At 64.0% G+C, this 56,587-nt stretch carries 56 protein-coding genes (2 of these 56 running past the window's edge); 25 read left to right on the top strand and 31 right to left on the bottom strand.

The features are described from left to right. The 11 genes from mraY to ACQY4G_RS08955 all read right to left on the bottom strand — a co-directional run. Positions 1-473, bottom strand: the beginning of a protein-coding gene (gene mraY, locus ACQY4G_RS09005; RefSeq protein ID WP_067691405.1) for a phospho-N-acetylmuramoyl-pentapeptide-transferase. Its footprint begins 598 nt before the window's first position; only the first 473 of its 1,071 coding nucleotides appear in the window; it begins with the start codon at positions 471-473; its stop codon lies off the left edge, out of view. Positions 474-491: 18 nt separating this feature from the next. Further along, complete coding sequence (locus ACQY4G_RS09000) at positions 492-1,958, bottom strand: UDP-N-acetylmuramoyl-tripeptide--D-alanyl-D-alanine ligase (protein WP_421990373.1); 1,467 nt, start codon at positions 1,956-1,958, stop codon at positions 492-494. Next, on the bottom strand, positions 1,955-3,427 hold the full coding sequence (locus ACQY4G_RS08995) for a UDP-N-acetylmuramoyl-L-alanyl-D-glutamate--2,6-diaminopimelate ligase (RefSeq protein WP_421990371.1): 1,473 nt from the start codon (positions 3,425-3,427) through the stop codon (positions 1,955-1,957). The genes ACQY4G_RS09000 and ACQY4G_RS08995 overlap by 4 nt, the downstream gene beginning before the upstream one ends. Then, entirely contained in the window at positions 3,424-5,127 is a 1,704-nt protein-coding gene (locus tag ACQY4G_RS08990) for a peptidoglycan D,D-transpeptidase FtsI family protein (RefSeq protein WP_421993596.1), read from the bottom strand. Before ACQY4G_RS08990 ends, ACQY4G_RS08995 begins: the two co-directional genes overlap by 4 nt. Before the next feature lie 62 nt (positions 5,128-5,189). Further along, positions 5,190-5,696 (bottom strand): hypothetical protein, encoded by a 507-nt coding sequence (locus ACQY4G_RS08985; RefSeq protein ID WP_421990369.1) that lies wholly within the window; start codon positions 5,694-5,696, stop codon positions 5,190-5,192. Further along, entirely contained in the window at positions 5,696-6,634 is a 939-nt protein-coding gene (gene rsmH, locus ACQY4G_RS08980; protein WP_421990367.1) for a 16S rRNA (cytosine(1402)-N(4))-methyltransferase RsmH, read from the bottom strand. Before rsmH ends, ACQY4G_RS08985 begins: the two co-directional genes overlap by 1 nt. After that, positions 6,631-7,131, bottom strand: a complete 501-nt coding sequence (locus ACQY4G_RS08975; RefSeq protein WP_369815357.1) for a division/cell wall cluster transcriptional repressor MraZ — start codon at positions 7,129-7,131, stop codon at positions 6,631-6,633. Before ACQY4G_RS08975 ends, rsmH begins: the two co-directional genes overlap by 4 nt. 345 nt (positions 7,132-7,476) lie before the next feature. Continuing rightward, entirely contained in the window at positions 7,477-8,217 is a 741-nt protein-coding gene (locus tag ACQY4G_RS08970) for an ABC transporter (protein WP_421990365.1), read from the bottom strand. A gap of 4 nt (positions 8,218-8,221) precedes the next feature. Beyond that, entirely contained in the window at positions 8,222-8,584 is a 363-nt protein-coding gene (locus tag ACQY4G_RS08965) for a hypothetical protein (RefSeq protein ID WP_157075100.1), read from the bottom strand. 31 nt (positions 8,585-8,615) lie between these two features. Then, on the bottom strand, positions 8,616-9,632 hold the full coding sequence (locus ACQY4G_RS08960; protein WP_421990363.1) for a cysteine synthase A: 1,017 nt from the start codon (positions 9,630-9,632) through the stop codon (positions 8,616-8,618). A gap of 232 nt (positions 9,633-9,864) precedes the next feature. Next, a complete protein-coding gene (locus ACQY4G_RS08955; RefSeq protein ID WP_067691431.1) occupies positions 9,865-10,182 on the bottom strand; it encodes a 2Fe-2S iron-sulfur cluster-binding protein in 318 nt (105 codons plus the stop codon). Positions 10,183-10,272: 90 nt separating this feature from the next. On the opposite strand from ACQY4G_RS08955, the gene ACQY4G_RS08950 reads away from it, so the two are divergent. Continuing rightward, positions 10,273-10,890 (top strand): DNA-3-methyladenine glycosylase family protein, encoded by a 618-nt coding sequence (locus ACQY4G_RS08950; protein WP_067691434.1) that lies wholly within the window; start codon positions 10,273-10,275, stop codon positions 10,888-10,890. A gap of 48 nt (positions 10,891-10,938) precedes the next feature. Continuing rightward, on the top strand, positions 10,939-11,745 hold the full coding sequence (locus ACQY4G_RS08945) for an SDR family oxidoreductase (RefSeq protein ID WP_421990361.1): 807 nt from the start codon (positions 10,939-10,941) through the stop codon (positions 11,743-11,745). 3 nt (positions 11,746-11,748) lie between these two features. Here the strand turns inward: ACQY4G_RS08945 and ACQY4G_RS08940 are convergent, their stop codons facing one another. After that, positions 11,749-12,042 carry a 4a-hydroxytetrahydrobiopterin dehydratase gene (locus ACQY4G_RS08940; RefSeq protein WP_067691439.1) on the bottom strand — a complete coding sequence of 98 codons (294 nt, stop codon included), beginning with the start codon at positions 12,040-12,042 and terminating at the stop codon, positions 11,749-11,751. A gap of 58 nt (positions 12,043-12,100) precedes the next feature. On the opposite strand from ACQY4G_RS08940, the gene ccmA reads away from it, so the two are divergent. From ccmA to ACQY4G_RS08925, 3 genes are read left to right on the top strand one after another with little or no spacing between them, the layout of a single operon-like run. Beyond that, a complete protein-coding gene (ccmA, locus tag ACQY4G_RS08935; RefSeq protein ID WP_421990359.1) occupies positions 12,101-12,682 on the top strand; it encodes a heme ABC exporter ATP-binding protein CcmA in 582 nt (193 codons plus the stop codon). After that, a complete protein-coding gene (locus ACQY4G_RS08930) occupies positions 12,679-13,332 on the top strand; it encodes a heme exporter protein CcmB (RefSeq protein WP_421990357.1) in 654 nt (217 codons plus the stop codon). Before ccmA ends, ACQY4G_RS08930 begins: the two co-directional genes overlap by 4 nt. Positions 13,333-13,339: 7 nt before the next feature. Then, positions 13,340-13,789, top strand: a complete 450-nt coding sequence (locus ACQY4G_RS08925) for a GNAT family N-acetyltransferase (protein WP_421990355.1) — start codon at positions 13,340-13,342, stop codon at positions 13,787-13,789. Here the strand turns inward: ACQY4G_RS08925 and map are convergent. Beyond that, a complete protein-coding gene (gene map / locus ACQY4G_RS08920) occupies positions 13,783-14,610 on the bottom strand; it encodes a type I methionyl aminopeptidase (RefSeq protein ID WP_291170044.1) in 828 nt (275 codons plus the stop codon). The genes ACQY4G_RS08925 and map overlap by 7 nt on opposite strands. A 40-nt stretch (positions 14,611-14,650) precedes the next feature. Next, positions 14,651-15,463, bottom strand: a complete 813-nt coding sequence (locus tag ACQY4G_RS08915) for a DUF3298 and DUF4163 domain-containing protein (protein WP_421990353.1) — start codon at positions 15,461-15,463, stop codon at positions 14,651-14,653. Between the two features lie 58 nt (positions 15,464-15,521). Here ACQY4G_RS08915 and ACQY4G_RS08910 point away from each other — a divergent pair, with 58 nt between their 5' ends. The 9 genes from ACQY4G_RS08910 to ACQY4G_RS08870 all read left to right on the top strand — a co-directional run bounded on the left by ACQY4G_RS08910 (position 15,522) and on the right by ACQY4G_RS08870 (position 26,461). Beyond that, complete coding sequence (locus tag ACQY4G_RS08910; protein WP_421990351.1) at positions 15,522-16,910, top strand: leucyl aminopeptidase family protein; 1,389 nt, start codon at positions 15,522-15,524, stop codon at positions 16,908-16,910. 74 nt (positions 16,911-16,984) lie between these two features. Then, positions 16,985-17,338, top strand: coding sequence for a hypothetical protein (locus ACQY4G_RS08905; protein ID WP_421990349.1), 354 nt, complete (start codon positions 16,985-16,987; stop codon positions 17,336-17,338). Further along, positions 17,328-18,266: an N-acetyl-gamma-glutamyl-phosphate reductase gene (gene argC / locus ACQY4G_RS08900; RefSeq protein WP_421990347.1), complete on the top strand. Its 939-nt coding sequence runs from the start codon at positions 17,328-17,330 to the stop codon at positions 18,264-18,266. The genes ACQY4G_RS08905 and argC overlap by 11 nt, the downstream gene beginning before the upstream one ends. A 168-nt stretch (positions 18,267-18,434) precedes the next feature. After that, entirely contained in the window at positions 18,435-18,773 is a 339-nt protein-coding gene (locus ACQY4G_RS08895; RefSeq protein ID WP_067691461.1) for a P-II family nitrogen regulator, read from the top strand. A 58-nt stretch (positions 18,774-18,831) separates the two neighbouring features. Further along, positions 18,832-20,241: a type I glutamate--ammonia ligase gene (glnA, locus tag ACQY4G_RS08890; protein ID WP_421990345.1), complete on the top strand. Its 1,410-nt coding sequence runs from the start codon at positions 18,832-18,834 to the stop codon at positions 20,239-20,241. A gap of 179 nt (positions 20,242-20,420) precedes the next feature. Next, the gene (locus tag ACQY4G_RS08885; protein ID WP_428483061.1) at positions 20,421-24,089 is read left to right on the top strand and encodes an autotransporter domain-containing protein; all 3,669 of its coding nucleotides are present in this window, start codon (positions 20,421-20,423) and stop codon (positions 24,087-24,089) included. Between the two features lie 139 nt (positions 24,090-24,228). Continuing rightward, a complete protein-coding gene (locus tag ACQY4G_RS08880; RefSeq protein WP_421990341.1) occupies positions 24,229-24,825 on the top strand; it encodes a lysozyme in 597 nt (198 codons plus the stop codon). A 90-nt stretch (positions 24,826-24,915) separates the two neighbouring features. Continuing rightward, entirely contained in the window at positions 24,916-25,884 is a 969-nt protein-coding gene (locus ACQY4G_RS08875; RefSeq protein ID WP_421990339.1) for a hypothetical protein, read from the top strand. A 10-nt stretch (positions 25,885-25,894) separates the two neighbouring features. Further along, positions 25,895-26,461 carry a fasciclin domain-containing protein gene (locus ACQY4G_RS08870; protein WP_421990337.1) on the top strand — a complete coding sequence of 189 codons (567 nt, stop codon included), beginning with the start codon at positions 25,895-25,897 and terminating at the stop codon, positions 26,459-26,461. 7 nt (positions 26,462-26,468) lie between these two features. Here the strand turns inward: ACQY4G_RS08870 and ACQY4G_RS08865 are convergent, their stop codons facing one another. From ACQY4G_RS08865 to ACQY4G_RS08850, 4 genes are all read right to left on the bottom strand, one after another. After that, entirely contained in the window at positions 26,469-30,680 is a 4,212-nt protein-coding gene (locus ACQY4G_RS08865) for a translocation/assembly module TamB domain-containing protein (protein WP_421990335.1), read from the bottom strand. After that, positions 30,680-32,776, bottom strand: coding sequence for an autotransporter assembly complex protein TamA (locus ACQY4G_RS08860; RefSeq protein WP_421990333.1), 2,097 nt, complete (start codon positions 32,774-32,776; stop codon positions 30,680-30,682). Before ACQY4G_RS08860 ends, ACQY4G_RS08865 begins: the two co-directional genes overlap by 1 nt. Before the next feature lie 43 nt (positions 32,777-32,819). Next, positions 32,820-33,662, bottom strand: a complete 843-nt coding sequence (locus tag ACQY4G_RS08855; RefSeq protein ID WP_291175590.1) for an arginyltransferase — start codon at positions 33,660-33,662, stop codon at positions 32,820-32,822. A gap of 170 nt (positions 33,663-33,832) precedes the next feature. Beyond that, a complete protein-coding gene (locus tag ACQY4G_RS08850; RefSeq protein ID WP_421990331.1) occupies positions 33,833-35,083 on the bottom strand; it encodes a threonine ammonia-lyase in 1,251 nt (416 codons plus the stop codon). Between the two features lie 109 nt (positions 35,084-35,192). On the opposite strand from ACQY4G_RS08850, the gene ACQY4G_RS08845 reads away from it, so the two are divergent. Next, entirely contained in the window at positions 35,193-36,842 is a 1,650-nt protein-coding gene (locus ACQY4G_RS08845) for an amidohydrolase (RefSeq protein WP_421990329.1), read from the top strand. On the opposite strand, the gene tatC is transcribed toward ACQY4G_RS08845, so the two are convergent. The 9 genes from tatC to ACQY4G_RS08800 form a co-directional block, all read right to left on the bottom strand. Continuing rightward, a complete protein-coding gene (gene tatC, locus ACQY4G_RS08840) occupies positions 36,827-37,621 on the bottom strand; it encodes a twin-arginine translocase subunit TatC (protein ID WP_421990327.1) in 795 nt (264 codons plus the stop codon). The two genes, ACQY4G_RS08845 and tatC, sit on opposite strands and share 16 nt — an antisense overlap. 1 nt (position 37,622) lies before the next feature. Continuing rightward, entirely contained in the window at positions 37,623-38,057 is a 435-nt protein-coding gene (gene tatB, locus ACQY4G_RS08835) for a Sec-independent protein translocase protein TatB (RefSeq protein WP_421990325.1), read from the bottom strand. Positions 38,058-38,081: 24 nt separating this feature from the next. After that, on the bottom strand, positions 38,082-38,312 hold the full coding sequence (tatA, locus tag ACQY4G_RS08830) for a twin-arginine translocase TatA/TatE family subunit (protein WP_067691494.1): 231 nt from the start codon (positions 38,310-38,312) through the stop codon (positions 38,082-38,084). A gap of 61 nt (positions 38,313-38,373) precedes the next feature. Next, entirely contained in the window at positions 38,374-38,988 is a 615-nt protein-coding gene (gene scpB / locus ACQY4G_RS08825; protein ID WP_421990323.1) for an SMC-Scp complex subunit ScpB, read from the bottom strand. Further along, positions 38,988-39,797, bottom strand: a complete 810-nt coding sequence (locus ACQY4G_RS08820) for a segregation and condensation protein A (protein ID WP_291175573.1) — start codon at positions 39,795-39,797, stop codon at positions 38,988-38,990. The genes scpB and ACQY4G_RS08820 overlap by 1 nt, the downstream gene beginning before the upstream one ends. After that, complete coding sequence (gene nagZ / locus ACQY4G_RS08815) at positions 39,794-40,816, bottom strand: beta-N-acetylhexosaminidase (RefSeq protein ID WP_421990321.1); 1,023 nt, start codon at positions 40,814-40,816, stop codon at positions 39,794-39,796. Before nagZ ends, ACQY4G_RS08820 begins: the two co-directional genes overlap by 4 nt. An 81-nt stretch (positions 40,817-40,897) precedes the next feature. Then, positions 40,898-41,590, bottom strand: coding sequence for an SPOR domain-containing protein (locus tag ACQY4G_RS08810; RefSeq protein WP_421990319.1), 693 nt, complete (start codon positions 41,588-41,590; stop codon positions 40,898-40,900). 2 nt (positions 41,591-41,592) lie between these two features. Continuing rightward, positions 41,593-43,332 carry an arginine--tRNA ligase gene (gene argS, locus ACQY4G_RS08805; RefSeq protein ID WP_421990317.1) on the bottom strand — a complete coding sequence of 580 codons (1,740 nt, stop codon included), beginning with the start codon at positions 43,330-43,332 and terminating at the stop codon, positions 41,593-41,595. A gap of 45 nt (positions 43,333-43,377) precedes the next feature. Continuing rightward, positions 43,378-44,031 carry a hypothetical protein gene (locus tag ACQY4G_RS08800; RefSeq protein ID WP_067691508.1) on the bottom strand — a complete coding sequence of 218 codons (654 nt, stop codon included), beginning with the start codon at positions 44,029-44,031 and terminating at the stop codon, positions 43,378-43,380. Between the two features lie 97 nt (positions 44,032-44,128). On the opposite strand from ACQY4G_RS08800, the gene ispH reads away from it, so the two are divergent. Genes ispH through rnhA form a run of 3 tightly spaced genes read left to right on the top strand, consistent with a single transcriptional unit; the run spans position 44,129 to position 46,510 of the window. After that, entirely contained in the window at positions 44,129-45,112 is a 984-nt protein-coding gene (ispH, locus tag ACQY4G_RS08795; RefSeq protein ID WP_421990315.1) for a 4-hydroxy-3-methylbut-2-enyl diphosphate reductase, read from the top strand. Between the two features lies 1 nt (position 45,113). Beyond that, the gene (gene thrB, locus ACQY4G_RS08790) at positions 45,114-46,070 is read left to right on the top strand and encodes a homoserine kinase (protein WP_421990313.1); all 957 of its coding nucleotides are present in this window, start codon (positions 45,114-45,116) and stop codon (positions 46,068-46,070) included. Next, positions 46,067-46,510, top strand: a complete 444-nt coding sequence (gene rnhA, locus ACQY4G_RS08785) for a ribonuclease HI (RefSeq protein ID WP_067691517.1) — start codon at positions 46,067-46,069, stop codon at positions 46,508-46,510. Before thrB ends, rnhA begins: the two co-directional genes overlap by 4 nt. Positions 46,511-46,516: 6 nt before the next feature. Here rnhA and ACQY4G_RS08780 read toward each other — a convergent pair whose 3' ends face one another. The 3 genes from ACQY4G_RS08780 to ACQY4G_RS08770 form a co-directional block, all read right to left on the bottom strand. Further along, positions 46,517-46,693, bottom strand: a complete 177-nt coding sequence (locus ACQY4G_RS08780) for a YegP family protein (RefSeq protein WP_083508212.1) — start codon at positions 46,691-46,693, stop codon at positions 46,517-46,519. Between the two features lie 62 nt (positions 46,694-46,755). After that, positions 46,756-47,853, bottom strand: coding sequence for an NAD(P)/FAD-dependent oxidoreductase (locus ACQY4G_RS08775; protein WP_421990311.1), 1,098 nt, complete (start codon positions 47,851-47,853; stop codon positions 46,756-46,758). Beyond that, entirely contained in the window at positions 47,850-48,815 is a 966-nt protein-coding gene (locus tag ACQY4G_RS08770) for an alpha/beta fold hydrolase (RefSeq protein WP_421993594.1), read from the bottom strand. Before ACQY4G_RS08770 ends, ACQY4G_RS08775 begins: the two co-directional genes overlap by 4 nt. 87 nt (positions 48,816-48,902) lie before the next feature. Here ACQY4G_RS08770 and ACQY4G_RS08765 point away from each other — a divergent pair, with 87 nt between their 5' ends. From ACQY4G_RS08765 to ACQY4G_RS08735, 7 genes are all read left to right on the top strand, one after another. Next, positions 48,903-49,619 carry an A24 family peptidase gene (locus ACQY4G_RS08765; protein WP_421990309.1) on the top strand — a complete coding sequence of 239 codons (717 nt, stop codon included), beginning with the start codon at positions 48,903-48,905 and terminating at the stop codon, positions 49,617-49,619. Positions 49,620-49,710: 91 nt separating this feature from the next. Further along, entirely contained in the window at positions 49,711-50,730 is a 1,020-nt protein-coding gene (gene cpaB, locus ACQY4G_RS08760) for a Flp pilus assembly protein CpaB (protein ID WP_421990307.1), read from the top strand. A 41-nt stretch (positions 50,731-50,771) separates the two neighbouring features. Further along, positions 50,772-52,325 (top strand): type II and III secretion system protein family protein, encoded by a 1,554-nt coding sequence (locus ACQY4G_RS08755; protein ID WP_421990305.1) that lies wholly within the window; start codon positions 50,772-50,774, stop codon positions 52,323-52,325. Positions 52,326-52,338: 13 nt separating this feature from the next. Continuing rightward, complete coding sequence (locus tag ACQY4G_RS08750) at positions 52,339-52,992, top strand: CpaD family pilus assembly protein (RefSeq protein WP_421990303.1); 654 nt, start codon at positions 52,339-52,341, stop codon at positions 52,990-52,992. 6 nt (positions 52,993-52,998) lie between these two features. Further along, complete coding sequence (locus ACQY4G_RS08745) at positions 52,999-54,288, top strand: pilus assembly protein CpaE (RefSeq protein ID WP_291169973.1); 1,290 nt, start codon at positions 52,999-53,001, stop codon at positions 54,286-54,288. Positions 54,289-54,338: 50 nt separating this feature from the next. After that, entirely contained in the window at positions 54,339-55,310 is a 972-nt protein-coding gene (locus ACQY4G_RS08740; RefSeq protein ID WP_291175537.1) for a type II secretion system F family protein, read from the top strand. Positions 55,311-55,330: 20 nt separating this feature from the next. Further along, positions 55,331-56,332, top strand: a complete 1,002-nt coding sequence (locus ACQY4G_RS08735) for a type II secretion system F family protein (RefSeq protein ID WP_421990301.1) — start codon at positions 55,331-55,333, stop codon at positions 56,330-56,332. A 47-nt stretch (positions 56,333-56,379) separates the two neighbouring features. Here ACQY4G_RS08735 and ACQY4G_RS08730 read toward each other — a convergent pair whose 3' ends face one another. Further along, positions 56,380-56,587 carry the 3' end of a MarR family winged helix-turn-helix transcriptional regulator gene (locus ACQY4G_RS08730; RefSeq protein ID WP_067691540.1) on the bottom strand. Its footprint extends 263 nt past the window's final position, so the window shows 208 of its 471 coding nt (coding positions 264-471); its start codon lies beyond the right edge, outside the window; its stop codon occupies positions 56,380-56,382.

Genomic DNA, 56,587 nt, shown 5'->3' with positions numbered 1-56,587 from the left:
ACGTAGACGAAGGTGCTGATCTGGCTAACGGTGATATAGGCCGCCACGCCCGCCACCGCGAATTCCATCAGCAACCGCACACGCGCCGAAACGCCCTTGTGGCTGGCCTTGGAAACCTTGTCGAAATCGTCGAGGAAGCCGATCAGGCCGAAGCCCAGCGTGACGGCGAGACACGACCAGATGAACGGGTTGCGCAAGTCCATCCAGACCAGCACCGACAGTGTCAGGCTGATGAGGATCATCAGCCCGCCCATGGTCGGCGTGCCGCGCTTGGCGAGGTGCGATTGCGGACCGTCCTCGCGGATCGGCTGCCCCTTGCCCTGGCGAACGCGCAGCATGTCGATGAAGCGCGGACCGATGACGAGGCCTATGACCAACGCGGTCATCAGCGTCGCGCCCGCACGGAAGGTTTGGTAGCGCACGAGGTTGAAGATGCCTTCGAAATTCAACCATTCGGCGAGGAGATACAGCAAGCTAGCCTCTCGTCGCGCCTAACCGGCGCGGGTGAAATGATCCACGAGCCGGCCGAGACCGACCGAGTTGGAACCCTTGATCAGCACCGCATCGCCCGCGACGACACCGAAGTCTTCGAGCAACTCGACCGCCTCGTCGGCCGTCTGGCAATGCGCCCAGGCGATCGGCTTGCCAAGGACGCAGCCCTTCGGTTTCCCCAGTTCCCGCGCGAGGTAGGTCATCTCGTCACCGACCAGAACGGCATAGTCGACATCGGCGGCCAGCAAGGGTTCGACGAGCGCGGCGTGGAACTGCGGACCGAAATCGCCCAGTTCCTTCATCGAGCCGAGCACGGCGATGCGACGACCCGAAGGGGTCTGGCCAAGCTGCGCCAGCGTGGCGCGCATGCTGGCGGGATTGGCATTGTAACTCTCGTCGATCAACAAAGCCTTGCCGCCGGGTACATCGATCCCGTGACGCGCGCCGCGGCCCTTGAGCCCGCCCATTTCGGCAAGCGCGAGGCCGGCCGCTGCCATGTCTCCGCCTGCCGCCCGCACGGTCGCCATGACCGCAAGCGAGTTCACCACCCAGTGATCGCCGGGTTCGGCGACGGTATAGCACAGCCGCCCTTCGGGAAATTCGCAGGTCACGAGGCTGCCGCCATTGGCGCTGGGGATCGCGTCGAGCAAGCGCACGTCGGCGAAGCGTGCCTTGCCGAAGCTGACGACCCGCGCCCCTGCGCGCAGCGCGGCAAGCTTGAGGCGCTGGTAATACTCGCTGTCGGCAGGGAGCACCGCGACGCCGCCCGGTTCGAGCCCGGCAAAGATTTCCGCCTTGGCGTCGGCGATCGCCTCCATGCTGCCGAGGTTTTCGATATGTGCCGGCGCGATGGTGGTGATCACCGCAACATGCGGACGGACCTGGGTGGTCAGCCCTTCGATCTCGCCTGCGTGGTTCATGCCCATCTCGAACACGCCGAAACGGCTGCGCGCGGGCATGCGCGCAAGGCTGAGAGGAACGCCGACATGGTTGTTGTAGCTGCGCGTCGAACGGTGCGCGGCCCCGCGGCTGGCGCGCTCGAGGCTGGCGAAGATTGCTTCTTTGACGCCGGTCTTGCCGACCGAGCCGGTCACGCCGATGATTTTCGCCTCAACCCGGCTGCGCGCCGCACGGGCAAGTGCCTTCAACGCTTCGGTGGTGTCTTCGACGAGGATGTGCGGCCAGTCTACCGGGCGATCGACGATTGCGCCGGATGCGCCATTGGCGAAAGCCTTGTCGAGGAAGCGATGGCCGTCCATCGTCTCGCCCTTGAGCGCAATGAACAGATCGCCATTGACCACGTCGCGGCTGTCCATCTCGACGCCCGCAACCTGGAAGTCATGGCTTGCGATTCCACCGACCGCCTGGGCGATACTCTGCGCATCCCACAGCGTTAGCGGCAAGCGGTCGCGCGGATCGGCAGGCCATTCGACATAGGCCGGATGGCGCAGGATTGCCGCGCTCATGCGTCACCTCTGGCAATTTCCGCCGCGCATTCGCGCGCGACCTCGACGTCGTCGAAGGGCAACACCCGCATGTTCTCTCCCGATCCGATGATCTGACCCGTTTCATGTCCCTTGCCGGCGATAAGGACGATATCGTCCGCACCCGCTTCGGCGATGGCTGCGAGGATGGCTTCGCGACGTCCGCCAACTTCGCGTGCCTGCGGCGCGCCTGCAAGCACCTGGCGGCGGATTTCCGCAGGATCCTCGCCGCGCGGATTGTCGTCGGTCACAATCACGAGGTCGCTGGCCTTTGCGGCCGCTTCACCCATGGGCTCGCGCTTACCGTGATCGCGGTCGCCGCCCGCCCCGAATACGGTAATGAGCCTTCCTGAAACATGCGGTCGCAATGCCGCGATTGCAGCTTCAAGCGCGTCGGCGGTGTGCGCATAATCGATATAGACCGGCGCCCCCGACGGCGCGATGACCGCACGCTCGAGCCGTCCGCGCACGGGCTGCAGGCGCGCGACCGCATCCCAAACGAGCCCCGCCTCGATTCCAGTCGCCAGCGCAAGGCCGGCCGCAGTCAGCGCGTTGGACACCTGATAGGCGCCGATCAGCGGCAGGTTTATCGTCCGGCTCTTGCCCTGGTGCTCGACCGTGAGCGACTGGCCGAGCTGGGTCGGCTCGCGCCTGGTCAGCCGGATCGCCGCGCCCTGCTCGCCGACGGTCATGATGGCGAGCCCGCGTCGCTCGGCATGTTCGATCACGCGCGCGTTCCAGCCGCTTTCGCCCGATCCCATCCAGATCACCGCCGTGGCATCGTCCGAGACGACCTCGTCGAAGAGGCGCATCTTGGCGGCGAAATAGTCTTCCATGTCCGCGTGGTAGTCGAGATGGTCGCGGCTGAAGTTGGTGAACCCCGCAGCCATGACGGGCACGCCTTCGTTGCGATATTGCGACAGGCCGTGGCTCGATGCCTCGTAGGCGACATGCGTCACGCCTTCGCGCGCAAGCCCGCTGAGGTTGGACAGGAAGGTGACGATGTCGGGCGTCGTCAGCCCGGTCGAAACGCTCTCGTCCGGGGTCGTCACCCCCAGCGTGCCGATGCTCGCCGCGCGCTCGCCCGCCATGCGCCAGATCTGGCGCGTCATCTCGACGGTCGAAGTCTTGCCATTGGTGCCGGTGACCGCGACGATATGTTCGGGGACGGGCGTATAGAAACGCGCGGCCAGATCGGCGAAGGCGCGGCGCGGGATACCGTCGGCGATATGGATCGCACCTTCGACCTTGGCCTCGGGCCGCGCGACCACTGCCACGGCGCCGCTTTCGATGGCGGCAGGAATGAAATCCTCGCCATTGACCCTGGTGCCCTGGAACGCGCCGAACACGGTGCCGGGCGCAACCTTGCGGTTGTCGATGGCAAAACCCGTCACGTTTGCCTCGGCATCGCAGGCGATCCCCGCCTCGGCGCAGAGCTTGGCAAGCTTCACTTGTTCGCCTCCGGGATCAGCGGCTTGATATCCGAAATGTCGACGTCGCGCGTATCGTCGGGACGCACGCCGATCAACGGGCCGATCCGCGGCACCAACCGCCCGACGATGGGTGCGGCGTTCCACGCCGCGGTCCGCTGGTACGAGCTGGCAAGCGTACCGCGCGGCTCGTCGAGCATGGCGATCACGACATAGCGCGGACGATCCATCGGGAAGGCCGCGGCAAAGGTCGAAACCAACGCGGTCCGGCGATAACCTGCCTTGCCACCGGGTTTTTCGGCCGAGCCGGTCTTGCCGCCCACGCGGTAACCCGGCGCATCGCCGTTCTTGCCGGTACCATAGATCGAGGTCGCGCGCAGGATCTGGCGCATCCGGCTCGAGGTCGACGCCTTGAACACGCGGCGGCCCTTGGGCGCTTCGCCCGGCCCCAGTTTCTTGAGCGTCGCCGGGCGCCAGATACCGCCATTGACCATGGCCGCATAGGCGCTGGCAAGGTGCAGCGGGGTGACGGCGATCCCGTGGCCATAGCCGACCGTCATCGAGCGCAGACGCGGCCATTTCTCACCCGGCCAGATCGGGAAACCCTTTGCCGGAAGCTCGATATAGGGGCGCTCGTTCATGCCGAGATCGATCATCGTGCGGCGCATACGCTCGGGCCCAAGTTCGTCGACCACCCGCGCAGTAACGGTGTTGGAGGAATGGATCAGCGTCTCGACCACATTGAGATCGTCACCCATGTCGTGGCTGTCGCGGATGCTGAACCGCCCGACCTTGACCGGGCTGGCATCCCAGCGGCGCCCGAGATTGCGCACCACGCCCGCATCGATGGCCGCAGCGACCGAGAGCGGCTTGAAGGTCGATCCGAGTTCGTAGACCTGGTTGGTCACCCGGTTGAACATGAGCTTCTGGCCGCGCGCATCGATCTTGTTGGGGTCGAACTCGGGTAGCGAGGCCAGCGCAAGCACTTCGCCCGTGTCGACATCGAGCACGATCCCCGCCCCGCCCTGCGCCTGGACCAGCTTCATGCCGCGCCGCAGTTCGTCTTCCAGCGCGCCCTGGACGCGCGAATCGATCGATAGGGCTACCGGTGTTCCCCGGGTTGCCGGATTGGACAGCTGGGCATCGAGCACCTGCTCCATACCGACACGTCCCTTGCCGTCCGCGGCGACATAGCCGAGCACGTGGGCGGCCATCGACCCTTGCGGATAATGGCGGTCGTTCTCCATCGGCATTTCGAGCGCCAGCTCGCCGATTTCCTGCACGCGATTGGCTTCTTCGGGCAGGACGCGGCGGCGGATATAGCCCTGTTTGCCAGAGGTCAGTTGCGCGGCGACGGCCTCTTCGTCGAGATCGGGAAAGATCGCCTTGAGTTTGGCGGCGACGGTTTCGGGATCGCGCACCAGCGGCGCGCCCTCCTCCCCCAGCGCCTTGGGATTGAACCACAGCGCATAAGCGGGAAAAGCGCGCGCGAGAGGCACGCCGTTGCGGTCGGTGATCTCCCCGCGCGGCGGGAGCAGGGCCTCTTCGAGCGAAGTACCGCGCATGCCGTGATCCGACATGCCGAGATAGCCGATCCGCACCAGCGCCATCAGCGCCACGAAGGCAAAGCCCAGCGCGATCCATAGGATGCGAAAGCGCGCGAGAGTAAGCGAGCGATGACGGATGGTGACGAGCTGGACGCGGCCGGATGCCACCGCCATGCTGACCGCCCCATGCCCGCTTCTGCCCGCGGCCACGGCGGGGCCGAAGCCGGTGAAGGCGTTCACTGGCTCACCTCGGCAACAGCGGTCCTGCCGACCGTCGGGCTCGCTAGGCGCTCGGCAAGGCCGCCCGCGGCCGCGAGCTCACGGCGTTCCGCAGGGGCGCTCTGGACACCCGGTCCTTCATCCTCGATCCACTCGGCAAACAGGCTTTCGCTTTCGGGCGCGGGGCGGTTGAGCGCGACGCGCACCGGCGCCGGCGCATCGATCCCGCGCGGTGCGCCCAGTACGGCAAGCTGGCGCTCGCTTTCGAGATATTGGTCGGCACGCGGCGCGGAATAGCCGAATTCCACCGCGTTCCAGTCGGACAGCTGCTGCTGGCTGGCGCGGGTTTCGAACTCGGTTTCGAGCATGAGCTTGGCACGCTGCGCGGCAATGATCTGGCGTTCAGCGAGGCGCACGTCGCTTTTCACCGCATTGACCTTGAAGGTCAGCGCGAGAAGCAGAGCGAAGCACACGCCGAGCACCAGCGCCCAGCCGATCTGCCTGATACGCGACCCGCCAACCATTACGCCGCCTCCCGCGCAGGGGTTGCGGTGCGGGTGGCGTGGCGCAGCACCGAGGAGCGCGCACGCGGGTTGCGTTCGATCTCGGCCGCGCCCGGCTTGATCGCCTTGCTGACATTCGAAAAGACCGGATCGTCCTGCGCCACCATAGGGACGTGACGCGAGGCGCTCGGGGTTGAGGACGCCTCGCGCAGGAAGCGCTTGACGATCCGGTCTTCGAGACTGTGGAAGCTGACCACCGCAAGGCGGCCCCCTTCACACAGCAGGTGTTCGGCGGCCGACAGACCCTGGGTCAATTCGTCGAGCTCGCCATTCACGTGGATCCTGACGGCCTGGAAAGTGCGCGTGGCCGGGTCCTTCTTGTCGTGCGGCTTGTGCCCCAGCGCCTTGCGCACGACCCGCGCCAGCTCGCCGGTGGTCTCCAGCGGACGCGAGGCGACGATAGCGCGCGCGACCCGGCGCGACTGGCGCTCTTCGCCATAGGTATAGAGGACATCGGCGATCGCCTTTTCGTCCGCCGTATTGAGAAAATCGGCAGCGCTTTCCCCGTCCTGGCTCATGCGCATGTCGAGCGGCCCGTCAACCGAGAAGGCGAACCCGCGATGCGCCTGATCGAGCTGCATCGAGGACACGCCGATATCCATCACCACGCCGTCCACGGCAGCGATGCCGGCCGACGTCATGACGTCGAGCATCTCGGAAAAGCGGTGCGGATGAAGAACGAGGCGCGGCGGATTTTCCTCCGTCTCGCGCCAGGTGCGACCCGAGGCCACGGCATCGGGATCCCGGTCGAAGGCATGCACCGTCGCGCCGCGATCGAGCAGCGCGCGCGTATAGCCGCCCGCGCCGAAGGTCGCGTCGATCACGACGTCGCCCGGCTTCGGATCGAGCGCTTCGATCACTTCGTCGAGCAGGACGGGAATGTGCGGGGCGCCGGTCATTTTCCCCCGCCCTTCCCGGACTTCGCCTTCGCGTCGGCGAGGAAGCTCTCGCACGCGGCCTTGGCGCCCGCCCAATCGTCGCCCATCTGGGCCAATTCGCTCGGGTTCCACAGCGTGAAGAAGCGCCCGCCGCCCTGGAAATAGAGTCCGTCCTCGATCCTGCCGAGTACGCGCAGGTGATCGGGCATGACGAAACGACCGCTGTCGTCGAACGGCATTTCCTGGAAGCCGAACAATTGGCTGGACCGCGTATCGCGGTCGAATTCCTTGCCGAGGCGCACGGCGAGCTCTTCCTCGCGGTCGAGCTGGGCTTCGAGTTCGGGCTTGCGGCTGAGACCGAAGCCGACGAGGCAGTTCCAGCCGGGATGCTTCATCAGACACAGCACGCGGCCGTCGCTGCTTTCTTTGACGGCCTTGCGGAACAGTGGCGGAAGCACGAAGCGGCCCTTGTCGCCCGCGGGCGAATAGGCCTGACCGCTGTACCCTCCGAAAGACACTGTCCCCATTCCCCGAAACGGCTTTACTTACCTCCTCACCAGGCAGCACCTTTCCGCACTCGCCCATGCGAATGGGCGAGCCGCTCCGCCCGCGGGCCGAGCGCGCATAGACAGTGCTGTCCGATGTCTTGGCGGTTTACCTCGGGACAGGCGGGGATGGAAGGGAAAATTACGGGATTTTACGGGATAAGCCTGTAAATATCTGTTTTATAGATATTTTTTGACGGCCTTACGTCTCGAATTTCCTAACACTTTCTGAACGAAGACTATGGAAATCAACGCAATTCCGCGGAGTCGCAGGAGACATCCCGCAAAATCCCGGCCTGCTTCCCGCAATTTCCCGTGTCAATTCGCGGACAGCTGCCGGTCGGCGGCAAGCGGTGCGAGCAAGTCCCACAGGGCATCCCGGCGAGCCTGCGGTACCGGTCCGCTATCCTCCCAGTCCAGCAGGGCAGCATCTGCGAACAAGAGTGCCTCCCCGGCGCCGCGCGCGCAGCGCGCCACCAGCCCGTCGCCATCGACCTCACAGGACCGGTCACCGGCACCGGTATCCGCTTCGGTAAAGCGGCCCCGCAGGTTGACCGGAAAAGCACGGCCATTCCACGCGACCTCGCGCTCGCCTTCCGGCTGGCTTTCGTCGAACTGCAGCGCCACTCCCCAATGCGAAAGAATGGGCGAAAGCAACACCACATCCTGCGGTCGGCGGCGGTCGCCGATCGGATAATGCGAATGGCGCGTGAGCATCGGATCGGCCAGGATCACGGCCCGTCCGCCTTGTGACACCCATTCGTCGAAGGATGCGTTTTCCGATGGCGCAAGCGCGCGTGGCTGGGCAAGGATCACCCGCTCCAGTCCTGACAGCGCATCGGGTTCGAGCGTATCGAGCGGGACAAGTTCGAACCGCGTCTCCAACTCGGCGCGCACCCAGTTCTGCTCGGCCTCGCCGTCGAGGATTTCGCCAAAATCGCCTTCGCCCCAGTAGATCGGCAGGCTGGTGAACAGGCCCACGCGCGGCTTGGGCAAGGTCTCTTCGCCCGCCTGCCCTGGAGCGCAGGCAGAGAGAACCAGTGCGAGGACTGCGGACAATGCGCTAATTCGTGGCAGGCGGAACATCGATATCGGCCTGCGCACCGGGGGTCGGCGTGGCGGCTGCGGTCGGCGTCGGCTGGACAGGCAAGTCGGGTACGACGCCGGCCTCGACCAGAGGGTCATTCTGCGGCGGAGCCTGTGTCGGCTCGGTCGTGGGGGCGGCAGCGGGCACGGTAGTCGCATCGGTTTCGGCAGCACGGTCCTGGATGATGCTGGCAAGGCCGACCAGGAGGATCATCATCACGATGCCGGTAATGCCGATTTGCAACCGCTGCACGGTACGCTCGCGACGGGCATCGTTGCCGGGCACGTCGGGCAGTTCGCCCACGGGCGGTTTGCGGCTCATGTCGAAAAATTGGGGCACGCGCATTAGCCTAGGGGTCCCGGCCCGCCAGTCAATCGCCCGATTGCAACCAGTCGAATACGGGCAGGTTCTTCGACGCCAGCCACTCGGCGTTGTAGAGCGTCGACAAGTAACGAAAACCGTTGTCGCACAGGATGGTGGCCACGCGCGGTTTCTCGCGCCCCTCGTCGACAAGCTGCCTGCCCAGCGCGATCGCGCCCGCGACATTGATCCCGCTCGACAGGCCGAGACACAGTCCCTCCTCGCGAAGCAGGCGCGCCACCCAGGCGAGTCCTTCCTCGTCCGAAATGCGAAATTGCGTATCGATGGGCGCGCCTTCGAGGTTGGCGGTGATCCGGCCCTGCCCGATTCCCTCGGCCACCGACGAACCTTCTGCCTTGAGCTCGCCATGAGCGAAGTAGTTGTAGAGCGCCGCGCCATGTGGATCGGTCAGCGCGATAACGACGTTATCGTCGAATTCCTTGAGCCCCATGCCGACGCCGGCAATCGTCCCGCCGGTGCCCGCGGCGCAGGTGAAGCCGTCGATCCGGCCTTCCAGCTGCTCCCACAGCTCCTTCGCCGTGGTTTCGATATGCGCCTTGCGGTTGGCGGTATTGTCGAACTGACCCGCCCAGATCGCGCCGTCGATTTCGCCCGCCATCCGGCGCGAGACGTGCTGGAAATGGTTGCAGTCGGCATATTTGGTCGGCGGGACTGTCACCAGCTCCGCGCCGAGCGCACGGATGGTGTCCATTTTCTCTTTCGACTGGTTGTCGGGCATCACGATGATCGTGCGATAGCCCAGCGCATTGGCAACCAGCGCAATGCCGATGCCGGTATTGCCGGCCGTGCCTTCGACCACGGTGCCGCCGGGCTTCAACTCGCCACGCTCCTCCGCATCGCGGATGATGTATAGCGCCGCGCGGTCCTTCACGCTCGCGCCCGGGTTGGCGAATTCGCACTTGCCGAAAATGTCGCAGCCGGCCTCCGCGCTCGGTCCTTCGAGGCGGACGAGCGGCGTATTGCCGATTAGGTCGAGCGTGTGCTCGCGTACGGGAATTGATGTCATGATGCGGGAAGTAGGCGCGCCGTAGCGGCGGTGCAAACTACATGCGCTTGCAGGGGGAATAGGGGGAGTGATTGTTTGTTGCGTGCGTGCCGGATCTCCGTCCGGCCCTTGGCTGTTCCATCCCGCTCCCCCTCCCGGCCACCCACCGCACGGTATTGTATGGGTGGCCGGGAGGGGGAGCGGGCTGGAACAGGGCGCAGCGACTGACGCAGTCAGGCGCTATCAGACGCCATTAGTCCTCCGGCGCGATCGTAACCTTCAACCCGTCGAGTTCCGCCGTAAACGGGATCTGGCACGACAGGCGCGAGGTGGCTTCGCGGTGGTCGGTCGATTCCAGCAGATCGTCCTCATCCTCGCTCATTTCGGGCAGTTTGTCGGTAAAGGCCGCATCGACATGGACGTGACAGGTGGCGCAGGAACAGCAACCGCCGCACAGCGCCAGCAGCTCGTCGAAGCCGTTGTCGCGGATCGCTTCCATCACGGTCAGGCCATCGGCGACATCGATTTCGCTGGTCTCGCCTTCGCGGGTGGTCACGATCAGTTTCGGCATTGCGCGTATCCTCGGTTGCAAAGGGCCACTCGTCGACCCTATGCGAGCGGCTGCTATTCAATCGCGGCGGGGAAGGCAAGCGTACTGGCCATGGGACTGACCAACGCACAATTGCGCGAACATCTCGATGCGGTCGCCGATGGCGACCCGGTGGTTGCCGCTGCGATCGAGCGCTGCGGATACCCCGAGGAACGCATTCGCCCCATCGGATACCGCACGTTACTGCGCACGATCGTCGGCCAGCAGGTCAGCGTCGCCTCGGCGCAATCGGTATGGAACAAGCTCGAAGCGGAGCTTGGCGAGGACATGCATGCGCGGGAATTGCTCGCCCGCGACTTCGATACGCTGCGCGCCTGCGGCCTGTCGCGCCAGAAACAGGGCTATGCACGCTCATTGTGCGAGCTCGTCGCCAGCGGTGAACTCGACCTGGCCGACCTGCCCGAAGATGACGAGCAAGCCATCGCCGAATTGACCCGCATCAAGGGCATCGGTCGCTGGTCGGCCGAGATCTACCTGCTGTTCGCGGAAGGTCGCGCGAACATCTGGCCGGCTGGCGATCTCGCCGTGCAGGAGGCAGTCGGCAGGCTGCTCGACCTGCCCGCACGCCCGAGCGAGAAGGAAACGCGCGCGCTGGGGGACAAATGGAGCCCCTATCGCGGCGCGATGGCCATCTTCACCTGGCACACATACAACAACGCGGCACTCTAGCGCCGGGACACCAAGGCGGCGCTCCAGGCCGCGAACGGGAGAGAATTCATGAGCGATCGCAAGGCGATTTTCATAACCGGGGGCGGCTCGGGCATCGGGCGGGCGGTCGCCCGCTATTTCGGTGAGCGTGGCTGGTTCGTCGGCCTGGGCGATATCGACAAGGCGGGCATGCGCGAGACCGAGGAAATGATCGGGCATGGGTTCACTTATTCGCATGTGTTCGATGTGCGCGACCGCGCTGCGTGGGACGAAGCGCTGGAGGCCTTCTCCGTCGCGGCGGGCGGCCGGATCGATGTGGTGTTCAATAATGCGGGCATCCCGCTCGGCGGCTCACTGCTCGAAAACAGCACCGAGGAAATCGAACGCTGCCTAGACATCAATCTCAAGGGCGTTCTGTTCGGCGCGCAGGCCGCACATCCGTATCTGAAGAAGACCGCGCCCGGATCGTGCCTGCTCAACACCGCGAGCGCTGCCGGAATTTACGGAACGCCGGGCGCCAGCGTCTATTCGGCGACCAAGTTCGGCGTGCGCGCGATGACCGAGAGCCTCGACGGCGAATGGGCAGAGGATGGCATTAAGGTCCACTCGCTCATGCCCAGCTTCATCGATACGCCGCTGCTCGACCATAATCCCAATGCGCGTTCGAACGAAGGCATTCGCCAGCGGGTGCAGGAAGCAGGTCTGGAAATCACCCCGGTGGAAGAGGTCGCCGCCGCCGCATGGGCGGCCGTTCACGGCGAGAGATTGCACACGGTCGTCGGCAAGACGGCGAAGCGTATTGCCTTCGGTGCGCGCTGGATGCCCGACCGGGTCCGCAAGCAGACCCGCGAATCCTTTCGCCCGCTGGGCCAGTAGGCCCTAGGCCAGTAAAGCGTCGATCTTGCGCGCCATCTTGACGTCACGCAGGCTGAGGCCGCCCGCGTCATGCGTGGTCAACGTGACTTCGACACGGTTGTAGACGTTGAACCATTCGGGATGGTGATCGCGGGTTTCGGCGATCATCGCCACGCGGGTCATGAAGGCGAAGGCTTCGGAGAAGTCGGCGAATTCGAACTTGCGCTCGATCGCCTTTCCGTCGCGCACGAGCGACCATCCGGTCAGGCCGCGCAGCCAGCTGTCGCGTTCTTCCTCGGTCAGTTGCTCGACAGTCATGGTATCCGAATCTCCTCTCGCTTGTCGCTCGCGCGCCTTTTGCCTATCGCCCCCGGTCATGCAAGCTCGCCTCGTCGCAAAGGATATTGCCTGCCGCCGGGGCGAGCGGCTGTTGTTCCGCGGCCTCTCGCTCGCCTGCGAGGGGGGCGATGCCTATCATATCACCGGTGCCAACGGGATCGGAAAATCGAGCCTGATCCGCATTCTTGCTGGCCTGATGCAGCCCTTCGCCGGGACGGTCGAACGCGAGGGGGCGATGGGGCTGGTCGACGAACGGCTGGCGCTGGACGGCAATCGCTCGCTGGGTCAGGCGTTGGCTTTCTGGGAGGGTCTCGACGGCTCCCGCGATCCGGGCCGCGCCATCCAATTGCTCCAGCTTGGCCCGCTGATGGACGTTCCGGTGCGCTATCTTTCCACAGGACAGAAAAAACGCGCCGCGCTTGCCCGGCTGATCAATCGTGGCAGTCCGATCTGGTTGCTCGACGAGCCGCTCAACGGGCTCGACGGCGAGGCGCAAAAGACTTTCGAAGCACTGATCGCGATCCATTGCAGCGGGGGCGGGATCGCGGTGGTCGCCTCGCACCAGCCGATCGCCCTGCCCTCGCCCCGGATCCTCGACCTCGCGAGGTATGCGGCATGATCGCCAGCCTGCTCAAACGCGACCTTGGCCTGCTGGTCCCCGGCGGGCGTGGCGGCGGCAGTGTGCTGCCGCTGCTGTTTTTCCTCGCGGTGGCGATGCTTTATCCTTTCGCGGTCGGCCCCGACGCCCAGCGGCTCGCACGCACCGGTGGTGGGGTGATATGGGTCGCGGCCCTGCTGGCGGCGATCCTGCCGCTGGAAAAGCTGGTCACCGACGATCTCGAGGCGGGTGTGTTCGACCAGCTTCACCTGCGCGGCGTGAGCGAGGAACTGGCCATGGCCGTTCGCCTGTTCGCGCACTGGCTCGCTTTCGGCCCGCTGCTATTGCTGGCTACGCTGCCGGCGGCTGCCCTGCTCGGGCTGTCCGGCGAAACGACGCGCACGGTCCTGCTCGGCCTGCTCGCCGGGACGCCGGGCCTTGCCGCCGTGGGCCTCGCGGTTGCCGCGCTCACGGCTTCGCTTCGCGGCGGTGCAGCATTGGCGGGGCTGATGGTGATCCCGCTGGCGGTCCCGATCCTGATCTTCGGTGCCGGCGCCCTCGCGCGGCCCGATCCGGGTGCATTGCTGCTGACCGGCGCGATCAGCCTCGGCCTGTGCGCCCTCGCCCCCTTCGCCGCCGGAGCAGCAATCAGGGCAGCGCGAGAGGCGTGACCGGAATATGGCCAACCTTCGTCCCGCTACAAAAAGTGATTTCGCGGAGATCGCGAAGATTTGGCACGCAAGCGCAAGCCAACCCGGCGTCGGACCTCCGACGATGCCTACTTTGTCCGACCTGCGGGAGCGGATCGATCTCGAAATCGCCAACGGCTGGTCGCTCACGCTTGCGATTCGTCAAGGGACCGTCTCGGGCTTCGTTGCAACCAAGCCAGCCGCCAGCATTCTGGACCAATTGTTTGTTGCCCCCGAAGCGATCGGATCTGGGCTTGGCAGACTCCTATTCGATCAAGCTCGACGAGAAATGCCAAATGGCTTCATACTCCATACCGCCGCAACAAATCGGAACGCACGTTCCTTTTACGAGAAGGCCGGAATGACCTTGATGCATAGAACCGCTCACCCACGTACGGGCCACCCGGTCGTTTGGTACGAATGGAAACCGGATCAATAAGGCGGCTTGTGCAGCCCCTTGGGGCTTTCGGTGAAGATTTCCACCCCGTCCTCGGTGATGCCGATCGAGTGCTCGAACTGCGCCGAGAGAGACTTGTCGCGCGTTACTGCGGTCCAGCCGTCGCGCAATACCTTGGCGTGCGGGCGCCCCGCATTGATCATAGGTTCGATGGTGAAGAACATGCCCGGCTTGAGTGCGGGACCAGTGCCCGCGCGCGCCGCATGGATCACCTCGGGCGCGTCGTGAAACAGGCGGCCGAGGCCATGGCCGCAGAATTCCTGCACGACGCCATAGCGGAACTGGCGCGCATGTGCCTCGATCGCGGCGCCGATATCGCCCAGCCGAGCGCCCGGTTTCGACGCGGCGTCGATCCCCAGCATCAGACATTCATGGGTCACCTCGACCAGCCGCTTGGCCTTGATCGAGGGCTCTCCGGCAAAGAACATGCGGCTGGTGTCACCATGCCAGCCGTCAAGGAGCGGGGTCACGTCGATATTGACGATATCGCCTTCCTTGAGCGCCTTGTCCGACGGGATACCGTGGCAGATCACGTGATTGATCGAGGTGCAGCAGCTATGCGTGTAGCCACGATAGCCCATCGTCGCGGGCACGGCGCCGGCATCGAGCATCATGGTCCGCGCAAGATCGTCGATCGCACCCGTGGTCACGCCGGGCTGCACGAAGGTGGTCAGCTCGTCGAGAATCTCTGCGGCCAGTCGCCCGGCCTTGCGCATGCCCTCGAAGCCTTCCGTCCCGTGGAGCTTGATGGTGCCGTCGCGATAGACGGTCTCGTCGGCATCGATTACCTGATATTCGGTCATTCGCCCCACATAGGCGCTCTCCGCCCGAAATGCGAGACGGCTAGCGATTGACGCTGAATGCGCCCGCATGTTCGGGTTTGACCGCATCGATTACCGAAGCGGTGACCGGAAAATCCAGCTCGTAATCTCCTTCGGCATAGGCACCCGCGACATAGGGGCCGAAATAGACCGTGATCCGGTCGAAGGTCCGCCCGTTGGCAGAGCCGACCAGCACATTCGCTTCATCGAGACCGGGGCATTTGTCGAACATGTCTTCGCTGCCCTCTTCGACCTTCATCCCGCGCCGCTCCTCGCGTTCGGCGTTGAGGGAATCGCACAATCGCTTTCCGAGCGCCTGCTCCAGCGCGACGGGCGAATTGAACAGTTCGATACCCTTCATCGCAACCGCCGCCTCGCGGTCCCAGACCAGCGACTGCAATCCATACATGCCGTGAGCGCCCCCCGAATAGGTGGCGAGATGTCCCGACAGGCTGAGATAACCCGGCAGATCGGCAACCACCTTCCACTCTTCCGATGCGCTGTGCTGGCGCGGCGTCCATTCCTGCCCCGCGGCCGAATTCCAGTCCTCGTCGGCCTCGCCGCGCAATTCGGCAAGCATGGCATCGGCCTTGGTCCGCAGCACCGCCGCCAGTTCCGGCTCGCCAGCCACCTCGGAGGGCCAGGAATAGGCGAACTGGTAGCGATCGGTCTCCTCTTCGGACGAATACGGCTCTGCCGCACAATCTTCACCGGTCGGCGCATTCGCGCTGGCTGTAGCGGTCTCGCCTACGCCAGCCTTTTCCGCATACTCCGCGCCATCGAAACAGGCCGCACTCGACAGCGCGAGCGAAATCAGGAACAGGGGCGCACGCATGGCGGCTTCCTTCGCCTAGGATGAAACGCCTGAGAACAGACACAGGGGCATCACCACTATGGCCGACAACCAGCCGCTTATCCAGCCCGACCGGGGGCAGGAAGCGATATCGATCCATCTCGTCAACCGCGATACCTTTCCCGATTGGAACAAGAAGCTGTCCGCGAGCCAGCGCGCGGCGCTGGAGGCACAGAAATTCGACGGCGGAGGATACCAGGTCGGCATCGTGCCCGATGGCGATAGCTGGTTCGCCGTCGGCGGCGTTGCCAAACCCGACGAGCTTTCGAGTTGGTGCATGGCCAAGCTCGCCGAAAGCCTGCCCGAAGGCACCTATCGCCGCGCTTCCGGCGAGCCCGGTCCCGCGCTGCACGGCTGGCAGACCGCGCAATATGTCTTCGATCGCTATAAGCAGCCCGAACGCCCGGTCGGCCCGCGCGTGCTGCTGACGAAGGATGTGAAGGCGATCGACCGCGCGCTGGCCGAGGCGCAGGCCGTGTGCCTCGTGCGGGACCTCGTCAACACGCCCGCGGAGGACATGGGGCCGGCCGCGCTCGAAGAGCAATGCGAGAAGCTTGCGAAACAGCATTCCGCCACGCTCAAGGTGACCAAGGGCGATACGCTCGAGCAGGAATACCCCATGGTTCACGCGGTCGGCCGCGCCGCCGCGCGGCACCATGCACCCAGAATCATGCACCTGACCTGGGGCAAGGAAAGCGACCCGGTCCTCGCCATCGTCGGCAAGGGCGTTTGCTTCGATTCCGGCGGGCTCGATGTGAAGAGCGCGGCCGGAATGAAGCTGATGAAGAAGGATATGGGCGGCGCCGCGCATGCCATCGCGCTGGCCGGGTTGGTCATGGGTGCCAAACTTCCGGTGCGCCTGCATTTGCTGGTTCCCGCGGTCGAAAACGCGATCAGTTCGAACAGCTTTCGCCCGGGCGATGTGCTCAAGACCCGCAAGGGGCTGACGGTCGAGATTGGCAATACCGACGCCGAAGGCCGTCTTATCCTCGGCGATGCCCTGCAGCGCGCGAGCGAGGAGAAACCCGAGCTGATTATCGACTTCGCCACGCTGACGGGAGCGGCCCGCGTCGCATTGGGCCCGGACTACCCCGCCTTGATGACCCGCGAGGACGCGACCGCCGAGGCGCTGGTCGCGGCGGGCAAGGCGCATGACGACGAACCCTGGCGCCTGCCGCTTCCCGAAGCGTACGGGGAATGGCTCAATTCCGACATCGCCGACACCAACAACGCCCACAGCAATTCCTTTGCCGGAGCCAGCGTGGCGGGCCTTTTCCTCGACAAATTCGTCGGGGACGGGATCGACTGGGCGCATTTCGACACCTTCGCCTGGCGTCCGCAAGCGAAGCCAGGTCGTCCCAAGGGCGGAGACGCCTACGGCCTGCGCGCCGCCTGGCACATGCTGCGCAAGCGTTTCGGTGGGGATTGAGGGCGGACGCCTTGCCTGAAAGCCCATGCGGGGCTAAGCGCCCGCAACGTTCACAACCGGATTTTACACACAGCGTGACTGTCCCCGCCAGCTATTCTCTTCCTCAGGGCACCGTCGGATTGAAGGGGCCGGTCGATAAGCCCGCGCCCGGCACGCTGCCGCTGCGCGGGGACCTTGCGCATATTGCATTGGCCCAGACCTATCTCGCCGCGCATTACGTCATACCGCAACCGCGCAACATCGGCGATGCGCCGGCAACGCTGAAAATCGCCATGCGCGACGATGCCGCCGACGGGGCTTCGCTCGAGGCGGGCCAGCTGGTCGAACTGCTGGATTGCGCCGGCGACTGGGCGTGGATCGCCTGCGGCCCCGAAGGACCGAGCGGCTATGTCCGGCTCGACGCGCTCGCGCCCGCCAGTGACGCATAGGGTCTTCATCGATGGGGCGGCGGGAACGACCGGCCTCGAAATCGCCGAACGGCTCGATGGAAGGGGCGAATTCAGCCTGATCCGCCTCGACGACGCACAGCGCAAGGATCCGGCTGCCCGTCGCGATGCACTGAATGCGGCCGACATCGCAATCCTCTGCTTGCCCGACGAGGCGGCGCGCGAAGCTGTCGAGCTGATCGATACGGGCAGTGGAACACGGGTCATCGATGCGTCCAGCGCGCACCGTACCGCCGAGGGCTGGTGCTACGGCTTTCCCGAGCTGGTCGGCCGCGAGCGCGTCGCCGATGCGCGGCGGGTGAGCAATCCGGGCTGTTATCCGACCGGATTTCTGGCGCTCATAGCCCCGCTGGTGAGGATCGGACTGCTACCCGCCGACTGGCCCTATACCGTCAATGCGGTCAGTGGCTATTCGGGCGGCGGCAAGGCTTTGATCGAGCGGTTCGAGGCGACAGGGGCACCCGCCTTTCGCGCCTACGGATACGATTTGGCCCACAAGCACCTTGCCGAGATGCAAGCCCATGCGGGGCTCGAACACCGGGTCATCTTCGCACCTTCGGTCGTTCCGGCCTACCGCGGAATGATCGTCGAGGTACCGTTGCATCTCGGGGCTATCGATGGTGACCCCACCGCCGACCGCCTGCGCGATGCTTTGCGCGAATTCTATTCCGGGTCGAAAACCGTATCCGTCCACGAAGGCGGGCCGATCAGCGAGTTGCTGCTGGAAGAAAACGCGGCCCCATCCGATGCCATGGAGCTTTTCGTCTTCGGTAACGATGGCGGCTGGCATGCGCGCCTCGTCGCCAGGCTCGACAATCTGGGCAAGGGCGCCGGCGGCGCGGCGGTGCAGAACCTCAATCTTATGTGCGGCCTTCCCGAGACTGCCGGCCTGCGACTACCTGGTGCCTAAAAAAAAGGCACCGCCTGTCTGCACTTCGGGCAGGGAGAGCCGCCCAGCTTGATCCGACCGACGCATTTCCGCCTATTGCGTACTTGGCACGCTTCTTGGAACACGGGCGGGCGCGACGCGTAATTTACGTGCGATACGGGTACCAGACTTCTCGGGGGACACCGCCAGGTGAAAAAGATCGAAGCGATCATCAAGCCATTCAAGCTCGACGAGGTGAAGGAGGCGCTGCACGAAATCGGCGTGTCCGGCATCACCGTTACCGAGGCCAAGGGTTTCGGCCGCCAGAAAGGCCATACCGAGCTTTATCGCGGTGCCGAATATGTCGTCGATTTCCTGCCCAAGGTGAAACTCGAAGTGGTGGTGCCCGATGGGATCGCCGACCGCACGGTCGAAGCGATCGCCGCCACGGCACAAACCGGGCGTATCGGCGACGGCAAGATTTTCATCACCGCGATCGAGGGTGCCCTGCGCATCCGCACCGGCGAGAAAGACGACGACGCAATCTAAAAATTTGGCGGGGCATCGTCCCGCAAACGCAGTTCCAGTTCAAACGGAGGCAATACCAATGGCAAGTGCAAGCGACGTCCTGAAACAGATCAAGGACGAAGGCATCGAATGGGTCGATCTTCGCTTTACCGACCCCAAGGGCAAGTGGCAGCACCTGACCATGGTCGCAGGCGTGCTCGGCGAAGACGAGCTCGAAGATGGTCTGATGTTCGACGGTTCTTCGATTGCCGGCTGGAAGGTCATCAACGAAAGCGACATGATCCTCAAGCCCGACCTCGACCGGGTCTATGTCGATCCGTTCAGCGCCGAACCCATGCTGATCGTCTTCTGCGACATCGTCGAGCCTTCGACCGGCGAATGGTACGGGCGCGACCCGCGCTCGACCGCCAAGCGCGCCGAGGCCTATCTCAAATCGACCGGTATCGGCGACACCGTCTATGTCGGTCCCGAGGCCGAGTTCTTCATGTTCGACGATGTCCGCTTCGAAGACGGCTATGCCGGTTCGGGCTATGCCATCGACGACGTCGAATTGCCGACCAACAGCGGCAAGGAATACGAGAGCGGCAACCTCGCCCACCGTCCGCGCGCCAAGGGCGGCTACTTCCCCGTGGCCCCCGTCGACAGCGCGGTCGACATCCGCGGCGAGATGGTCTCGACCATGATCGAAATGGGCCTCAACTGCGACAAGCACCACCACGAGGTGGCCGCCGCGCAGCACGAGCTGGGCCTGACTTTCGGCACGCTCGTGGAAACCGCCGACAACATGCAGATATACAAATATGTCGTGCACCAGGTCGCGCATATCTACGGCAAGACCGCGACCTTCATGCCCAAGCCGATCAAGGACGATAACGGTTCGGGCATGCATACGCACATGTCGATCTGGGACGGCGGCAAGCCGACCTTCGCCGGCAATCAGTATGGCGGCCTGAGCGAAAACTGCCTCTATTACATCGGCGGTGTCATCAAACACGCCAAGGCGCTCAATGCCTTCACCAACCCGACCACCAACAGCTATAAGCGCCTGGTTCCGGGTTTCGAGGCGCCGGTGCTGCTCGCCTATTCGGCGCGCAACCGTTCGGCATCATGCCGCATTCCCTACGGCGCGGGCGACAAGGCTAAGCGCGTCGAGTTCCGTTTCCCCGACGCGATGGCCAATCCCTACCTCGCCTATGCCGCGCTACTGATGGCCGGGCTCGACGGGATCACCAACAAGATCCACCCGGGCGAGGCGATGGACAAGAACCTCTACGACCTGCCGCCCGCCGAACTGGCCGACGTGCCGACCGTCTGCGGTTCGCTACGCGAGGCGCTGGAAGCGCTGGAGGCGGACCACGACTTCCTGCTCAAGGGCGATGTGTTCACCAAAGACCAGATCGAAGCCTATTGCGAACTGAAGTGGGACGAGGTCCTGCGGGTCGAAACCACGCCCTGCCCGGCCGAATTCGACATGTATTACAGCGCCTGATCCGGCTCCGCCGGTCAATCGGCATTAGTATCGAAGTGGCGGCCGGAGCGATCCGGTCGCCTTTCTCTTTGAACTGTATGAAAAAGTGCGTCCTTGCTGCCACATTGAATCGAAAAACGAGTCACAACGCGGTCGCAAGGCCCTTCCCTTTTCACTTCGGTCGGTTCTAGAACAATCGTATGCGGGGCTCGGGCCCGCGTTTGCGAACCAATCCTGGAGGGGCTTTCGTAATGAAATCTAGTTTTAACCGCACTGGCGGCCGCCTGTTGGCGGGTGCTGCCACTATCGCCTTGTCGGCAGTCGCGATGAGTTCGCCTGCACATGCAATTGTGCCGAACGACAACTTTACGCCTGATGAAATCGTCGATGAAGAAGGCGATGTTAACGGCGTCGGCATGATCATCACCAATCAGGTTGGATTGGGTAGCATCGGCATCTGTACCGGAACGCTGATCAATCCGCGCACCGTCCTGTTTGCCGCACACTGTGTCAATGATCGTGACGCAAGCGACTATGATGGCGAAAATGTGCGCGCATCGGTGACATTCACGGTCGATGCCTTCCCGGGCATTCTGGACTGGTTCGGTACGGGCCAGACCAATACGGATCTGTTGGTCTACAATATCAATCAAATCCGCTACGATCCGCGATCGTTGCAGAATCCGCAGGCACTTGGCTTCATCGAAGCAGACATTGCCATCGCCACGCTGGATACGCCGGTCGGAACACAGTTCGATCCGACCACCAATTCGCTAGTGTCGACCATTCCGACTTGGGCGCTCTTGTTCTCGCCTTTGCCTTCGCCAGACGAAATCGATCCCGTCAACGGTACCGGTTATCACGTTAATATCACCGGCTATGGCCGTACCGGGAGCGGTACGACGGGCGACATCCAAGCGATCGATTTCCGCCGTCGTTCGGCCGAGAATATGCTGGGCGGACTGCTGTCTCTCGATGATCGCAATGATGCATTCTTCGGGGGTGACGGCGAACCATTCCTGCCACAGAATCTCTACCAGCTCGATTTCGACGATCCGGCCCGTACGGATGGCGACGACACAACCGCGCCGGATTTTCGCGATCTCAACCTCTATCGTGACGATCCCCTGGTCCGTGAAGGCATCACGGCGGGCGGGGATTCGGGCGGCCCCCTCATCCTGGATGCCGCGAATAACGATCTGTCTACCGAGAACCTGCAGATCGGTGTTCTATCCGGTGGCTCGAGCTTTTTTGGCTCAACTGGCTTCAGCGCCTATGGCTCCAGTTCATTCTACCAGCCCCTGTTCCTGTATTGGGATTACATCGTCGCGACCAATCCTTATCGCTACGTGAGCGCGATTGCAGGAGACGGGGCGTGGGAAGACCCCAATCACTGGCAGACCGACCTCGACCCGATCTATCGTGTCATCAACGAGGCCGGTGAAGTCGTAAATGGCTTGCCGACATCGCCCGGCGCGGGACTGAACGGCACCGATCCGGACTTCGGCGAAGTATGTATTCAGACCCCGTTTTTCTTCGATCCCGCTGGCGTAGATACCACGCTTCCGACCAATCGTTGTGAGAATGTCGGAACCGGAGAAACGACAGTCGATGGCGAACCGGCCTCAACCGCTGCCGTGTCGAACAATCGCGGTGAAGCGGTCCTTTCCGCTGGCACGTCGAACGCTCCTGAAGAAATCGGAGTAACCACAGGCGAATCGAACAATCGCGGTAAAGCACTGGTTTCGGCGAATACGTCGAACAATCGTGGTGAAGCGGTTGTTTCCGCAAGCGCCGGCCATACTGGGGGTCAGGTGATCAGCGGTTCGCTGGAGCAGCCTCATGCGACGAGCATTCTCTTCCCCATCGAACAGGCGCAATATGAGCTTGGACCGGCGGAAGAGCAGCCCCACGGCCCGAGCGGCGGCCCTCCGGAGTTTGCGGACGCCGACAATCCGGATCCCACGCTCGATAACGGTCTGCCCGGTGCAACCGGGTTCGTCCCCGACAATATCGATCCGGTCATCAGCGCCGATCCGGCGGAACAGGTGAATGCGCGTTACTTCGACGTAACGCTCAGCGCAGCCGGCACGACCACGCTGTCGAGCGACGTGACCATCGATCGGCTTACGGTCGTAGGTGCCGCTGGTCTCGATATCCAGGCCGACGGTGATCTCACATCGCTCATCGACATCATGCAGGGCGGCGGAACGATCAATGTCGACGGCGCTCTGCGCACGAGCGGCGACTATCTGATGATTGCCGGCATCCTTGGTGGTACGGGCACTGTTCAGACTCCGTTCTTCACCAATATCGTCGGCGCCATCGCTCCCGGAACGATGGGCACCATCGGTACCCTCGGCATCGACGGCAATGCGATCCTCTCGTCGGGTTCGACGTTGATGATCGATATCGGACCGGACAACACCTCGGACCTTCTCGAGATTTCCGGGGGTGCCTCGATCGGTGGTGATGTTGTCGTTGGTCCCGGGATCATGCAGCAGGTCAACGGTCTGGGCCAGGAATACACCATCCTGACAGCAGCCGGAGGCCTCGACGGTACCTTCAACGAGAACGATATCTCCGCGATCCTCAGCCAGTCGTTCACGTACACCGATACGGCAGTGCTGATGCAGATCCTCGCCGCGAGCTATCGCACTGTAATCGACACGAGCGACCCCGTGCAGCGTGCCTATGCGCAGCTTTTCGACCAGAACCGTGGCAATTCGGCATTGGCCGAACTCTACGGCCTCGATTTTGCAGATGCGGCCACGATCCAGGCCACTTTCGAAGGGCTGGCACCGGTCGCCGAAACGGCCGTTCAGCAACTCGCTGCTCAGTCCTTCAACGATCTGCAGTCGTTCAACGCCTCGCGCCTGCGGGAATCGAATCTAGCCCGTTCGGGTGGCACCATCGCCACCCTGGGCAATCCGATCCAGACCGCTCAGACGCAGGTATCGCGCGGCAGCCAGCCGATCATGGCCGGTGCGCTTGGCCTCGACCAGGGAGAAGAACCGACCCGTGTCCAGGAAGCCGCAATCCGTGAGGATTTCGCGATCTACCTCGCTGGTGGTCTGATTGAAGGTAACGGCGAATCCATGCCGGGCTACACGTCGATCAGTACCAACGTTAACGGCTACTTCTTCGGTGGTGGGATCGAGTACTTCCCGAGCGAGAACTCCATGATCGGTGTCTCGGGCTACTACTCGGACCTCGACGCCGACGTTGCCTTGCAGCAGCAGGCAGAGGCGAAGATGCTTGGCATTTCGCTCTACGGCAGCGCGAAGACCGATGATGGCTTCGTCATCGACGGCCAAGTCAGCCTCACCGATCTGGATGTCGAGACGGCGCGCACCGTCTCCTTCCTCGGCGGGTCCCAGACCCTGACGAGCCAGAGCAGCAATGGCGGTTTCGCCGCTGCGCTGGGCATCTCCTACGACTTCGAAGGCGACTTCGGTACGGTCTCGCCAGGCATCGAAGCCCGGTATGTCGATCACTCCTTCGATCCCGTGACGGAAATGGGCGGTTCGCTCGCCCTGACTATCAATCGTCCGGACTTCGAGAGCTTCCAGGGTCGTATCGGAGTGGATTACCAGAAGGTCAGCGGTGCATTCCAACTCGATGCCAACATCGACTTCGTGCACGAGTATGAGGACGGACCGTTCCCCTTCTCGGCACAGTTCGCGAATGGCACCGGTCCGGGCGTACTGTTCCCGCTGGCAAGCCAGGACAAGAACTGGGCAGAAGCAGGTCTTTCGGCGAAATTCGATACCGGTCCTGCCACGCTGGGTGTCGGTTTCGACACGACGATCGGGCGGACGAATGCAAGCGCGCAGACCTATCGCGCGACGGCCACGTTTAAGTTCTGATCGAACGCCGCGAGCAATCGCACAAACAGGAAGGGCCGTCCGGGAAACCGGGCGGCCCTTCCTCCATTGCACGAAAGGATTTTCCTACTCGGTATCTGTGTGCCTAATCAGCCGGCCTCTTTGATCATGGAGGCCCGATATGAACCGCAAACCGCTCTTCGATGCCGTCCGCAAGCTGTTGGGGCGCGGCTTCCGCCAGGCCGAAGTCGATGCCCTCGATGCCGCGTTGGACGCCTCGCACGAGGTACCCCAGTCCCCCGCTCCACCCGTTCCATCGCGTAGTATCGGGCCACGCGGCCTCCAACTCATCCGCCAATTCGAAGGCTGCGCGCGCTTGCGTTCCGACGGACTCGTCGAAGCCTATCCCGATCCCGGCACTGGCGATGCCCCGTGGACCATCGGCTGGGGCGCGACCGGAAGGGGCATCGACCCGGGCACAGTATGGACGCAAGAGCAATGCGACGATCGCCTTGCCGCCGATATCGCCCGGCATGCCGAAGATGTGGCTGTAGCGCTCGGCGATGCGCCGACGACGCAGAATGAGTTCGATGCCATCGTGAGCTTCCACTACAATACCGGGGCGATCGGGCGATCGACCCTCCTCAAGCGCCATCTATCGGGCGATCACGCAGCGGCGGCGGCAGAGTTCTCGCGCTGGAACCGCGCAGGAGGACGCGTGTTGAAGGGTCTCGTGCGTCGGCGCAATGCCGAAGCGACGCTTTACCGATCGCGATGAAAACCGAGAAACTCCGCCGTTTCTAACCCCACCGACGACCGGAACCGGAACGGACCCGTCGCCGTTGGGGCAGTAAATGGAGCTTAACAAATGACAACCTTGCTAGCAGCCGCGGCCGCCATCGCGCTCGCCGCAAGTGGAGTCTATGCGGATCCCGGAAAGGGTATCGAGAAGAAGGCGAGTGGGAAAGACAATGTCCCTCACGCTTCGGAACGCGTTGCCGAGCGCAAATCCCGCGGTAGGGGCGAAGCGGCACGCTCGCGCCCGGCCGACCCTCGCCAACACAGTCGCGACCAAAGCGCGGAGAAGGGCGAGAATCGCAGGCAAACCGCCGTCGATGGTGACCACCGGATCGAGCGTTCGGCGGAGCGTCGCCAAACCCGTGCCAAAGCGCTAGGCAAGCAACAAGACTTCGACGGCATGCGCCAAACGCCGGACCATGACTTCCTATCGCGCGATCGCGTACGCGCGATCATCGACGGATGCCCGCCGGGCCTTGCCGCAAAAAACAATGGCTGCCTGCCACCCGGCCAATCCGACCAGCTTGCGAACCGGCTCGAGCGGTGGAACGGCTATGAGTATGGCCCCCGCTTGTTCGGGCTGAGCAATTATGCGCCCGGCCGTTTCGTCTATCGGGATGGGTATCTGCTGCGCCGCGCGGACAAAAATGGCATTGCTGGCTTTATCCCCTTGCTCGGCGGCGCTTTGGCCATCGGTAATAACTGGCCATCGTCCTACGAAAGCTTCACGGTTCCCGATTATTACGTCGACTATTTCGATTTGGGATCCGCTTCATCCTATCGCTTCGCCGACAATGTAATTTACCGGATCGATCCCGAAAATACCGCGATCACTTCCGTGGCTGCTTTGCTGACCGGTGACGAATTCGTTGTCGGCCAACCCATGCCGCGCGGCTACGACGTCTATAACGTGCCCTATTCCTATCGCGAACGGTACGCGGACACAGCCGATGCCTGGTATCGCTATTCCGACGGCTACGTCTATCGGATCGATCCCGCCACTCGGGTGGTCGCGGCGGCCATCGACCTGCTCGTTTGAGGCGATGGGTATGATCGGCAAAGGGAATATCCGCTGTCGGTTCGTAGCGATTGTTTCGCTGCCGTTGCTGGCGGCGTGCGGCGACGTTGAGCCGGATCAGCCCGAGATCGCGACCACGGAAGATGGTTCGCTGACGCTCGCGGCCGCACTGGGGACGAACGACGACCTTGGCAGGCTGCAGCAGGCGCTGGCGCAGTCGGAACTGTCGGGCGTCTTCGACGGTCCCGCCAGCTACACGGTCCTTGCGCCGACCGACATGGCTTTCGAAGACTTGCGTACCGATGGCACGGCGCTCCTCGAAGAAGATCAGCGTCCGATACTCGTTGCGATCCTGCGCGACCATTTGCTGCCGGGACATGTCACTCCGGAGGGTATCGAAGAAGCGATCCGAACGCAGGGCGGCCCCGTAACCATGACGACTCTGGGCGAAACCGATGTGGTCTTCGCAAAGTCAGGCGACACGATCACGGTCGAAATGGGTGGGGCTGCGCGCGCGACCCTTTCGGGCACCGCCATTGCAGCAGACAACGGCGTGGTGATCCCTATCGACAGCGTGTTGCTGCCGCCCAAGGGTTGAATGCGGCTCAATAGTCGCGGCTGATTTCGGCCACGACGCTTTCGCGCCCGACGGTCGAAACCGCCGCGAGCAACGACAACCAACTGGTCACTCGGAACTCGACTTCGGTCGCGCTGTAGCCGCGCCCGTCGGTGATGATCTCGGCATAGAAACGTCGCCCGAAGTTCTTGCCCAGCGCGACCCCGGTCCCGCGCCCGAGGGCTGGATCCGCGCTGACGATCCGCAGCCGATCGAGGCCGATGGCACTGCGCAACTGGTTGATCGGGTCCATCCCGCCCCCACCGCGCAGGCTCGCTACCGCAGCGCCCAATTGCAGCGCATCGGTCGCGGAAAGGCTGGTCACCGAACCGCCGAACAACAACCGCGCGAGCAACTCTTCCTCGGGTAGCGAGGGATTGGAACTGAATGCGATCTCGGGCTGGGTCGCACTGCCACGGACGGTCGCTTCCACGGTCAGGCCGTCGCGCTCAGTTTCGGCACGAATGTCTAGCCTCGGGTCGATCGGGACATTGGCATCGAACTCGATCTCGCCTCGGGTCAGTTCGAAACGCGTTCCGGCGAAGGTGTAGTCTCCGCGCACCACCTCCGCGCTGCCGCCGATCCGCGGATCGTCGGTCGTCCCACGCAGAATGATATCCGCCGACCATTCGCTGTCGAGACCCATCCCGTCGACGTCGATCCTGCTGGCGGCCCGCGCATCGACAAGGTAGCGCCAGGGCCTGCCGGGAGCGACCTGGGGAGCGCGATTGGCCGGAGCGTTTATCTCCCGCGTGGCGATCTGCGGCAGGCGCAGGTCGTCGGCTGCCGTGCCAAGCCTCCAACTCGCCCGATCGACCCGGACGCGGCCCGCAATGGTGCCGCCGAGCCCGTTGGAGACGATTCGCAGCGGTCCGGTGATCGTCGCACTAAGCCCTCCGGTCTCGATCAATTGCGCGTTCCTGGCCGCTATGCGCAAGTCGATGATCGGTCCACGTATCTCCAGCACCCGGCCCTCGACCGCCTCGCCCAGCGTGCGCAGGTCGACGATCCCGCTGCCGCTGACGCTGCCGCCATCGGCAGGCGTCCCGGCAAAGCGGGCCAGCTGGAGTCGCGAACCGCGAAACCGCCCGCGAACGGAGATGTCGCGAATGTCCGTGCCCGACAGCGAACTGCGCAGTTGCAGCGTTTCGCCCGAGATCGATCCACGCACGGTAGGGTCCTCGAGCGTACCGGTCGCATCGGCGGCAATCGCGATCGGGCCGGTAATGTCGAAAGTATCCAGCGCTGCGAGCCGCCAAAGGCTCTCCGCCGCGCCGTGATAGCGCAATTGCGCGAACAGTCCCCCGGCGCGCAGCCTATCGATCAAGATACCCGAGCCGGGTAGGTCCGTAATCCGCGCCTGGACACGACCGCGCCGGATATCATCGTTGCGTAGCAAGGCGCGCGCCTCGAGTTCGGTTTCGCTGAGCCGTGCGACCAGGGCGACATCGACCGGACGCGATGTCAGCACGAGGCCGGAGCGCGTCAGCCCGTCGATCCGTACTTTCGCATCGCTTACCGGCAGCCGATCGGCACCGGTGCGGTAGGTAACGACCCCCGATATCGTGCCCCCCAGTCCGGTATCGGGGCGGACGATGTCGATCAGGGAGAGCGGCATGCGCGCAAGCTTGAAATCGAAATCGAGATCACCGCCGCCAAAACTCCCCGACGCGATCAGACCGCCATCGCCGTAGGAAAGCTGCGTCGGCGCAAGACGCCAGCCGCCGTCTGCCTGATTGGTCAGAACAGCCCGGCGCGGCATGGAAATGCGCCTGCCCGCGAACTCGCCCTGCGCGGCAAGGGCAATGCGATCGGGGCTGATGCCGGCATTGACGTCGAGCACGAACCGCCCGCTGCGCCGACCCGCCAGTGAGGCATCGATCTGGCCGATGCCATTCTCGACCTCTCCCTGCGCCGCGAGGCGGGCGATGAACAGCGTGCCGTAGGAAAGCCCCGCCGCCGTACCCGAACCGACGAAAGTCGTGCTTCCCTGCCGGATCAGACCCGAGGCTTCGACATCGGCGCGTGCAATGCGAAGCGGCGTTTCGCCGCCGAAGCGCGCATTGCGGGCCTGCAACGCAATGTCGAGCCCCTGCCCGCCGCCACGCGGCGCCAGCGCAACCGTTCCGTCGAGCCCGCCCCCGGCGAACGCCAGCATGCCCTCTGCGCCGCCCTCCACGAAAGCGACGCTGCCGGTGACGCCGGTTTCGGATACGCGCATCCGGTCGATTGCGATACGCGTCGGGCCGCCTTCGGGTGCGGTCAGGGCCAACGTGCCCGCGAAAGGCCCGAGGAGCGAATCGCCTGCGGCATCGATCGCGAAGCCCTCGCCGCTCGGTGCAATGGCCAAACGGACATTTTCCAGTCCGGTTGCCGGTCGGGCGAAAACGAGCGCCGCGCTCGGTCCGGCATCGCTCACATTCGCCTCGACCGTGAAATCTCCGAAGTCGACATGCGTGCCCGTTCCCGCCACGCGCGTGGTGCCCTCGCGCACGCTGCCGTCGAGGGTGAGCTGCACCTTGCTTGCATCCACGCGCAATCGGTCGAACTCGAGCGGGGCTGCGCCGCCCATTGCAACTCCGCCGCGCACGCGGATCGGCGCGCCTGCGAGATTGGCGAGCGTGGCATTGGTTACCGGCGAAATCCGCGCATCGAGCTGTGCAGTCAGGCGCCAGGGCGCTCCCGGCGCGAGGGCGAGATCGATCATTGCCGTGCCCCCCGCCCTACCGACATCGTGGAGTACCAGTTGCTGCGCACGCACCGGTCCGCGGATCCGGTATCGCCCGCTGGCAACATCGCCGCGCAGCGCAAGATTGGCGGATGTGCCGGGGAAGGCGATCCGCAGGTCATCGGCCAACAGGCGTGAACCGGTGAGGACCAAAGTCCCCCGCCCGATACCGTTCACCAGGCGTGGATCGACCAGCGCATTGCCGCTAGTCACGCTCGCCACCGCCAAGTCGAGCGGCAGGCTCCAGCGCGTTCCGTCATACTGCGCCGTGCCTTGTTGGCGCAGCCCCGACAGCAGCGTGCCATCAAGGTTGAGCTCTCCTACGCGAAGGTCGTGGGCAATCGCGAGATCGCGCAAGGGCCCGTCAAGCGTGGCAGTGAGCCGCGTGTTCCGCAGCTCGAGACCGTCGCCCAACAGGCCGGGATCGCGCACGAATGCATCCAGTTCGAGCGCGTCGACGCGATTCTCCGCGAGGTCGAGCAGGCCATCCGCCACGAGGCCGAGCCCGCGTCCGATCACCCGCGCTCGGCCATCGAAGACGCGGTTGTCGATCGCCAGCTCCGCCTGGAGCGCCACATCCTCGCCCAGCGCCCGTGCCGGGAACCCAGAAAGATAGTCCGAGGGGTCGATCTTGCCCAGAAGTCCGAAAATGCCGGCGCGATTGGTCAGGCGTAGTGCCGCGACCCGCCCCTCCTCACTCTGGACCAGCAGCCCGCCCGTCCATTGCGACCAGGTTCCATCGCCCCTGATGCGCGCAGTATGAGCAGTGTCGAGGCCGGCCAGCTTTGCCAGTGGACCATCCGCTTCAGCCGCGACATCGAGCGCCATGTCGAAATCGTCGCCATCGGGTTCGGCATCGAGCAACAGCGCCAGCCGGTCGCGCTCCCCCAATCGCCCGTCGAGATCGACCATCAGCCGCCGGTCGGCGACCTGGGCACTGCCAGCCAGATCGACCCTCTGCGCGCGATCCCCCGCTATCCCGCGGGCGAGCGTCAGATTTTCGATCGTGAACTCTTCGACCGAGATATCGAAACCGGGCAGAATCGGTCCCTCTTCCTCGCTCGGCAGAAATTCGGGAATGCGCGCAAGTTGCGCGCGGCGGGCGGCGAAGCTGTCGATCTCGAGCCGGTTCGATAGCCAGGCGCCAGGATTCCAGTCGATCTCGGCACGCGGGATAGTGAGGAAGACACCCTGCGGGTCGGACAATTGCACATCGTGCAGGATCGCCGCTCCGTAAAGATTGCCCTCGATCCTGCCGATCCGGATGTTGAGCCCGTTGGGAAAGGTCTGCTCGGCGATCCGATTGGCCAGGAAGCGTTCGCCAAGCGGCGTGTTGAGCACCACCAGGGCGCTCGCCACGAGAAAAACCAGGGCCGCAGCGAGGCCGAGCAGCCATTTGCCGGTCCTCCCCAGCCGCGAAGCGCTCGCGGACGGAACCGGCCGCTCCTCCAGGGCGTCGACCTCGTCCGCCATCAGAAGGCCTGCCCCAGCGAAATATAGACACCGACTGCGGAGTCCTCCGGCTCAGGATTGAGCGGGAAGCCGACATCCAGGCGGATGGGACCGAAACCGGTGGTGTAGCGAACACCAAGCCCCGCCCCCATCTTGATCTCGCCGAAATCAGGCGTGGTCGATGTGGACACGCTGCCAAGGTCGAAGAAGGGCACGACCGAAACCGCCCCATCGAGCAAGCCGGTGCCGATCCGCGCCTCGATCGAGGCCTCCACGAGGCTGCGCCCGCCTGTGGCTTCCATGAAGTCGTTCTTCGGCCCGATCGCCTGATAGCCATAGCCGCGTACCGATCCGCCGCCGCCCGCATAGAGCCTGCGCGAAGGCGCGATGCCGACGAGCTCGGCCCCCTGGATACTGGCAAAGGCGGCGCGTGCAGCTATCACCGTGCGATTGCCGACCGTCTGGTAGTATGCGGCATCGACGCGGTTGCGCAGGTAGTAATATTGCACGCCCTGTGTGCGCGAGGTTTCGGGCGCGAGAAAGCCCGTCACGCGGAACCCGCGCGTCGGGTCGAGCAGGGAATCGCTGGTATCGAGTGTTGCCCGGCCGAACAGCGCCCCGACGAAATAGGTTTGCCGTGGCCGCTCCACCCCGTCGACGATGCGGTTGCGTTCGTCGGTCGCAAGCACTTCGGCGCCAACTCCCCAGGCGAGCGGCTTTTGGAAAAGGAGGGTCGACGTGCGTTCATATGTCCCCGTCAGCGCAACGGTGCGCGCATCATAGGCGACGGTATCGATGCTCGAGGCATAGGCATCGACGGTGAGAACCTTGTCGCGCCCACCGAAATTGTTCTTGCGGAACGTGATCCCGGCAAGCTGCTCGCGCGTACCGAGGATGCCGCGCAGGCGCAGCGCGCCTTCCGGCGGAAAGAGGTTGCGATGCTCCCAACTCGCCTGGACCCGGATGCCCTCTTCCGAACCATAGCCGATCGCGCCCGCAATGGTGCGCAGCTTGGCCCGTTCCATGGTGACGTCCATCGCGACCACGCCGGGCTCGTCGCCTTGCGGTGGCCGGATCTCCCGCGCTTCGACGCCGACCGCGGATACTAGCCCCGTCGCGGTGACTGCCCGGCGCAAGTCGAATTCGAGGCTGCGGCGATAGATGTCTCCGGATTCGAACCGCGCGATGCGTTCGAGGTGACGGCTCGATAGGAACGCCTCGTCGCTGCTGACAACTTGGCCGAAGACATATTTGCCATTGGGCCGGACGGGCATTGTCAAATCGCCCTCGACCCGTTCGTGATCGATCAGCAATTCGGGCTCGTCGATCTCGGCGAAGGCGTAACCACTCTCGCCCAGCGCGCGGTCGAGATTGAAGCGTTCGGCCATGATCGTATCGGACTGCAGATAATCGCCGACCTGGATATTGAAGGAATCGCGCAACGATGCTGCATCCACCGCAGTATCCAGCCGCCCGAGATCTATAGCTCCATAGGTGTAGCGCGCGCCCGGAATGACGTCGAAGCGTACGCGCGGGCGCTGGTCTGCAGTGTCCTCGCCCGCATCGCGTGTGGCGATGGTGCGGACGATCTCGCCATCGTAATAGCCGTAGACGCGCAGCAGGTTGGTGAGCAGTTCCTCATCTTCGCGCGCCCGCGCTGCGAGCTGAGCGACATTCTCGTCGCCATCGTTCAGTTCTTCGACGGTCGATAGCGCTTCGAAGCGGTCGACGAAATCGCCGCGCTGGCTGAACGGCGGCTCCTGCTGCGGGAAGCCAAGCACCAGCGTGTCGGACAATTGTTCGATTTCCGCCTCGTCGAATGCGACCTGAGGCGCATCTTCGAGCAATTGCGCGAATTCGATGTCGTCTTCGGGTTCCAGCGGTTGGAGCGGCTCGAGTTCGACATTCTCGGGCCAGGCTACCGACATTCCCGGAATCTCTGCGATGGGAGTTTCCGCATCCAGATCGGGCACGGTATCGGCGCCCGGCCCAACCGCGTCGTCGGTTCCCTGCCGCGCCCATTCGTCCGGGTTCTCGACCGCGCTGTCGGGAATCAGATCCTCGAGCGAGGGCGGGACCTCGCTATCCTGCGCGGCAATCGGTGGAGCACCTGCCACGGCGAGCGCGGCAAGGCAGGTGGTCAGCGCTACACGAGCGCTCTCAATCGGCGATCTTGTACTCGGCTGCCAGCCCGTCTTTGGAAGGCAGGGCCTCGTCGCGGCGCTTCGCACGCGGGGCCGTGGCGGCGGCGATAAGGCGCCTCTGCTCGGCATCGGGCATGCGCTCCCATCCGCCACGAGTGAGTCGTTCAAGCGGCCGGTAGCGGACCTTGTATTGCATCCGCTCGGCCCCTTCGACCCAGTATCCAAGGTAGACGTATGGCAGCCCACGATCGGCAGCACGGCGGATGTGGTCGAGGATGATGTAATTCCCAAGCCCGGCGCGATCCCCATGCTCAGGGTCGTAGAAGCTGTAGATCATCGACAGCCCGTCACCCTGGTAGTCCGTAAGGCACGCCCCCACCAGACGCCCCGGTTCGAAGCCGGTGCCCGGCTCCCGATATTCGATCACATAGCTCGTAACGCTGGTGTGTTCCACCATATCCGCAAAGTCGGTTTCTTCCATCTGCGTCATGCCGCCGCCGGGATGGCGCGCAGAGAGATATTTCTGCAGAAGCTCGAACTGTTCGGAGGTGGCCCATGGACGGCATTCGGTGGCGATCAGGTCGTCATTCGCCTTGAGCGTGCGCTTCTGGCTCGACGAGGCGTGGAATTCATTCGCCACCACGCGGACCGACACGCAGGCCTGGCAATCGAGGCAGGACGGGCGATAGGCGACCGTCTGGCTGCGGCGGAACCCGATCCGGCCGAGCGCCTCGTTCAGTTCGTCGGCATTCTCGCCACGCAGTTCGGTGAACACCTTCCGCTCGCTCTTGCCCGGCAGGTACGGACACGGCGCGGGGCTGGTCACGAAAAAGCGGGGGAAGCGAATTGGTGCGGTCACGGTGGCCTGCGTCCTCTCGGGGCTTGGGAATTCCCTGTCTGATAGACATACAATGCCAGAGCGGGTCCCGCGTTAAAACCCTCTTAACCACGAAATATGCAACCCATCCGTCGAACGGCGCGGATTGGTGGAAATGCGACGGCTTGAACGGGCTGCGGCGGCAAGCCGGATCAGGCCAGCTCGGCCAGTTCCACGCTATAACCCTTGGCACGCAGCGCTTCCACCAACCGGTCGATCTGTTCGCCTCCGCGCGCTTCGCATTCGATCTCCGCCGTCAGCCCCTTGGCAGGCAGCGTCGTGAAGATCCGCTGGTGGTAGATCTCGATGATATTGACATCATGCGTATTGAACTCGCGCATCACCTTGAACAGCGCGCCGGGCCGATCCTGCAACACGATCCGGAGCCGCGCGAGACGGCCCGAGCGTGCTAGATCGCGCAGCAGGACGTTGGCCAACAGGCGGGTGTCGATATTGCCGCCGCACAGGACGAGGCCGACGGTCTTGCCGGCGAATCTCTCCGGATTCGAAAGCACCGCGGCAAGGCCGGCAGCCCCCGCGCCTTCGACCACGGTCTTTTCGATCTGCAGCAACAACGATACCGCGTGCTCGAGCTTTGCCTCCTTGACCAACAGAACCTGGTCGACAAGTTCGGCAATTATCTGGCGGGTGAACTCGCCGGGGGCCTTCACTGCAATGCCTTCCGCCAGCGTATCGCCTCCGCAGGGGCGATCATCTCCGGTGACCGCGGAATACATCGAAGGATAGAGTTCGGCCTGTACGCCGACCAACTCGATCGAGGGGTTCAGCGCCTTGGCGACCGTCGCCATGCCGCTCATCAGCCCGCCGCCACCGATGGGCACGACGAGGCAGTCGAAATCGTCCTTCTCCTCGAGCATTTCCAGCGCGACCGTACCCTGCCCGGCCGCCACCAGAGGTTCGTCGAACGGGTGGACGAAAGTGAGGCCGCGCTCGTCCTCCAATTGGCGGGCGTGGGCATAGGCCTCGTCGAAGGTTTCGCCGAACAGTTCGACATTGCCGCCGACGCTTTCGGTCTGCATCACTTTCACGCTGGGCGTGGTCCGCGGCATGACAATGGTCACCGGCACGTCGAGGCGGCGCCCGTGATAGCTCAGACCCTGGCTATGGTTGCCGGCCGATGCGGCGATGACGCCGCGCGCCTTCTGCTCCTCGTTCAGATGCAACAGGGCGTTGAGCGCACCGCGTTCCTTGTAGGCAGCGGTGAACTGGTGGTTTTCGAACTTGAGCCAGATATCCGCCCCGGCAATCTCCGACAGCGTCTGCGAGCGCAGCATCGGCGTCTTGACCACCGCACCTTCGATACGTGCGGCGGCAGCGCGCACATCTTCGAGGGTCAGGAGCTCGGTCGCCTTGGCGGCACGCACGGGAGATGCTTGGGTCATGCTCCGCCCCTACGGCGCGCTGGCGCAGGGCGCAATCGCCGAAAGGGTTTGCCTCGCTCAAGCTATGCCTTATCGCGCACGGACGAAACACGGACGGGGACCGCCTGAAATGAAGTTCAAATTCCTTGCCACTGGCCTCGCCGTCGCTCTGGCCGCACCGGCTCAGGCCGATGTGCTGATCGACAACGTAGAGGGTATGACGATCGGCGAGGACGGCAAGGTCGAACGCTTCACCGCGCTGGTGATCGACGATGACGGCAAGGTCGCGCAGATCGTAAGGTCGGGCGAAGATAAGCCGCAGACCGACTATCGCGAGGATGGCAAGGGCGCGGTGATGATTCCCGGCCTGATCGATGCCCATGCGCATGTGATGGGGATCGGCATCGGCGCGCTGACGCTCGACTTGTCGGATACCACTTCGCTCGACGAGGCGCTCGACAAGATCCGCCGTTTCGCGGCCGAGAACGAGGCGCGCCCGTGGATCCTGGGACGCGGCTGGAACCAGGAAAAATGGGGCCTTGGCCGTTTCCCGACAGCCGAAGAGCTCGACAGCGCCGTGGCCGACCGTCCAGTCTATCTCGAGCGGGTCGACGGGCATGCCGGCTGGGCCAACACTCTCGCCATGCGAGCGGCCGGCATTACCGAAGCCAGCGAGAGCCCCTCCGGCGGTCGGATCGAGCGCATGCCCGGCTCACGGCAACCCTCCGGCGTCTTCGTCGATGCCGCCGAGCAATTGATGCGGGCCGCGATCCCGGCACCGCGTCCCAACGAGCGCGATCTCGCCTTTGCCGAAGCACAGAAGGTGCTCCACCGCCACGGCATCACCGCGGTAGCCGACATGGGTACGACGATCGAGGATTGGCAGGCCTTCCGTCGCGCGGGCGACAAGGGCGCGCTGACGCTCAGGATCATGTCCTACGCCGCAGGTCCCGACCAGATGGAACTGATCGCGGGAGCCCGACCCTCGCCCTGGCTTTACGACGACAAGCTGCGGATGAACGGTGTAAAGCTCTACCTCGACGGCGCACTCGGCAGCCGCGGGGCCTGGCTCAAGCAGCCCTATGCCGATGATCCGGGCAATACCGGCCTGCCGCTGACCAGCCCGGCCAAACTGCGCAACATTCTCGTGCGCGCGGCACAGGGCAATTTCCAGCCCGCGATCCACGCCATCGGAACCGCAGCCAATGAGGACGCACTCAATGCGATCGGCGAGATCGCCGAAAGCTTCCCCGGCGATCGCCGCTGGCGGATCGAGCACGTCCAGATCGTCGATCCGGTGGACCTTCCTAAGCTGGGCCAGAATGGCATCATCGCATCGATGCAGCCGGTCCACCAGACCAGCGATCGAACGATGGCCGAAGCGCGGCTCGGCCCCGACCGGCTAGAAGGCGCCTATGCGTGGAACACGATCCTCCAGCTTGGCGGGCGGCTGGCCTTTGGTTCGGACGCTCCGGTGGAATCGCCCGATCCTTTCGCCGGCCTTGCCGCCGCCACCACACGCATGGACGCCAATGGCGAGCCTTTCGGCGGCTGGCGCCCACAAGAGCGGGTCAACCGCGAACAGGCGCTGGCGGGTTTCACGAGCGAGGCCGCCTATGCCGGATTTGCCGAAGGCCGCTTTGGACGGCTGCTGCCGGGCGAACGTGCCGACTTCGTGCTGATCGATCGCGACCCCCTGCTTGCGACACCCAGCGAATTGCGCGCAACCAAGGTGCTCGAAACCTGGGTCGGCGGACGCAAGGTCTATGACGCCGACTGAGGTTCTTCCGGCTTTTCGACATCCGCTTTGCGCCGCTTCTCAGTCAGGCGCATCAGAAAAAGCGATCCCTCGAATAGCAGCAGCAATGGGATCGCGAGCAGGAGTTGCGACCCCGGATCGGGCGGCGTGATGATCGCCGCGAGCGCAACCACCGCCACTATCACATAGCGCCGCGCCGAAACGAGCTGGGCGCGTGTGACGATCCCCGCACGGTGCAGCAACAGCAAGAGGACCGGCAGCAGGAAGCTCATCCCGAATGCAAGAATGAACTGCATGACCAAGCCCAAATATTCGTTCGCCGTCGGCAGCGCCTGTATTTCGAGCCCGCCCGCGTTGCCTTCGAAACCGAGGAACCAGCGGAATGCGGTCGGCATCACGATGTAATAGGCCAGCGCGGCGCCCATGGTGAAGAGAATCGGCGTCGCCAGCAGGAAGGGCAGGAAAGCCTTCTTCTCCTTCGCGTAGAGCCCGGGTGCGACGAAAGCCCAGAGCTGGTTCGCGATGATCGGGAAGCTGAGACAGAAGCCCGCGAACAGCGCCACTTTCAGCTCGACGAAGAAAACCTCGTAGAGCTTGGTGAAGATCAGCTGGCCTTCCCCGTCGGCAAAGGAATTCTTGAGCGGCTGGATCAGGAAGCCGAGGATCGGATCGGCGAAATAGAGGCAGATGCCGAAGGCGATCGCCAATGCCAGAACGCAACGCACCAGCCGCGCGCGCAATTCGATCAGGTGGTCGAGCAGCGGGGCCTGACTCTCGTCGATATCCTTTATGACGGGCATGTCAGCGGCCTTTGCCTGCTGGCGGCGGATCGAGCGGGAGCGGCGGCTCGTCCTTATGCTCGGGCGCCTTTACCGGTGCCGCGCGCTTGATCGCAGCCTCTGCCGCGGCATCGGCATCCGGCACTTCATTGGCCGAGGCCAGTGGCTCCATCTCGTCGGGTATGAGGTTTTCCGGCGCCCCGCCCTCGGGCGTCGAGCCGTCGGGGTATTTGGCCATGATTTCCTTATTCCGCTTGGCCCACTTTTCTTCCATTTCCTCGATTTCGGCCTGGCGGACGACCTCGTCGAGACCCGCACGGAAATGCCCCGACATGCGGCGCAGCTTGCCGATCCAGCGGCCTGCTGTGCGCAGCGCCTTGGGCATGTCCTTGGGGCCGATCACGAGGATCGCCACGATGACGATCACCAGCAATTCGCTGGCGCCGATATCGAACATGGCCTGCCTCGCTTTCTAGCGAAATTACTTGGTGTCGGTGGTCTGCTTGACCTGGTCCGGGGTCAGCCCTTCATCCGCGGGCTTGGCTTCGTGGCCGATTTGTTTGGCGGGCGCCTCGTCTTCGTCGTTCATGCCCTGCTTGAAGCTTTTGATTCCCTTGCCGAAATCACCCATCATTTCGGAGATGCGCCCGCGCCCGAAGAGGACGAGGATAACGATGGCGATGATGGCGATCTGCCAGACACTAAGACCCATGGGACCTACTCTTTCGAATTGCTTGGCTACGAATATAGGCGTTGCCGCGGCTTAGCGCCAGTCAGGCTTCATCCGAAGTCTCTTCGCGACCCATGCTGTCGCCCGAATCCTCATGCAAACCGTCGGACATGAGCTCGTCATAGGCATCCTCGACCGGGTCGAGCAGGCCCGTCGCGCGCAATTCCGCGATCCCGGGCAGATCGCGGCGGCTCGACAGGCCGAAGTGCTCGAGAAATTCGGGCGTCGTCGCATAGATCGTCGGTCGCCCCGGCACCTCGCGCCGTCCGGCGATCTTAACCCAGCCCGCCTCCATCAAAACGTCGAGCGTGCCGCCGCTGGTCTGTACACCGCGGATCGATTCGATCTCAGCGCGACTGACCGGCTCGCGATAGGCAATGATCGCCAGCACCTCGGTCGCGGCTCGGCTCAGGCGGCGGACCTGTTCCTTTTCGCGCCGGAGCAAGTGCGCAAGATCGGGCGCGGTTTCGAAATGCCAGCGCTTGCCGCGCTCCACGAGGTGGATGCCGCGCTTTTCGTAATCCTCTGCCACACTGCGCAAGGCCGCGCGCACGTCGCCGACTGCCGCATCTCCGAGGAAACTTGCCAGCGCCTCCGCCGTCATCGGTTCTTCCGCCGCAAACAGCGCGGCTTCGACGGCGCGGGCGAGTTCATCCATCAGCCCGGCATCCTGCGAAGATGGAGTGGGCCGAAGGTATCCTCCTGCTGCAGTTCGGCCTTGCCCAGCCGCGCCAGTTCGAGCGCGGCAACGAAGCTGGACGCCAGTGCCGAGCGTTTGAGGCGCGGTTCGGCATGGGGCGGAAGGAAATCGCGCAATTCCATCCAGTCCAGCGTCACGCCGAGCATATTGGACACCCGGTCGAGCGCCGATTCGAGCGTCATCACGGGCCGTTCGCGGACCATGTGGATCGCAGGAGCGGTACGCGCCTTCACCCGCCCATATGCCTCGATCAGCGCAAACTGGTCGCAGCGCCATTTGGTCTTGCGGGCGATTTCGAGACCCTCGGGATCGCCACGCAGGAACACATCGCGCCCGATCCGGTCGCCGCCCAGCAGCCGTGCCGCGGCATCGCGCATCGCGCCCAGGCGCTGGAGCCGCAATTGCAGCTTGAGTGCCAATTCTTCGGGACTTGGGTCTTCCTGCTCTTCCTTGGGCAGCAGCAGGGCCGATTTGAGATAGGCGAGCCATGCCGCCATCACGAGATAGTCGGCTGCCAGCTCCAGTTTCAGCGCCCCGGCGCGGTCGATATAGCCGAGATACTGGTCGACCAGCGCGAGGATCGAGATAGACCGCAAATCGACCTTCTGCCGGCGCGCAAGGTCGAGCAGCAGGTCGAGAGGGCCTTCCCAACCCTCCAGCTCGAGGTAAAGCGCATTCCCGTCGACCGGTGCCTGCGCCGCGATACCATCCCACTCATCCTGCGTTTCAGCGGCAGTTTCGTTGAAAAAGAGGCCATCGCTGGTCATGCCGCGCGCTCCTCGGCGATCGCCAGCAGCGCATCGCGCTTGGCAAGCAGTTCGGCGGTGTCGGGCCCGTCCTGCGGCGGGCGCATTGCAGCATGCACGCGTTCCAGCCGCTCGGTCGTCTTTGCGCGCATCGTCCCGCCACGCTCCGCGATGGCGATCTGGTCGTCCATCTTCGCCCAGCAATTGAGCACGATGTCGCAGCCTGCCCCCAGCGCGCGGACCGAACGTTCGGGGATCGTGCCATCGAGCGCCTGCATATCGATATCGTCCGACAGGAGCAGTCCGTCGAAACCGATCCTGCCGCGGATGACCTCACGAATCACCGTTTCCGAAAGCGTCGCCGGATTCTCCGGGTCCCACGCCTCGAACACGATATGCGCGCTCATTCCAAGGGGATGCGCGGACAGCGTTCGAAACGGCTCAATATCGATCTCGAGTTCTTCTTCGCTCGCGGTGACATGGGGCAATGCCTTGTGCGAATCGCATGTCGCACGGCCGTGACCGGGCATATGTTTGAGGCAGCCTACGATACCGGCCCGGCCCATACCGTCGAGAACTGCACGGCCAAGCGCCGCGACCTGCATGGGATCGCTGCCCAACGCCCGGTCGCCGATGACGTCGTCGGTCTCGGCGCGGCGCACGTCGAACGGCGCATGATAGTCGACCTTGATGCCCATCTCGCCGAGCTCGCGCCCCATTGCCTCGGCATTGACCCGCGCCGCCTCGATGGCGGATGCGGGTGCGATGTCCCACAACTTGGCAAAGGCCTCACCCGCCGGATAGCGCTGCCATTCGGGCGGCTTCATGCGCGCGACGCGGCCGCCCTCCTGGTCGATCGATACGATCAGGTGATCGCGGCCGTGAATCGCACGCAGATCGTCGGTCAGCTTGCGCAACTGCTCCTTGTTCTCGCAATTGCGCGCGAACAGGATGTAGCCTGCCGGGTCCGCCTCCTTGAAAAAGGCACGTTCATCGGCGCTCAATTCGAGACCGGAAATGCCGAAAATGGCTGGCGTCATGCGCAGCAAACTGGGGTTTTCGCTCGAATCCCGCAAGCTTGCGCCCTGCGGGAAGTGTGGAAATTCGGTCCGGTGACCGCCTTATTTGACGAAACAGGCGAGTCCATCGGCCTTGAGCGCTGCGCACAGCCGGTTGGCCGCGGCACGGTCTCCGGCCAGAGCCTGAAGGCGATAAACGCGGCCGATATCGACCTGCGCCTCGACCACGCGATGCCTCACTCCGTTGAGCGCCTCGGTCTGGCGTATCAGGTTCGACCACGCGGTTTCGGCGTCGGCACGACGCGGATAGGCGCCGACCTGCACAGCGGTTCCGGCTGGCGGTGCGGTGCGCGTACCCTCGTTGACCGTCGAGGCGATCGCAGGCCCGGCGTCGCCAGGTTGGTCGACAGGCGCGCCCGGCGGCTCTGCCAGCCTGCCTTCCCGCGTCTGGCCTTCCCCGACCGCAAAACTGGTGTCGCCGGTTCCGGCGAATGTCTTGCCACCCGGGTTTTCGGGCCTGGTCTTATATGGTTCGTCCGGAGCGGCGATCACGCTGCCGTCGGCAGGGGGTTCATCCAATGTCTGATTGGAAACGAACCAGATTCCACCAACCACCACAGCGAGCAGCACAAGCGCGAGCACGCCTAGGAGGATCAGTCGCGACGTGTCGAAGCTTCCCGTTTCTTCCTCGTCCTCGCCCGCCTCGAGCCAGGGCAGGCTTTCGTCATCGGCCAGGTCGAGCTGGTCTTCGCCCTGCAAATCGCCATCCCTATCGTAAGGCGTCGACGCCACCATGCTCACATCTCCTCGACCGCTTCGACCCCCAGGATCGCAAGTCCATTGCGGATCACCTGCCCGACCTGCGCCGCCAGAAACAGCCGCGCTCCCGTCAGTTCGGGATCGCTCTCCTGAATGATCCGCTTCGACGGATCATCATTACCCGCATTCCAGAAACTGTGGAAGGCGGTAGCGAGATCGCCGAGGAAGAAAGCGATACGGTGCGGCTCACGCGCCTTGGCGGCGGATTCGACCACGCGCGGGAATTGCGAGGCTTCGCGAACCAGCGCGAGTTCCTCGTCGCCGAGACGGTCGAGATGCGCATCGCTCGGCTCGACGCCTGCCTTGCGCAGGGTCGAATGGATGCGCGCATGCGCATATTGCAGGTAGAAGACCGGATTGTCTTTCGACGCCTCGACCACTTTGGCGAAGTCGAATTCCATCTGTGCGTCGGATTTGCGGGTCAGCATGGTGAAGCGCACCACGTCCTTGCCGACCTCGTTCACGACATCGGCCAGCGTGACGAAAGTGCCCGACCGCTTGGACATCTTGACCGGTTCGCCGTCGCGCAGCAGCTTGACCATCTGCACCAGCTTGACGTCGAACGGCACGTCGCGCCCCGCGCCCTTGGTCAGCGCGGCGACTGCGGCCTTGATGCGCTTGACCGTGCCTGCGTGGTCGGCGCCCCAGATGTCGATCAGCGCGTCGGCTTTTTCCGCCTTCTGGAAGTGATAGGCGAGATCGGCGCCGAAATAGGTCCAGGCCCCGTTCGATTTCTTGATCGGACGATCCTGGTCGTCGCCGAATTCGGTGGAGCGGAACAGCGGCAGCTCGACCGGCTCCCAGTCCTCGGGCGGCGCTTTGCCCTTCGGCGCTTCGAGCACGCCGTCATAGACGAAGCCGTGTTCGCGCAGCCAGGCTTCCGCTGCCTCGGGCTTCTTTGCCGCCTGCAATTCGGCTTCGGAGGAAAACAGATCGTGATGGATGCCGAGCAGCGCCAGATCTTCGCGGATCATCTCCATCATCGCCGCGACCGAACGCTGGCGGAACAGTTCCAGCCACTCGCCTTCGGGTGCGTCCTTGTACGCCGGTCCGAACTCCTGCGCGAGCCGCTCGCCAACCGGCTTAAGGTAGTCTCCAGGGTAGAGACCTTCCGGAATCGCGCCGATGTCGTCGCCCAGAGCCTCGCGATAGCGAAGGTGCGCGGAACGGGCGAGCACGTCCACCTGGCCGCCCGCATCATTGACGTAGTATTCGCGCGTGACCCGGTAGCCGGCCCATTCGAGCAGGCCGGACAGCGCATCGCCGACCACCGCGCCGCGGCAATGGCCCATATGCATCGGTCCGGTCGGGTTGGCGGAGACATATTCGACATTGACCGTCTGGCCCTTGCCCATATCCGAACGGCCGTAGTCGTCGCCGAGATCGGAAATCGCACGCAGTTCGCGCCGCCATGCATCGGGCGCGAGGCGCAGGTTGATGAACCCCGGACCGGCGATTGCCGCTTCGGAAATGTCGGGCTCGCGCTCCAGATGCTCGACGATCTTTTCCGCCAACGCCCGGGGATTGGTTTTCGCCTGCTTGGCGAGCACCATGGCGGCATTGGTGGCAAGGTCGCCATGCGAAGGATCGCGCGGGGGCTCGACCGTCACGTTTGCGCGCGCGGATTCCGCCGGCAGCACGCCCTCCATTTCCAGAGCGTTCAATACTGCGTCGATGCGGGCCGCGAAGGCCGCGTGAAGTGTCTGCATGTCAGCCATGGCGCGCGCCTAGCCTATCGGCGCGAAATGGCAAGATGCGAGCGCTTACCGGGTCGCGTTGTAGCGCAATTGCGCCTCGGTCAGCTGGAAGCCGACGAGCAACTCGAATGTTGCGCGCTGAACCGCGGCGCGCACGGCCGGATCCGCGAGCGGGTCGAGAGCGGCATCGGGATCGCCCGCCCTACGCCTGCGCGTGATCTGCTCGCGAATATCGGCCGGCAGGGTCGCTTCGGCGCGGTCGACATAGGCTCCGGCGCTGCCCCGCGCCTGCGCGCGTTCCTGCCCATCGGCGAATTGCAGCGTCACCGTGCCGACACGCTTGGTGACCACGGCCGACCCGCCTCTCAGTACAGTCGAGAAATAGGGCAGCGTTACCGTCCGGCTGCCACGCGTATCGGTGCGCCGCGCGACGACATCGAAACTGGCTTCGGTATAGACCCGATCGAGCGTGTCTTCATTGCAGGTCGAACGCAGATTGGTGATGGCAGCGGTCACATCGAGATCGGCCATCGTCGTCGAACCCGGCGTGCGGAAGGTGGTGATGTCGCCGGTGTAGTCGGGAATGCCCACTGCCGGGCAGGTGGTCCGCACCGCCGTGATGCCGACCCCCTGATCGACGACCAGTTCACCTTCCCTGGCGCAGCCGGCCAACGCGAAGCCTAGAGCGAGCGCGGGAAGAAGGCGGGTACGGATGGTCATGCGGCTATTTTCCCTTTTGCGGTCATTCGAATTCGTAGCCCTGCCGAGCTGCGGCTTGCCCTAGCTTGGCCCGCACGAAAGCGCTAGAGGGCGACACATGAATGCCCCCTTTCCATCCACGCCTACCGCGTCCGACGGCGATCCGCGCCTACCGCTCAAGCTGCTGATCGCGGCTCCGCGCGGCTTTTGCGCCGGTGTCGACCGGGCGATCGAGATCGTCGAACGTGCGCTGCAGAAATATGGTGCCCCGGTCTATGTACGGCACGAGATCGTCCATAACCGCTATGTCGTCGACAGCCTCAAGGCGAAGGGCGCGATCTTCGTCGAAGAACTCGACGAGGTGCCCGACGATGCTCCCGTGGTGTTCAGCGCGCACGGCGTGCCCAAGGAGGTCCCGGCCGAGGCCGAGCGGCGCAAGATGCTTTACGTCGATGCGACCTGTCCGCTGGTCAGCAAGGTCCACCGGCAGGCCGAACGCCAGATCGAAAAGGGTCAGCACATCCTGTTCATCGGCCACGAAGGCCATCCCGAAGTCATCGGAACTATGGGCCAGGTGCCCGGCGGACGGATAACGCTGGTCGAGACGGTCGAGGATGTCGCCAAGCTCGAATTCACGCACAAAGACGACCTGTCCTATCTGACCCAGACCACGCTTTCGGTGGACGACACCCGCGACATCATCGAGGCGCTCGAAGCGCGCTTCCCCCAGATTGTCGCACCGCGCGCGGAAGACATCTGCTACGCCACCAGCAATCGCCAGGCTGCGGTCAAGCAGATTGCCGGTTCCTGCGATCTCGTCTTGGTGATCGGCGCGCCCAACTCGTCGAATTCGCTGCGCCTCGTCGAAGTCGCAGAACGCATGGGCACCAGCGCAATGCTGATCCAGCGGGCGGACGAGATCGATCCGACCTGGCTCGAGGGCGTCGGTACGGTGGGCCTCACTGCCGGCGCCTCCGCTCCGGAAAAGCTCGTGCGCGAGGTCGTCGATCGCCTTTCGGACTGGCGGCTCGTGGACGAGGAAGTCGTGACGACGGCCGAAGAAAACATGGTCTTCAAGCTGCCGCGCCAACTGACCGAGTAGCGTGGCGGTCTACACCCATCTCGGGGCCGAGGAACTCGCGCGACTGGTCGCGCAATACGACGTCGGCGACCTCGTTTCTGTCAAGGGAATCGCCGAGGGCGTCTCGAACTCCAACTGGCTTGTCGAAACCACGCGGGGCCGCTTCATCCTCACGATGTACGAACGCCGGATCGACATTGGCGACCTGCCATTCTTTCTCGGCCTGCTCGACCACCTGTCCGACCGGAATTGCCCGGTCCCGCGGACCATCCACGACCGCCATTGCGATGCGTGGCGAACGGTGGACGGCAAGGCGGTGGCGCTGATCGAATTCCTGCCCGGCGTTTCGCCCAGCGAGCCCAATCCAGCCCAGGCCCGGGCGGTAGGCGCAGCCTTGGCAACGACACATCTGGCCGCGCGCGATTTTCCGATGGAGCGCGCGGACGGGCTGACGCCGCGCGATACGCTTGCCATTCTGCGGGAATGCGGGGCCGAGGCACTTGCCTCGATCGATCCGCAGCTCGCCGCGACGCTGGAACACGGCGCGGACATCGTCAGTGCGTGGCCGGCAGACCTGCCACGCTCAATCATACATTCGGACCTGTTCCCCGACAATGTCCTGATGCTCGGCGATAAGGTCACGGGCATGATCGACTTCTACTTCGCCTGCAGCGGGGCGATGGCCTATGACCTCGCCGTGACCCATGCCGCATGGTGTTTCGACGAGCATGGCGAGCGGGGCGACCGGGACCTGGGCCGCGCGATGATCGAAGGCTATGAATCGGTGCGCTCATTATCCGTTGATGAAAGGGCGGCGCTACCCCTGCTTGGCGAAGGAGCCTGCCTGCGCTTCATCGCTAGCCGCGCGCAGGACTGGCTCGACACGCCCGAGGATGCACTGGTCCGGCGCAAGGACCCGATGGATTTCGTGCGGCGGCTGGAATTCTATCGCACGAACGGCCAAAGCGCATTCGCATGAAGAAGGTCGAATTGTTCACCGATGGTGCCTGCAAGGGCAATCCCGGCCCCGGCGGCTGGGGCGCTCTGCTGCGCATGGGGCCGCATGAAAAGGAGCTTTCCGGAAGCGAGCCGGAAACTACCAACAATCGCATGGAAATGACCGCCGCGATCAAGGGCCTTCGCGCACTGATCGAACCTTGCGAGGTCGATCTCTACACCGACAGCAAATATCTCATCGACGGGATAACCAAGTGGGTCCACGGCTGGAAGAAACGCGGCTGGGTCAACGCCAGCAAGAAGCCGGTGCGCAATGCCGAGCTATGGCACGACCTGATCGAACTCACCGAGCGGCACAAGGTCGAGTGGCATTGGGTTAGGGGCCATTCGGGCCATCCCGAAAACGATCGGGTGGACCGCCTCGCCAGCGACGAGGCGGACCGGATCGCCCGCCCGGGTTAATCGCGATCAGCTATTGTCGACGACCTCTGCACCCGGGCCGTTGGACTTGATCGAATCGATGGCATTCTGTGCGCTGGCCTTGGAGCTGTAGCCCTCGGTCGCGAACATCACTTCCGAATTGTACTTGAAACGCACGCGGTACTCGCCTGCCTTGTCCTTGTAGATCTCGAAGTGGTGGGCCATCGAAATACTCTCCCGATTCACGATTGGATTCGCTCATAAACTAGCGTTTGGGACGGGATTGGCTAGTCAAAGCGGGCCGGCGAGTAGAGTTCGGCATCGAGCTCTTCGGTCATCGCATCGCGTTCTTCGCCGAGCAGGAGCTGGCGTCCGAGCCGGGCCGCTGCGGGAGCGGTCTGGATGCCGAAACCGCCCTGCCCCGCAAACCAGGCAAAGCCTTCTACATCCGGTGCATAGCCATAGACCGGGCGACGATCCGCCGCGAAGCTGCGCAGCCCTGCCCATTTGTGCTCCACCGCCTCGACCCGCCAGTCGACGACTTCCTCGAGCTGAGCAATGGCTTCGGCCACCGCCAGTTCCTCGGGTGCGGCATCGCAAGGTTCGCTCGGCTCCTCGTCATGCGGGCTGAGCCACAAGCGCCCGGATTCAGGCTTGAAATAGAAGCGGCCGCGGATGTCCAGGACGAGCGGCAGGTCGTCGGGCACCGGCGGATCAACCCGCACCTGCGCAACCGTCCGCCGATAAGGCGCAATGCCGGCCGGCTTCACGCCCGCCAGCTGTGCCAGCTCGTCCGCCCAGGCGCCTGCAGCATTCACCACAACGGCTGCTTGAAACGCCTCGCCCCGCTCGGTTGCGATGTCCCAGCGTCTATCGTGTCGTTCAAGCCTCACGACACGCGCCCTGCACTCGATCGCAGCATCGGCCTCGCGCGCCTGCGCCAGATAGTGGGCATGGAGCCCTGCAACGTCGATATCCGCGCATACCGGTTCCCAGATCGCATCGGACCAGTCATGGCGGATGCCGGGCACTCGCTTCTGCAAATCGCCGCGGCCGAGATGCTGGATCGTTGCGCCGGTCGGGACGAAGCGCTGCATGAACTGCGTCACCAGTTCTTCGTCGCCCTCCCGCGCGATGTAGAGTGCCCCGCGCTCGTGCAGAAATCCCCTCTCGCGCAAGTATGAGCCCGATGCGAGCGTCAGAGGCACGATCTCGGGCCCCCCGTAACATTCCTCCCAGAATGCTGCGGATCGCCCCGTCGCATGATAGCCCGGTCGATCTTCCGCTTCGAGCAGCAGGACGCTGGCACCGCTCGCGGAAAGCTCTGCGGCGAGACTGGCCCCGGCGATGCCGGCGCCGACGATGGCGAAGTCGTAAGTAGTCATGACCTTTCCTGCGGCACCACACGGTCGAGAAACTCAGCTATTCCGGCCATCGCCCGGTCGCGGACGGGGTCGGCTTCGCGGAGGATTTCGTGGCGTGCCTCTTCGCCGAATGCGAGCAATTCGCCTTTGGGCAGTCGCTGCGCCGCGCGCACGGCCGCGGCGTGGCTGACCAACCTGTCCGCCGAGGTGCTTATCACGAGCACGGGCACCTGCACCGCTTCCATCGCGCCTGCCTCTTCGAGCCTTCGGGCCGAGGCGTAGGCGCGTTCGACCCAACCCCAACTACCCGGTCCCATCACCAGTTCGGGACGCTCTTCGCGCCACCACAATTCGTCGGCATAACGATCGGCGTCATGGGTCAGCAGGGCGCTGCGACGAGCGGGCATCTCGCCCGGTTTCTCGCTCCACTTCCATGCTGGCCGCGTCGGTTCTCCGAGTTTCGTCATCAGCCGCGCGACGAGATGGAGCAGACCGAGCGGCAGTGGTGGGCCCGACATGCCGATCATCGGCGCGCTGAGGATAGCGGCATCGGGATCGACCAGATCGTCGACCAGCGCGCGCATTACCAGATGTCCGCCCATCGAATGTCCCGCAAGAACATGGGGGCCGGGCGCCTCTCGGCGCCAGGTTGACCAGAAGTGCGCAAGATCGCTGGTCCAGTCGGTAAAGTCGTCCACATGGCCGGTCACGGCATCCTTGCCGAGGCGGCCCGAACCCGCCTGTCCGCGCCAGTCGACAGCCGTCACTCGCCAGCCCGCGCGATGCCACTGCTCGAGCGTTTCCAAGTACTTCTCGTAGAAGTCGCCACGTCCCGGCAGGAACAGGATCGAGCCACGCTCACCGCCGGCCGCGCCCGGCCAGTCGATACGCCTGATCGCGTGCCCATCGGCCAGGACGTGGGTCGACTCGCTCGCATGCGGCGGAATCGCCCGGCGGTCGATCGCCCCCTGTGGCGCTGGCATGACGGTGATGGCGGCCTCCTCTATGGTTACTTTTTGGTAAGCACGTTCCTGTAGCACCGCATCCCGAAGGGTTGCCTCGGGGGCGTCATGCAAAGCCAGATTTTCACCTACGTATTGCTTGCCGGGTTGGCAATCGCACTCGTGTGGGTGATCGTTACCGATCTCAAGAGCCGTACGATCAGCAACAGGCTGACCATGACGATTGCGCTGGGCGCGCCGCTCTACTGGCTCTCGATCGGACTGCCGCTGTGGCCGGATGTCGCATTACAGATCGGCTTGTCGCTCGGTGTATTCGCAGTGTGTTGCGTGCTCTTCGCGATTCGGCAGATGGGCGGAGGCGACGTGAAACTGCTCACGGCGCTCGCGCTGTGGGTACCGCCTTCGCAATTCACGCTGTTGCTCGTCGCCATGGCGATGCTCGGCTGGGTTCTGACCATGGCGGTCGGTGCCTGGCATGTAGCGCGTTCGAGGGCGATCAAGACCAGCCCAGTCCGCGATACCGCACTCCTGGTCGTCGGCACCGCGATCGCAGCCGCCTTCGCCAGCGCCGTACTCGGCGGCCCGACGATCCCATTGCCGGCCGGCATGGCCGAATCCGCCACCACCGACGCCATGACAGCGATCGCTCTCGTGCTCGCACCGTTGATCTTGCTGCTGGTGGTCACGTTCGGCTCGATCCGCATCATACGCAGGCACGACCGTGACCTGTGGGTCCCTTACGGCCCCGCAATCTCGCTCGCCGGCATCTGGGTCGTCGCCAGCGGCGAATTGCTCGCGCGTGGAATGACGTCCCCCGTCGGCTGAGAACGCGATCTTAACCAATTCGCCGGTACAGCATGCAACCATACTTGCCCGCAGCGGAAATCGGCGGGCCGAACTAGGGGGCTTGATAGCCATGGATAGGAAAAAGCTGGTTCTGCTGGTTGCCGCGCTGATCGTCGCGGTCGGTACGGCGCTCGTCGCGCGGAGCATGTTCGCCGGGGCCGGTGCGCCTCAGGCCGAAGCCGCCGCGCAGGTCGAGGCGCAGGGGCCCAAGGTCCTCGTCGCACAGCGCGCATTGCCGGTCGGTACGATCATCACCGCGGATGCAATCGGCTTCCAGCTATGGCCCGAAGAACTGGTCCAGGATGCCTATTTCCTCGACGGTGAAGCGGATATGAGCAAGCTGCTCGGCACCGTCGTTCGCCACCCGATTACTGCCGGCGAGCCGGTTACCCAGGGCTCGCTGGTCGCGCCGGGCGATCGCGGCTTCCTCGCCGCTGCTCTCGCCCCCGGCATGCGGGCCATTACCGTCCCCGTTACCGCCCAGTCGGGCGTCGGCGGATTCGTTTTCCCGGGCGACCGGGTGGACATGGTGCTGACCCAGCAGGTCGAAGGCAATGACGGCACCAATCTGAAAGCGTCGGAAACCATTCTTCGTAACCTTCGTGTGCTCGCCACCGACCAGTCGACCGTGTCGGAAAAGGCCGACGACGGCTCGACCGTGGTCAAGGAGTTCCGCACCGTTACGCTCGAAGTCACCCCGGTGATCGCCGAGAAGGTGGCGGTTGCGCAGACCATCGGCACGCTGAGCCTCTCGCTGCGCTCGCTCGCCGACAACCAGACCGAGCTCGAACGGGCGATTGCGGCGGGTGATGTCAGCATTCCCGACGATGCCTCGCCCGAAGAGGAAGAGCGCCTGCTGCGCCAGGCCATGGCCCGCCCGGACGATGGCAAGAGCACCTATGTCACCGGCGGCGACGTCTCGCGTTTCCAGCGCCGTTCGGCCCCTCCGCAGGGCGCGATCGGCAGGGCGCCCGCCCCGGCCGCCCCGGCGGGTGCGACCGGCGCGCCGGTCCGCCAGGGACCGAGCGTCCGCGTTACCCGCGGCAAGGAAACCGAGGACGTGCCGGTGGGCACGGTTAGCCTCAAGTGAGCCGGATAGAACAAGCGGGAAGCCATTCAGGGGGCAATTCCATGAAACGTCGTCTTACCACCAAATTGCTGCTTGCCAGCCTGGCGGTCACGCCGCTGGCAGCCGCACCGACGACCGTCGCGACGGCCCAGACCATCGTGAGTCCGAGCTCGGAGATCGTCTTGTCGATCGGCCGCGGCGAACTGGTCAATGTGCCCGGGACCATGGCCGATGTCTTCGTCGCCGACGACAATATCGCCGATGTCCAGGTCAAATCGCAGCGCCAGCTTTACGTCTTCGGCAAATCGGGCGGCGAAACCACGATCTACGCCAGCAACCGCGCCGGCGATATCGTCTGGTCGGCCAACATCCGCGTCGGTTCGAATATCGGCAGCGTCGACCAGCTGCTCGCGCTTGCGATGCCCGAGGCTGAAATCTCGGTTGCGACGATGGGAACCAACGTCATCCTGCTGACCGGCACCGTTGCCGCGCCGGAAGATGCCGAAGAAGCGCAGCGCCTCGTCGAAGCCTTTGTCGGCGACGGTACAAATGTCATCAGCCGCCTGCGCATGGCGACGCCGCTTCAGGTCAACCTGCAGGTCCGTATCGCCGAAGTCAGCCGCAGCTTCGTGCGCGCGCTGGGCGTAAATCTCGCGACCGTCGACAATTCCAGCGGCTTCAAGTTCGGTATCGGACAAGGCCGCACCGGAGCCTTCCCGCAGTACACTCCGGGCAGCCCCGCGGGCTTGGGCGTTGGCGTCACGGACGGACCCGAGGGCAGCAGCGTCGTGGCCAACATCTCGCCAGGTACGACCGTAAGTGCCTTCGGCAAGTTCCTCGGCCTCGACATTGCTTCCGCGTTGGACCTTGCCGAGACCGAAGGTCTCGTGACCACTCTGTCGCAGCCCAATCTGACCGCACTGTCCGGCGAAACGGCCGAATTCCTCGCCGGCGGAGAATTCCCCATCCCGCTGAGCCAGGGCCTCGGCACCACCACCATCGAATACAAGAATTATGGCGTGAGCCTGGCCTATTCACCCACCGTGCTGGCAAATGGCCGTATCTCGATGCGTGTGCGTCCCGAGGTGTCGGAATTGTCGAGCCAAGGCGCAATCACGCTCGACGGTTTCCAAGTCCCCGCCCTCATCACGCGTCGCGCGGAAACGACCGTCGAGCTCGGCTCGGGCCAGAGCTTCATGATCGCGGGATTGCTGTCGAACAATGCGACCAACTCAATCGACAAGGCACCGGGCCTCGGCGACGTGCCAATCCTCGGCAATCTGTTCCGCTCCACTACGTATCGCAAGGGTGAGACAGAGCTGGTGATCGTTGTCACGCCCTATCTGGTGAAACCCGTCGACGCGAACGACATCAAACTACCGACCGATGGATTCCGCACGCCAACCGAAGGTCAACGCCTGTTCGGATACCAGCAGAGCGATGGCGTGACCGGCGGCGAGCGCCCCGGACCCAGCGCAGTCGAGAGCGAACCGGCTGCACCGGGCATCTCGCAAGGGGTTCCGACCGACAATGGCGCCCAGCAGGCTCAGAGCCAGCCCGATGCCCGCCGCAACGAACGCAGAGCGCCAGCAAAGCCCGGTTTCAGCTTTGAATAGGGGGACGAGTACAATGGCTAAGGCAATCAATCACAAGCTCGCCGGTTCTCTGGCCGTCTCACTCGGCCTGTTCCTGGGCGCCTGCGGCGGTATTCCGACCGACAACCGTTCGCTCTACAGTGCGCGCCAGCCGGTCGTCGAGAGGACCAATTTCACGCTCGATGTGAACACGACAGGTGGCGGACTCCCCGTCAGCGAACAACAGCGCGTCGATGGCTGGTTCGAGGCCATGGGCCTCGGCTACGGCGACCGTATCTCGATCGACGATCCGACCGCCAATCCCGCAGTGCGTGACGATGTGGCGGCGCTTGCCGGGCGCTACGGCTTGCTGATCAGCGATGGCTCGCCAGTCACCGCCGGTTATGTCGATCCGGGCCAGGCCCGTATCGTCGTGACCCGTTCGACCGCGAGCGTGCCGGGCTGTCCGGACTGGTCGGCGAACAACGAGGCCAACCCGAACAATGCGACCTACCCCGGCTACGGCTGTGCGGTGAACGGCAATCTCGCCGGCATGGTCGCCAATCCCGAAGATCTGATCTCCGGCCAGAAAGGCACCGGCGAAACCGTCGTCACGACTTCGACCAAGGCCATCAGGGCCTATCGCGACCAGGCGCCGACGGGCGGTGGCGAGTTGCCCGAAGTCAGCACCCAAGAAGGAGGAGGCTAAGCAGCCATGAGCGCTTCACTCAAACCCGGCACAACGGGCAATCGCGATCCTTTCGCCGCCTACGTCTGTGACGAGACCGCCCTCGACGTGCTGCGACCGGTGGTGATCGAACTCGGCTGGCAGCCCGAAAAGTGCAACAAGGGCGGCCTGCGCAACGCCATCCAGTCGCTTTCGGTTTCAGCGAGCCCGAACATTCTGATGGTCGACCTGTCGGAAAGCGGTGATCCGCTGAACGACATCAACGCCCTCGCAGAGGTTTGCGAACCGGGTACGGTCGTGATCGCGATCGGACAGGTGAACGATGTACGCCTCTACCGCGACCTCCTCGCCAGCGGCATCCACGATTACCTGTTGAAGCCATTGTCGGCGAGCATGCTACGCGATTCGCTCAACCAGGCGCAAGCCGTCTTCACGGCTCCGCGCGCGGGCGAGGAAGAGGGGGTCAAGCGCCACATCTCGGCGGCGGTCATCGGCACGCGAGGCGGTGTTGGCGCATCGACGCTGGTGACTTCGCTCGCATGGCTGTTCTCGACCGAAATGCGCATGCCGACAGCACTGCTCGATCTCGATGTCCATTTCGGCACGGGGGCGCTCACGCTCGACCTCGAGCCGGGACGCGGCCTTACCGATGCGATCGACAATCCAAGCCGCATCGACGGCCTGTTCATCGAACGCGCGATGATCCGCGCGAACGACAACCTATCGATCCTTTCGGCCGAAGCGCCCATCAACCATCCGCTGATGACGGATGGCGCGGCGTTCATGCAGTTGCAGGAAGAGTTCAAGCACACGTTCGAAATGACCGTGCTCGACATGCCCCGCAACATGATGATCAACTTCCCGCACCTGCTCAACGACGTGAATGTGGTCGTGCTTTCCACGGAAATGTCGCTCGCCTCGGCACGCGATACGATCCGCATCCTTTCGTGGCTCAAGACAAATGCGCCGCACGCGAAGGTCTTGATCGTAGCCAACAGGGTCCAGCCGGGCGTGACCGAAATCAGCAAGGCCGATTTCGAAACGTCGATCGAACGCAAGATCGACGTCACGATCCCCTTCGACCAGAAGGCGGCGGCCAATGCAGCCAAGCTGGGCAAGACCTTCGTCGATGCAAACGCCAGCTCGAAAGCAACCGCGGCGATCAAGCAATTGTCTTCGCAGGTCATCGGTGCCGGCGACCAGGATGCCGAGGAAGCCGAGGATTCAGGCGCCAAGAAATCGCTCCTCGGCAGCTTCGATTTCAAGAACCTGCTGGCGAAAAAGAAAGACGCACCGGTCGAGGCGGCAGCGGAATAGCGGTTTCTTTCACTCGCCCGGTTCCTTGAAGATATGCACGGAGAACACGCATGAACATCATCCAGCTAGTGCTGTTGGCCGTCGGGGTCGTGGCCATGCTGGCGATCGTCTACGCGTTGCTGTCCGGCCCCAATGCCGCAAAGGCGAGCCAGCGCCGCCTGCAACAGGTCCGATTTCGTCACTCCGAAAGCACCGACGCCAAGGTTGAATCGCAGTTCAAGAAGGCCATCGCCGCTCGCAAGCCAAAGGTGCACCGCGTCGCCGGTTCGGCTTCGCGCACCGAAGCGCTGGCCAACCGGCTCGACCGAACCGGCAAGGGCTGGACACTGAGCCATTATGCCTATGCCTCTCTTGGTCTCGTGGTCGTCGTTGCATTGCTGATGTATCTGCGCAGCGGCTCTCTGGGTCTCTCGCTCGGTGTCGGCGTGCTCGTCGGGGCAGGCCTTCCGCACTTCATCGTCGGGCATGCGATCAAGAAACGCACCGCCAATTTCAATGCGAAGTTTCCCGACGCGATCGAATTGCTGGTACGCGGATTGCGCTCGGGCCTGCCGGTCACCGAAACCCTGGCCGTCGTGGCGCAGGAAATCCCCGGCCCCGTCGGCGAGGAATTCAGGGGGATCGTCGAGCGCATCAAGATCGGCCGGACGATGGAAGAATCGCTCCAGGAAACCGCCGACCGCCTCGGCATTCCGGAATTCAACTTCTTCTGCATCACGCTCGCCATCCAGCGCGAAACCGGCGGCAATCTCGCCGAAACGCTGTCCAACCTCTCGGACGTGCTGCGCAAGCGCGCGCAGATGAAGCTCAAGATCAAGGCGATGAGTTCGGAATCGAAGGCCTCGGCCTATATCGTCGGCGCCCTGCCGTTCATCGTGTTCACCCTGATCTGGTGGATCAACCCGACCTATATCGGTGGCTTCTTCGAAGATGACCGCCTGATCATCACCGGCCTCGGCGGCCTCGTGTGGATGAGCATCGGCGCCTTCATCATGGCGAAGATGGTCAGCTTCGAGATCTGAGCTGGGGAAGGAGTAACACTATGGATCCCGCAACCGGCCCCACCCTCCTCGGTTTCGACGTCTTCCTGGTCGGCTCGATCCTCGCCGGGATCGCGGCTGCCTCGGTTCTGTTCGCGATCTACACCGCGGTGACGATCAAGGACCCGATGAGCAAGCGCGTCAAGGCCCTCGAAGGACGCCGTGAAGAGCTCAAGATGGGCCTCGTCACCTCGACCGCCAAGAAGCGCCAGAGCCTGGTCCGCAAGAACGATACGACCGAGAGGATCAAGGACACTCTGGGCAACATGAAGGTGTTGCAACAGAGCCAGGTCGAAGTCGTCCAGCATAAGCTCGCCCATGCCGGCATCCGCAACAAGGAACTGGCGATCGTCATCATCGGCTTGCGCGCCGTGCTGCCGCTCCTGTTCGGCGGGCTCGTCTTCGCGGCCGTGTTCCTGCTCGACATGTTCCCCGACTGGGGTCCGATGAAACGCAATGGCGCGCTGATGGCCGCGGTTTTCCTCGGCTACAAAGGTCCCGAACTCTATCTCGGCAACATTGCGAAGAAACGGAACGAGGCGATCCGCAAGGGCCTGCCCGATGCGCTCGACCTGCTGGTCATTTGCGCCGAGGCGGGCTTGACCGTCGATGCCGCCTTCAACCGTGTCGCCAAGGAACTGGGCCGCGCCTATCCCGAGCTCGGCGACGAGTTCGCGCTGACCGCGATCGAGCTTTCCTTCCTCAACGAACGCAAGAAGGCGTTCGACAACCTCGCCTATCGCGTCGATCTCGATGCGGTGAAGGGCGTGGTCACGACCATGATCCAGACCGAACGCTACGGCACCCCGCTGGCCAGCGCGCTGCGCGTGCTGTCGGCCGAATTCCGCAACGAGCGCATGATGCGTGCCGAGGAAAAGGCCGCACGCCTCCCGGCGATCATGACCGTGCCACTGATCATGTTCATTCTGCCGGTGCTGTTCATCGTCATTCTGGGCCCGGCAGCCTGTTCGATCGCCGACGCTTTCAGCGGCGGGATCGGTTAGGCGAAACCTCCTGCGACGGATCGCAACCCAGGCCTGGTCGACTAACCCTAGTCGGCCAGGCTTTCGGCGTCGAAGTCCCCCGCCTGGTCGCGCACGCGCACCAGCATGTCGAGCAGGCTGGCCCGCTCCTGCTCACTGAGAACCGAGAACAGCTCGCCTTCGATCTTCATCGCCAGCGGCATGATGCCCGCATGCACCGAACGACCCTCGGCGGTCAGTTCGAGAAGGTGCGAGCGCCCGTCGCTGGCATTGGGC

The sequence above is a fragment of the Qipengyuania sp. genome, assembly GCF_965277845.1.
Lineage (GTDB): Bacteria > Pseudomonadota > Alphaproteobacteria > Sphingomonadales > Sphingomonadaceae > Qipengyuania.
Note: the sequence above shows the minus strand (reverse complement) of the source record. Positions and strands in the feature narration are given on the sequence as shown.

What these genes read in the sequence shown, in the direction of transcription:
- ACQY4G_RS09000 (WP_421990373.1), bottom strand. Translation starts at nt 1,958, where the DNA reads ATGAGCGCGGCAATCCTGCGCCATCCGGCCTATGTCGAATGGCCTGCC.
- ACQY4G_RS08770 (WP_421993594.1), bottom strand. Translation starts at nt 48,815, where the DNA reads ATGCCAGCGCCACAGGGGGCGATCGACCGCCGGGCGATTCCGCCGCAT.
- ACQY4G_RS08885 (WP_428483061.1), top strand. Translation starts at nt 20,421, where the DNA reads ATGCGGGGCTCGGGCCCGCGTTTGCGAACCAATCCTGGAGGGGCTTTC.
- ACQY4G_RS08755 (WP_421990305.1), top strand. Translation starts at nt 50,772, where the DNA reads ATGAAACGTCGTCTTACCACCAAATTGCTGCTTGCCAGCCTGGCGGTC.
- ACQY4G_RS08950 (WP_067691434.1), top strand. Translation starts at nt 10,273, where the DNA reads ATGGGACTGACCAACGCACAATTGCGCGAACATCTCGATGCGGTCGCC.
- scpB (WP_421990323.1), bottom strand. Translation starts at nt 38,988, where the DNA reads ATGGATGAACTCGCCCGCGCCGTCGAAGCCGCGCTGTTTGCGGCGGAA.
- ACQY4G_RS08765 (WP_421990309.1), top strand. Translation starts at nt 48,903, where the DNA reads ATGCAAAGCCAGATTTTCACCTACGTATTGCTTGCCGGGTTGGCAATC.
- ccmA (WP_421990359.1), top strand. Translation starts at nt 12,101, where the DNA reads ATGCAAGCTCGCCTCGTCGCAAAGGATATTGCCTGCCGCCGGGGCGAG.
- glnA (WP_421990345.1), top strand. Translation starts at nt 18,832, where the DNA reads ATGGCAAGTGCAAGCGACGTCCTGAAACAGATCAAGGACGAAGGCATC.
- ACQY4G_RS08990 (WP_421993596.1), bottom strand. Translation starts at nt 5,127, where the DNA reads ATGGCGGTGGCATCCGGCCGCGTCCAGCTCGTCACCATCCGTCATCGC.
- ACQY4G_RS08750 (WP_421990303.1), top strand. Translation starts at nt 52,339, where the DNA reads ATGGCTAAGGCAATCAATCACAAGCTCGCCGGTTCTCTGGCCGTCTCA.
- ACQY4G_RS08925 (WP_421990355.1), top strand. Translation starts at nt 13,340, where the DNA reads ATGGCCAACCTTCGTCCCGCTACAAAAAGTGATTTCGCGGAGATCGCG.
- ACQY4G_RS08960 (WP_421990363.1), bottom strand. Translation starts at nt 9,632, where the DNA reads ATGACATCAATTCCCGTACGCGAGCACACGCTCGACCTAATCGGCAAT.
- nagZ (WP_421990321.1), bottom strand. Translation starts at nt 40,816, where the DNA reads ATGACGCCAGCCATTTTCGGCATTTCCGGTCTCGAATTGAGCGCCGAT.
- ACQY4G_RS08940 (WP_067691439.1), bottom strand. Translation starts at nt 12,042, where the DNA reads ATGACTGTCGAGCAACTGACCGAGGAAGAACGCGACAGCTGGCTGCGC.
- map (WP_291170044.1), bottom strand. Translation starts at nt 14,610, where the DNA reads ATGACCGAATATCAGGTAATCGATGCCGACGAGACCGTCTATCGCGAC.
- tatC (WP_421990327.1), bottom strand. Translation starts at nt 37,621, where the DNA reads ATGCCCGTCATAAAGGATATCGACGAGAGTCAGGCCCCGCTGCTCGAC.
- cpaB (WP_421990307.1), top strand. Translation starts at nt 49,711, where the DNA reads ATGGATAGGAAAAAGCTGGTTCTGCTGGTTGCCGCGCTGATCGTCGCG.
- ACQY4G_RS08870 (WP_421990337.1), top strand. Translation starts at nt 25,895, where the DNA reads ATGATCGGCAAAGGGAATATCCGCTGTCGGTTCGTAGCGATTGTTTCG.
- ACQY4G_RS08910 (WP_421990351.1), top strand. Translation starts at nt 15,522, where the DNA reads ATGGCCGACAACCAGCCGCTTATCCAGCCCGACCGGGGGCAGGAAGCG.
- rsmH (WP_421990367.1), bottom strand. Translation starts at nt 6,634, where the DNA reads ATGACCGGCGCCCCGCACATTCCCGTCCTGCTCGACGAAGTGATCGAA.
- ACQY4G_RS08930 (WP_421990357.1), top strand. Translation starts at nt 12,679, where the DNA reads ATGATCGCCAGCCTGCTCAAACGCGACCTTGGCCTGCTGGTCCCCGGC.
- ACQY4G_RS08850 (WP_421990331.1), bottom strand. Translation starts at nt 35,083, where the DNA reads ATGACCCAAGCATCTCCCGTGCGTGCCGCCAAGGCGACCGAGCTCCTG.
- ispH (WP_421990315.1), top strand. Translation starts at nt 44,129, where the DNA reads ATGAATGCCCCCTTTCCATCCACGCCTACCGCGTCCGACGGCGATCCG.
- argS (WP_421990317.1), bottom strand. Translation starts at nt 43,332, where the DNA reads ATGGCTGACATGCAGACACTTCACGCGGCCTTCGCGGCCCGCATCGAC.
- ACQY4G_RS08875 (WP_421990339.1), top strand. Translation starts at nt 24,916, where the DNA reads ATGACAACCTTGCTAGCAGCCGCGGCCGCCATCGCGCTCGCCGCAAGT.
- rnhA (WP_067691517.1), top strand. Translation starts at nt 46,067, where the DNA reads ATGAAGAAGGTCGAATTGTTCACCGATGGTGCCTGCAAGGGCAATCCC.
- ACQY4G_RS08745 (WP_291169973.1), top strand. Translation starts at nt 52,999, where the DNA reads ATGAGCGCTTCACTCAAACCCGGCACAACGGGCAATCGCGATCCTTTC.
- ACQY4G_RS08880 (WP_421990341.1), top strand. Translation starts at nt 24,229, where the DNA reads ATGAACCGCAAACCGCTCTTCGATGCCGTCCGCAAGCTGTTGGGGCGC.
- tatA (WP_067691494.1), bottom strand. Translation starts at nt 38,312, where the DNA reads ATGGGTCTTAGTGTCTGGCAGATCGCCATCATCGCCATCGTTATCCTC.
- ACQY4G_RS08845 (WP_421990329.1), top strand. Translation starts at nt 35,193, where the DNA reads ATGAAGTTCAAATTCCTTGCCACTGGCCTCGCCGTCGCTCTGGCCGCA.
- ACQY4G_RS08820 (WP_291175573.1), bottom strand. Translation starts at nt 39,797, where the DNA reads ATGACCAGCGATGGCCTCTTTTTCAACGAAACTGCCGCTGAAACGCAG.
- ACQY4G_RS08810 (WP_421990319.1), bottom strand. Translation starts at nt 41,590, where the DNA reads ATGGTGGCGTCGACGCCTTACGATAGGGATGGCGATTTGCAGGGCGAA.
- ACQY4G_RS08775 (WP_421990311.1), bottom strand. Translation starts at nt 47,853, where the DNA reads ATGACTACTTACGACTTCGCCATCGTCGGCGCCGGCATCGCCGGGGCC.
- ACQY4G_RS08800 (WP_067691508.1), bottom strand. Translation starts at nt 44,031, where the DNA reads ATGACCATCCGTACCCGCCTTCTTCCCGCGCTCGCTCTAGGCTTCGCG.
- ACQY4G_RS08735 (WP_421990301.1), top strand. Translation starts at nt 55,331, where the DNA reads ATGGATCCCGCAACCGGCCCCACCCTCCTCGGTTTCGACGTCTTCCTG.
- ACQY4G_RS08780 (WP_083508212.1), bottom strand. Translation starts at nt 46,693, where the DNA reads ATGGCCCACCACTTCGAGATCTACAAGGACAAGGCAGGCGAGTACCGC.
- ACQY4G_RS08915 (WP_421990353.1), bottom strand. Translation starts at nt 15,463, where the DNA reads ATGCGTGCGCCCCTGTTCCTGATTTCGCTCGCGCTGTCGAGTGCGGCC.
- ACQY4G_RS08865 (WP_421990335.1), bottom strand. Translation starts at nt 30,680, where the DNA reads ATGGCGGACGAGGTCGACGCCCTGGAGGAGCGGCCGGTTCCGTCCGCG.
- ACQY4G_RS08985 (WP_421990369.1), bottom strand. Translation starts at nt 5,696, where the DNA reads ATGGTTGGCGGGTCGCGTATCAGGCAGATCGGCTGGGCGCTGGTGCTC.
- ACQY4G_RS08740 (WP_291175537.1), top strand. Translation starts at nt 54,339, where the DNA reads ATGAACATCATCCAGCTAGTGCTGTTGGCCGTCGGGGTCGTGGCCATG.
- ACQY4G_RS08955 (WP_067691431.1), bottom strand. Translation starts at nt 10,182, where the DNA reads ATGCCGAAACTGATCGTGACCACCCGCGAAGGCGAGACCAGCGAAATC.
- tatB (WP_421990325.1), bottom strand. Translation starts at nt 38,057, where the DNA reads ATGTTCGATATCGGCGCCAGCGAATTGCTGGTGATCGTCATCGTGGCG.
- ACQY4G_RS08945 (WP_421990361.1), top strand. Translation starts at nt 10,939, where the DNA reads ATGAGCGATCGCAAGGCGATTTTCATAACCGGGGGCGGCTCGGGCATC.